Consider the following 42,334-nt stretch of genomic DNA (forward strand, 5'->3'; position numbering starts at 1 on the left):
GTAGTTTTGCAGTAAGTATATAAGGCTAAGGAGTAAAGCTCAGGAATAACTCCGCTACAGCCGTTTTAGTGCAACGGAAATCATCAGTGACATAGATTGAGTGCACATAGATAAGGCAGGATAACATTAGGCTGCGGCAAATACACCAGTCGAAGATTTTTTCGAGAAGAGCAATACCTTAAACGTGTTCATGCAAATTGAAGATAAACGCTCGAGGATGGTAGGTTCGTTCGCATAATTCATCCGGTAAGCATATTCGTCCAAGTAGACATTCAAATATTTCTTCCCTATCCCACCAAAGGCAAGATTCAGCCAGTGTGCAGCTTTCCAAAAAATCTGCCTTACATGCTTAGTGTCACCGATTCGAAAAAGTTGATGAATAATAAAAGAATGAGCGCGATAATCGGGCATATATGTCTGCTTAAGCTGTCTCTCCCCGAAGAAAGTCAGTCTTCTGCCGCTCAAAAGAGAATCAGGAATGACTTTAAATTTAAAATAAGCCGGGCAAGAATCCGTACTAGATATAGCTGCCATTACAAGCTGCTCTTCTTTTTGTAATGGATAGGGCCGGCCATACTTCACAACTGCGGCTTTTGCATCGCCCATAAACAGCTGTTTTAAATCATGTTCGCTTATTGCATGACGGATCTTATGGAGCATCGACCATGCTGTTTTATAAGTAATATCAAAAAAACCGGAGAGCCATCGCGCATTAATAATGCAATCCGAACGTGTAAGAAAATATATAGTCAACAGCCATTTCCGGGCGGAAGTACGGCTTTTATCCATAATTGTGCCTGCTGTAAGCGTCGTTTGGTGACGGCAGCTCCTGCATTCATATAGAGGCGCATTGCGAGTATCAATCAGATAATAGTTTTGATGATGACATCTGGGACAATAAAAACCGTCAGGCCATTTCATTTTGGAGAGAAATTGTACGCAGCTTTCCTCCGAGAAAAATCTTTCATCAAACTCAGCGATCGCTTCTGCCAATCCCATTTTCCACACCCCCAAATAAGAACGTTTGTTCCTGTTATTAGAATATAGAACATTTGTTCCTTTGTCAATTACTGTTTAAAATAGTCCTAGTTTCCCTGATCAAAGGGAGCTTGAATAGTAAATAAGACAGAATACGTACGATCTCAACTCAAAAAACCACTACAAAATCGAATGCTCTTTATGGAAAGTTAACTGAGTAGAATTAACAGGACTTTGAATTAGGTAGATGTTCCGACAATATGATGTGAAAAGGGATTTGAGAAATCGATGCGTTTGGGAGAATTTTTGAATGGCGTTTGAGAGCGTGTGTATTGGTGCGGGTAATTAAGAGACGAGTGAAATTGGATGAGTAAGTTCAGTTGTGTTATGCCAGCGTGACTATTTCTGAGCAAAGGGAATATTGGATATAAGCGAAAAAACCTGCATTGCAAAAAGAGAACAAGAGAAAGAGAAAGAGAAAGAGAAAGTTGCCTAACAACATCACGTTTTATCTCAACAGTTCTTTACGAAAAAGTTTGCGGTATATCAGAGTGCAATTTAGTTAATCAGAGTAGAGTTCAGCGAACACTTTAAAAGCGGTAGGATCGGCAATTTCGCGCAGAATTCGAGGTAAATACATAAGGGTATCGTAACGGTACCGTTAGAGTCCAGCTCCAGATAACAAAAAAAACGACCGACAGCCGAAACATGCAAGTGTAATTTGCATGTTTCAGCAGCCGGCCGCTGAAGATACATATAGTCGTTACCGTGCTATGTCCTGATACACGGCGCCTTCTACAGGCTACAGACATAAAGCGGGTCAAGAAAGTCGCGCGTAAATGGGCGATTAACGGGAGGCGCGTTTCAATACTTTTACGCCATACGCTGGAAGCTCGATTCCGGATGGAGCCGCTCCACCGTCCAGCAAATCTTCGTATGTGCGTCCATCAAGCTCGACCGTTTCGGTGTTGCCGTTGAAGTTCATAACGAAAACATAATCATGCTCGCCATCGGTACGCAACTGAGCTGTTACGCCGTTCGGAAGTTCGGTATCAAGAACTTTGGTCAGAGCCTCGTCCTTGACGATTGCAGCAAAGAAGTCGGTGAAGAATGCTTCTTTATTACGGGACGCGACATAGTAGGCTTTACCCTTGCCGAAACGATTCACGGTTAATGCAGGGCGTCCAGCGTAGAAGTCATCGCCGTAAACAGCCAGAGCTTCCGCGCCTTCCAGATGGATCAAGTCGCAAAGCTCATGCGCGACGTATTCGCCTTTCAAGCCCAGGCCATTTCCTTCATTCATAACGACGCTGTTCGTTTCACCGTCGTACAACGAATCGATTTCTTCCGACCAGATGCCGAGAGTTTTGCGGAGCGGTCCAGGGAAGCCTTCCAAGAAGCACAGATCGCTTTCATTGACGATGCCCGACCAATAAGTTGTGATCAACGTTCCGCCGTTCTCGACGAACTTCTCGATCCGCTCGCCAACGCCCGGACGAATCATGTAAAGCATCGGTGCAACTAGCACTTTGTATCCGCTAAAATCGCATTCGGAGTTGATAATGTCAACCGGAATGCCAAGGTCCCAGAATGGACGATAATGACGGGCCATCATTTCTTCATAATGAATGCCGCCATTGCGCGGTCCTTGCGCGTCTTTAATGGCCCAACGGTTTTCCCAATCGTTAATGAGAGCAACTTCAGGTTGTACCGAAGTGCCAACGATTTCCGACAGATTCTCAAGCGCGTTTCCGACATCCGTTACGTCTTGGAATACGCGTGTATGCTCGTGGCCGACATGGTCGACGACAGCGCCATGGAACTTCTCGCTCGATCCCCGGCTTTTGCGCCATTGGAAATATTGAACCGTATCGGAGCCGTGCGCAATAGCCTGCAGCGAAGACAGCAAATGCATGCCTGGCTTCTTCAGCTTGCTGACCGGCTGCCAGTTCGTCGTGCTCGGTGCGCTTTCCATCAGCATGAACGGCTTGCCGCCCTTCAAGGAGCGGAATTGATCATGGTTGAACGCAAAGGATGCAGCAACCTCGCTTTGATCTTCGGAATTATGCCATTCTGGGTATGCATCCCAAGAAACAAAGTCGATCAAATCGGCGAATTTCCAATAGTTTACTTGCTCGTAATCGTACATCATATTGATTGTAACCGGCAATTCGGCTTTTACTTCCCGAAGCGGTACGATCTCGTTGCGCGTATAGTCGACCAATTGATCGGTACAGAAACGCTTCCAGTCTACGTTCATGCCGTGAACCGCATTTTCGCCACGGTTAGTCGGCGCGTCAATTTGATTCCAGTCAGTGTACGTATGGCTCCAGAACGTCGTCCACCACGCTTCGTTCAGCGCTTCCAGTGTAACGTACTTTTGCTTCAGCCATTCTCGGAACGCCTCGGTGCACAAATCGCAGAAGCATTCGCCGTTCAACTCGTTAGACACATGCCAGCCGATGACAGCAGGATGATCAGCGTAACGTTCCGCCAGCTTACGGTTTAGACCTGCCGTCTTCTCACGGTAAACCGGAGACGTTAGGCAATGATTGTGACGCGAGCCGTGCAGATTGCGGATACCGTCCGGAGTAACGCGAAGCACTTCCGGATACTTTTGCGACATCCACGCTGGTCTCGCACCGCTCGGTGTAGCCAACAGTGCATAAATGCCGTTTTCCGCAAAATTATCCAACAGCTTATCCATCCATTCAAACGTGTAGACGCCTTCTTCCGGCTCGAATGCCGACCATGCAAAAATGCCGACCGCCATAATATTGCTTTTCGAAAGCTTCATCAATCGAATATCTTCATCCAATATATCCGGATACTTTTGCCATTGATCCGGGTTGTAGTCTGCGCCATGCAGCATAAAAGGTGTTTTCGGACTAATCGGCGGGAATTTCTTACTCATCTCTAGGATGCCTCCAATTCAAATAAAAGTTGCAATTACCTCTTACTATAACTATATTCAAATTATAAATTCCTTACTCCCCTAATAAAATCATATAATTTTCTTATTTCTATCAAAATATGAATGTGAGGTAATGATTCTGGACACGATCTCCTTCCCGACGCTGACCGAAACGGACCAGCAGCTTCCTATTTTCTGCACTAGCGTAGGTCACTGGGACAACCAGGAATCGATTGATCGGGACAGTTTTCCTGATTTTCAGTGGCTGCAGGTAACGAGCGGCGAAGGCGGGCTTTACATTGGCGAGGAGCGGTTTAGCGTGAAAGCCGGGCAAGGCTTCTGCCTGTTTCCACATGTTCGTCATCGTTATTATGCCGTTCATGAGCCATGGGAAGTCTATTTTCTCAGTTTTAACGGCGCGATGGCCGAGGCGCTGCTTGGACAGGCAGGCATTCATCGGTCAGGCGTTTACTCAACGGCCGACGGCGAGATGATTGTCTCCCATTTGCGCAGCTTATATACATTAACGCAATCCGGCCGCGCTTTTCTCGGTATTGAATGCTCCAAGCTGGTCTATTTGTTTTTGCTCGATTTGATCAAGGTAATCATGGTTAGCTCGCAGTCGGCCGGTCAGCACTACTCCAAGCTGCAGCCCGTATTGCGGCATATCGAAGCCAACATCGGGAGTGTCATTACGATTAAAGAGCTCGCCGCTCAGATCGACGTTACTCCGCAATATCTATGTTTGCTATTCAAAAACGCCATGGGTCTCCGCCCGATGGCCTTCGTCAATCGAGAACGCATCAATCGCAGCAAGGAGCTGATGTTCCGCGAAAACGAACATAAAATGCAGGAAATCGCCGCGCTGGTCGGCTTCGAAAGCGCCAGTTACTTCAGCTATGTATTTAGAAAATATGAGGGGGTCAGCCCTGAGCAATTCAAAAAAATACACGGCATCCGATGATGCCGTGCTTGAATTGGACTGTATAGCAGCCGTCGTTATTTCAATTCCGGAATGACATATTGAGGCTCTCTTCCATAAAGCGCGTCGACCAAGTTACGGGCAGCGACCATCGCCATCCGGTTTCTTGTCGCATGAGTTGCCGAGCCGATATGAGGCAGCAACACAACATTATCGAGGGACAGCAGTTCATTGTCTGGGCTGACCGGCTCCTGCTCGTACACGTCGAGTCCGGCCGCGCGGATTGTTTTCGAACGTAAAGCTTCGATTAGCGCTTTTTCGTCTACTGTATCGCCTCGCGAAACGTTAATGAAGATGGCGCTGCTCTTCATTCGTTCAAACTGCGGACGGCCGATCAAATGCTTCGTCTCTGGCGTAAGCGGCGTCATTAACACAATAAAATCAGACTCCGCGAGCAGCTCGTCCAACGGCTGATAAACGACGCCCAGCTTTTCTTCCGTTGCCGGCTTCCGGCTGCGGTTATAATAAGCAACGTCCATGTCGAAGCCGAATTTCGCCCGCTTTGCAATTGCTTCGCCGATCCGGCCCATTCCGATAATTCCAAGCTTCGCATGGTGCACATCGGTGCCAAAAAGCTGCTCGCCAAGGCCACGCTGCCAATTGCCGCTGCGAACGAGCTGATCCAGCTCGGCCACTCTTCGAGCCGCCGAAAGCATTAATGTAAGCGCCAGATCGGCTACCGTGTCGTCCAGTACGTAAGGTGTATGGGTTCCAATAATGCCGCGAGCCTTCATCGCGCTCAGATCGTTATGATTATAGCCTACCGAAACATTGCTGACAGCGCGCAGCTTAGGCGCGGATTGGAGCAGTCTTTCGCTGACCTTATTACCGGATGTCATCAATCCTTCAACATCCGTCAAACGCTCAGCCAGCTCTTCACCGGTAATTGCCCGGTCGCCATCCCATATTTCGATCTCACAATGCTGCCGCAAATAGTCGGCAACATCTTCCGGCAGTTTGCTCGTTATGTACACTTTCGGTTTCATGGCAATCCCTCCCTGCAGTAGTAATCCCATTATAGAACGAAATGATCCGTTCTGGCGATCCCGGTTGCCTTTCTAATGGTTCATGACTACAATGAGAGAAGTTAAACATCTTGCAATCGCTTTATTTTTCAAAGGAGGAACCCGCGCTTGGAAGCTACGAATGAGCAAGTCGCCTATGAGAATCCGCTGCTCTCTTTAAAAATTTTCAACACCGTTCGCAAGCAGGGACTAATGACGAACTGGCATTATCATCGCCAGCTCGAACTCCTTTATATCGTCAACGGGCAGCTGGACTGTTATGTCGAAGAGGAAATGTTCCATCTGGAGTCCGGAGATGTCATCATAATCGGCACGTCCCAGCTTCACAGCGACCGCAGCCTGACTTCACTGGATTACATTGTGCTCCAATTCGATCTCGAGCCTTTCTTCGATCACAGCACTATTCCGTATATTCGTTATTTCTCGGAAACGGATCACCCGCTTAGCCAAGCCAACTATATATTCAAAGAAAGCCCACATGTGAAACAACAGGTCGGTGACTGCATTCGCAAACTATTGGAGGAAGCGACGCGCAAAGATATCGGCTACGAGCTGGCTGTGACTATGTACATCCGGCAAATACTGCTGCTGCTGCTTCGCAACGACAATCGCAAGGTGCTGTCCGAGCATTCGGACTTCGACAGAATTCGGCTAAAACCCGTTCTCGATTACGTCGAGAACCGTCTGCATGATCGGATTCAAGTCGAGGAAGTGTGCAAGCTAGCCAACATGAGCTACTATTACTTCGTCAAATTTTTCAAAAAAACAATCGGGATGTCTTTTACCGAATACGTCAATTACCGCAAAATCAAATGGGCCGAGCGTCTGCTGCTGACCAAGGACTTAAGCATATCCGATGTTGGCGAACGAATCGGGATGCCGAACATGGCCCATTTTTATAAGATGTTCAAGAAATACAACGACTGCTCGCCAAAGCAATTTCAGCGCAAAATGCTGGAATGGAACAAGCAATAAAAAACTCGTCCACCTTATTTTTTGGGTGCGACGAGTTTTTTTGGCATAACGAGTTTGTATCCGACGCCTCGAATCGATTCGATTTGCACGGACTGCTGCCCAAGCTCCAGCTTTTTGCGCAGCGAGCTAACATGGACGTCCACCGTCCGTTGGCCGCCGATGTAATCAAAGCCCCAGACAACATTCATCAAGTCGTCGCGGGTAATGACCATTCCCGGCCGCTGCACCAAATAGAGCAGCACCTCGAATTCTTTCGGACGAAGCGGAACGGTCTCGCCGTTGAGCAATACTTCGTACTTCTCCGGGTAGATCAGCAAATCTCCCGCTGTAATCACTTTGTCAGCTGATTCGACCGGCAAAGCGTCTTCTTGCTGCGTCCGTCTAAGCACGGCGGATACGCGCGCTAGCAGCTCCGCGACGCCGAACGGCTTCGTAATATAATCGTCCGCTCCCCGCTTAAGGCCTTGAACGACTTCTTCCTCCGCATTGCGGGCCGTCAAAATAATGACCGGCGTCCGTACGCCGCTTTGGCGAAGACGGTTCAAAATTTCAAAACCGTTCATCCCCGGCAGCATAATATCGAGGATAATGAGGTCGAAGCTGCGCTGCAATGCCATCTGCAGTCCTTCTCCCCCATGATCTATTACGATCGTTTCATAGCCTTCCTGTGTCAAATTATACGACAACAGCCGCGCTAGAGTCGGTTCATCTTCGATAACGAGCACTTTGTGCGACATTTTCTATAAAACCCCCAGCATGGAGATAATCGATGCAACCCTATTCTATCACGATTTCATTAATAATGTGTAAACGAAATTGAGGGAATTGACGATTATTGCTGAAGCACAGGCAATTCTATCACGAATGTCGAGCCGACGCCGACTGTGCTGGATACTGTAATCGTCCCTTTGTGCAGTTCAACCAAATGCTTTACGATCGAAAGTCCGAGACCCGTACCGCCTGAACTCCGGGAACGGGCCTTGTCAACCCGATAGAACCGTTCGAAAATGCGCGGCACATCTTTTTTCGGAATGCCGATGCCGGTATCGCTTATCTTAACGCCGATGCGATCGTCGTCAATCGCCCATACGACGAGCGATACCTTACCGCCTTCCGGCGTATAATTGATGCCGTTCGCAAGCAGGTTGATAACGATTTGACCTAGACGGTCCTCGTCCGCCTCCACGTACAAGCCGTTCTCCAGCTGTACTTCGAGCCGAATCGATTTTTTCTGCGCCTCCGGCTCCATCATCGTTACGATTTTCGCGATAAAAGCGTCCACCTCAACCGGCGAAAAATAAAGCGGTACGCGGCGCGATTCGATTTTCGACAGCTCCAAAATATCGCCGATGAGCCGATTCAACCGTTCGCTCTCGTCGAAAATGATTTGCAAGAACGAGCGAGCAGTCTCCTCATCTTTCACTCCGCCGCCGAGCAGCGTTTCTGCGAATCCTTTCACCGCCGCAACCGGCGTTTTCAATTCATGGGAAACATTCGCGACAAACTCGCTTCTCATGCGTTCCAGTCGCCTGATGGCCGTCACGTCCTGCAGAACGAGCAGCACGCCGCCAAATTCATTGACATCGTGATAGATTGGCACGATATGAAGCTCGAGCAGCCTTTCTTCCGGGAAATAGAACGTAATTTCTTCACGGATCGTCTCACGCAGCGTCAGACCCTCTTGAATAAGCTGCGAAAGCTCAAACTGCTGCTTCGCCTCGGCAAAATTTCGGCCAACCATCTCCTTCGATGAGAAGCCCAGCAATTCTTCCGCACGCCTGCTGATCAATACGATTTTACCTGTATCTTCAATCATGATGACGCCGTTGATCATATTGTCGAGGACGCTTTCCAGCTGACTTTCGTTCTCCCGAATACGCGTCATTTGAACTTCCAAGCTTTCCGCCATCGTATTGATGGCATGACCGAGCTCGCCGATCTCTCCGCGGCCGCGGTTGTCAACATTTACGCGCGCCTTATAGTCCATATGCTTAATGCGCTGCGCGACCCTCGTAATTTGCTCAAGCGGTCTCGTCAGGCTTAATGCGATTCGATAGCTGATGAACGCGGCGACTAAAAATAAAATGAGCAGCCCGATGATGAGTACCGTCCACAGTCTGTAAATGCTCTGCTCCACCTCGTTCAAGCTGACCGCCAATCGAATAACGTTGGAGGACGGATTGGACGGATCGGTCGCAATTGCAACATACAGCAAATTTTCTTTCAGCGTATCGCTGTACCGGATTTCCCGTCCAACACCCGTTCGATGCGCTTCAGCAACTTCCAGCCGGTCTTGATGATTATCCATCGATTTCGCTGCAAAATCAGAATCGCCCAGCACCGTGCCGTCACCGGCTATGAAGGTTACGCGCTCTCCCGTGTAGCTTTTCAGAACGTCCGCTTCATCCGTGAAATAAGGAATAAGCGAGGCCGTATCGCCTTCCTTCCAGTCCATTTTGGATAAAACAATTTGCATTTCGCGCACCATACTGTCTTCCAGCGTCTGGATATGCGTATCTTTGAACGTCTTGGCCATGATGAAACCAGCGGCCGTTACCGACAAGGCGATCATGCCAATCATAATAAAGGTCAGCCGATTGCGGAAACTGTTCATCGCGTTCACTCCATTGTTTTGAGATAAGGGTTAGTTCCGTTTTATCGTACATGTGCCGATGCCTCGGCGCCAGCTTTGTTTTTATTAAGTTTTTGTAAAACAAAATGGTGAACGGTCGCAAGCGGCTGCTGAACAAGAATCGACAGTACTACCGGCACCGCAGCCAGTGGGCTGAAGTAGCCGAGAGCGAGCACAATGCCAAGCGAAATGTTGCGCATCCCCGTCGAGTAAGAAACGGTTATTTGCGTCTCCGTAAGCCCTCTGTGCGCGGTCCCGATAAATCCGATCGCATAGCAGACCGCTACCAGCGCAATTACGAGCGGTATTAGCTTGATCATGTCGGCTTTCAACTGCTCGACATGAGGCGCTATCGCAGAGGCGTTAAGCGCGACAACTGCGACAAAGCAAAGCTTGGAGAGCGGTGCGGCGATCGGTTTTACCCTCTCCTGTATCTTGCCCTTTGTCCATTGATTAAGCAGCACGCCAATGACGGTTGGCAGTACGATAATGACGATCAAATCCATGACGAGCGGCATAATATCAATATCGACGGATGTATCGAAAAAAAGATGCAATCCCGCCGGAACGACAAGCGGACTAAGCGCTGAATCGAGTACAACCATCGCCAGCACGAGCGGCACGTTTCCGCCAGACATACCGACCCACAATACGGTCGATACCCCGAGTGGGATAATGGTAAACAACACCAGGCCGACGACGTAAGGCGAGTCAGAGCCAAATATTGCCGTTCCCGCTGCATAAGCAACTAGCGGCGATACGACATGCGCAAGCAGCAGTGTCCACAGCATAATGCCTGGCTTGCGGAGCACCTCTTTCAGCTGTTCCAATCCGCAGCCAATCGCCATGACGAGCGTTACGTAAGCAAACAGATACGGAACGGCCTCCGTCATTCCCTGCAAACTGTCCGCAAAAACAAAGCCCAGGACCAGCGATCCCGGGATAATTATAAACATAAAACGTTCAAAATAATGATTGAATTGCAGACCGAACTGTCTCGTAAGCCATCCCTCTTTTATCCGGTGATCTAGTTGACTTGCGTCTTAAGCTATATAATAGCATAGAGTAACAGATCCTCATATGCCCGGCCAAAGGAGCGTACTGAAATGGACAGCCATTTTTTTGCTTATATGTACCGTTTGAAATATATCGAGCGCTGGAGCCTGATGCGCAACACGACGAAAGAAAACGTTGCGGAGCATACGTTTCACGTCGCCTTGCTGGCCCATATGCTCTGTTCGATCGGCAATCGTGTGTATAGTCAAAGCTACAATGCGGATCGTGCCGTAACGCTGGCCCTGTTCCACGACGCTACTGAAGTGTTCACCGGCGATATCCCAACACCTGTTAAGCATCATAATCCGAAAATGCTTGCGAGTTTTCGTGAGATCGAAGCGATGGCCGCAGAGAGGCTGCTCGGTATGGTACCGGCAGAGCTGCAAGACGACTACGCCCCGCTGCTTGGCAAACCGACCGGCGGGGTGTTGTCCGAAGAGGACGAACGCCTGCTGCGTTTGGTGAAAGCGGCGGATCTGTTGGACGCCTATTTGAAATGCGTGTCCGAGATGTCCGGCGGCAACCGGGAATTTCAAGTTGCTATGGGCCAAACCGAGGCCGCTTTGCAGAAGCTGAACAGTCCGGAAGTGGAATGGTTTCTGACCCATATGGCGCCGAGTCTCGGCATGTCGCTGGATGAGCTTTCGGGTCCTCTATAATACGTACCACTATATATAAAAAAGGGTTCAGCTCCGATAAGCCGATATTACAACGGCTTGCGGAACTGAACCCTCTTTATGCTGCTTATTGGGGCATCTTTATTCTGCCAATGAAACGCTCCAACCAAACGGGTATGCGGCAGACAGTTCAAGCGGCAGCTGACCGGTCGGTTCGAGCTCGCCGGTCAGTACTTTTGCTGCCGATTGAAGCGCGAGCGGACGGCATTCGTATACGGCAATATATGCCCGTACATCCGGGTACACGCGTAGATCAAGCGGATTGCGAACCGATACCGCTACAGTGCGGTCTCCGGCAAGCTCGATGGCCCGCTTCGCAACGCGGCGCTCCGTCTCGTGCTTCGTTGCGTCATAGGTGACGACGACGATCTGCTCGAAGGAGTCCAGATCGGCAAGCGGATCGGCCTCGCTCATGCTCCGCTCGGTCACATTCCCCATCCGCGCTTGCAAGCAGCCGCCCAGCGTACCGTCGCCGGATAAAATTTCATCGGCAACCGATACCGGCTTGATATCGGGCCACAGCACCAGTGTACTCGCTTCCCGCTTCAAAGGCAGCAAGTCTCCCTCGTTTTTAACAAGCGTCGCTGAGCGCTCGCTCCACTTCAATGCGACCGCTTTGTTCGCGTCAGTCGCAAGCTGCTGCTCCGCTTGCTCCCACGGAACTAGCGCCTCGCCTGCGCGCAGCCCCCGTTTCAGCCGCAGCACGCGCTCCAGCGCTTCCTCGATGCGCGACAACGGCAAATCACCGCTCTCGACAGCGGCGACAACCGCTTCAATTGCAGCCGTTTGCTTCGTGATCGTATGGCTGACAAGCACCATGTCGGCCCCTGCGCGCAGCGCCTCAATCGAGCCTTGCTCCGGACCGTAGAAACGGTCGATCGCGTCCATCTCCAAGCAATCGGTTACCACTACGCCGTCGTAACCGAGCTCCTCGCGCAGCAAGCCGGTCAGAACTGCATGCGATAACGTCGAAGGCTTGCCGGAAGGCTCCAGCTCCGGCAAGCAGACATGCGCCGTCATAATCGCAGCGGTTCCCGCTTCGATAGCCGCGCGGAAAGGCCTCAGCTCGATCATATCGAGCCGCTCTCGGCCATGGGCAAGCACCGGCAGCGCATGATGCGAATCGACGGCCGTATCGCCGTGTCCCGGGAAATGCTTCACCGTAGCGGCGACTCCCGCCGACTGATAGCCGAGCACCGCTGCCGTCCCCAGCTCCCCGACTACGTCGGAGCGGTCGCTGTATGAGCGTACATTAATAACCGGATTATCCGGGTTATTGTTCACGTCGAGACATGGCGCATAGTTCATGTTAATGCCCAGCAGCCTGAGTTCCTCCCCGCATACGCGCGCCGTCTCGCGCGCGCCCTCGGCCGAGCCAGTCGCGCCCAGCGCCATATTGCCCGGCATGAGCGTCACACCGTCCACCAGTCTCGCCACCATGCCGCCTTCCTGGTCGATCGCAATCAGCGGACTTTCCTTGCCCGCGCGTTTGGCGATATCCATCAGCGACGACGAGAGCTGATGAACCTGTTTCGCGCTTTGCACATTGCGAGTGAAATAGATCGTTCCCCCGATGCCGTACGTCTCGATCAAATGCTTGATGTCCTTGCTCGGCTCGTAGCCGTGAAAACCGAATACGAAAAGCTGTCCCACTTTTTCTTTTAACGTCCAATTGCTCCATTCTCCGCTTGCTGACATGCTGTCCCCTCCTGAGCTCATTCGTTAATACTCCGCATACAGCTTTCAACTTGCACAATTCCGTTATCGCATTCTTCTTTCGGTCTTCAGGTCTCTCGCTTTCCGCCGCAAAGTGTTAATTCGTCGCCGACTGATGACCGTTTCGGTAATCGGTAGGATTTTCCCCCGTATATTTCATAAACACCTTCGTAAAATACCGCCGCTCGGCATAGCCGACTTCCTTCGCGATTTGCGAAATGCTTTTGCTCGTCCCGGACAGCATCGACTTTGCTTTCTCCATCCGCTGCTTGGTCACATACTCGATAAACGTCTCGTTGAACGTTTGCTTGAACAGCAGGCTGAAGTATGACGTACTCAGCCCTACGTGCGTCGCCGCTTCCTCCACGCTCAAATCGCGGAACAAATTGCGATCTAGAAAAAGCTTCACTTCGAGCATCGAACGCTCCGACTGCTTCCTCTTGTCTGTCGACTTGTCGGCAAGCGCACTGGTCACCTGCTGGATAACCGACAGCAAGTCTTTAATGCCGAATCGGCGGTCGAGCTTCTTCCAAAGCAACTCCTCCTGCTCTCGCGAGAAAATGCCCATTTCCTTCGTCTCTCGCATCAGGTTGACGACAAAGTAATGCAGCATCGGCTTGAAGCGGCCGACCGACGGCTCGCGAAGCAGCTGCAATTGCTTCGTCATCCGCTTCAGCTCATCATCTACCGTTGTAGCGTCGCCTCGCTTCACCGCGCCGATCAGCTTCTCCGATGTATCCCAGAACGCCTGATCCTCGCTGGAGGATACGGCCGACGAATCCGGGTAGACGGCGATCGGCTCCTGATTGGGCGCTAACTGCATCCCTTGCTGCACATGCTTATAGGCTTGAGATAACGAAGTAATTGGCGTCAGCTCCCGGTAAATGCCCGCGTTGAGCGACAGCTTGACATGGTTTTTGACAGCTGTCAGCAGCATGCCCGCCCAGTTCTTTGCTTGATCAATATGGAACGGCTGCGCTGGGTCGCAGTCGATCAGAACGCACCATTCCCCATCGCGGATTTGAATGACCGCATGACGGTAGCCGTTCTGCTGCAGCTTCTCGCGCAGCACGTTGCATACCGCAAAGTTCCAAAGCTTGCGTTCCTTGTCCGACCATTCCCGCCAATCCTTCGTCAGTTCGGAGCTGACGATCAGATCGAGCACAATCATTGCGTACTGCTGATCGAGAATCGACTGCTCCTCGCGTTCGATCAGCCAATTGCTGGTCGTCGCTTCAGTGTAATCCATCAAAATATCGTACAATATTTTCTCGCTGGCTAAATCGGTCATCTTGCCGAGCTTCTGCCGCTCCTCGCTCAATTGTTTTTTCTTTAGGCGCTGATTCGACATTACCCGGGCAATAACGCCGGTCAATTCATCGTATGGAATCGGCTTAAGCACATAGTCTTGTACGCCGTATTGAATAGCCGCCCTCGTGTAGGCGAAGTCCTGATAACCAGACAGCATAATAATATCGCAATCGAATTCCCGCTCCCGAATTTGCTTGACGAGCTCCAATCCGTCCATGACAGGCATCCGGATATCGCATAACACCAAGTCAAAGCAGTCGGATTCGAACAGCTCAAGCGCCTCCATTCCGTTCTTGGCAATGCCCGATACGGATAGCCCCAGCATCTCCCAAGGAATGACTTTCTCCAGGTTTCTTGTAATGTGCGGCTCATCGTCCACAAGAAGTACTTTCCCGGTCATTGCCGATCACCTCTGCTCTTCGGAATTGTGCAACGAATGACGGTGCCATACCCCTCTTCGCTGCAGATCATCAGGCCGAATGCCGGTCCGTAATGGATTCGCAGCCGATCGGCGACATTATGCAGCCCCAGTCCCCGGCGCTCGCCGAGCTCAGCGGCATTGCGCCGGACGCCTTGCTTCGTGCTGCGGTCCGCAAACTTGCGCAGCGTCTCCTTGCTCATTCCCATGCCGTTATCGCTAATAAAGAATACGATTTGATGGGCTTCCACCTTCACATCGATTCGTATTACACCTTTGCCGTCCTCGAAACCTTCGAAGCCATGCTGGATGCTGTTCTCGACAAGCGGTTGCAGCGTCAGCTTCAGCATCGTAAACGGAAAAGCCTCTTCCGTAACGTTAATCTCGTACGAGAACAGCTCCTCGAACCGATATTTCTGAATTTCCAAATAGCTGCGCACATGCTCGATTTCCTGGCTAACCGAAATTTCCTCCGAATCATGCATGCTCGTACGCAGCAAATTGCTGAGGCGGCGCACCATCTGCATAATTTTTCGGCCTTCGTTTTGCGCGGCCAGCGCGTTGATCGACTCCAGCGTATTAAATAGGAAATGCGGTTTGATCTGCGCTTGCATGAGCATCATTTCCGCGTGCTGCTTTCTTTCCTGCTCCGTCCGCACCTCGGTCAGCAAATCGCCCATTCGTTCAACCATACTGTTGAAGCTGTTGGCCAGCAGCACCGTCTCGTCTTTGCCATGCGCCGTTACCCGAATGTCGAGCAGGCCTTGCTCGACCAAACGCATTTTGCGCACTACTTTGACGATCGTCTTCGCGACCCGGTTAACGAAGAAGACGTTGAAAAGAATAGCCGACAGCACGCAAAGCGTCGTAATCATTACGATCCATTGAACGAGCCGAACGTTCTCGTTTGTCAGCGAGTTCCAAGACTTGACCGAAACGAGCATCCAGCCATTGCGATCGAGATTGAAAGCCGATACAAGGCTGTCTTCCTCGCTGAACTTGATTCTCGAGCTGGAATAACTGTCGATGCGCTGAAAATCGGCGTCCGTATACTGGCTGATTTTGTTTCCTTCCAGCTTTCTGTTGCTGTCCAGCAAAATCAAGCCTTCCTGATTAATGATGACGTATCGCGAATCTTGGCCTTCCGCGCTTGGATTCAGAAACGTATTCAGCATCGAATACACTTCCTCGGTCTTATACTGCGTAATCATAACGCCAATATCGTTGAAAGACTGAATATCTTTAACCAGCCTCATCTGCGTAAACAGAGGCGGCTCGACGCCAGTCAGCTGCTGCTGCTCATAAGGCCCGATCCATTTCGGCCGGCCGCCCAGCTTGAACGTTTCCTCATATAAAGGTTGTTCCTTCAATGTCTCGAACGTGATTGGCCGGAAGGTCGTCGGATCGTTCCGAAAGGCGCGAAACATATTGCCGTCAACGGAGTAAAGCACAACATAGCTAACCGCGGGATGCTGAAATAGAATCCGCTTCATTTCCTTCTCCGCCTGGTTGATCGCAATTTGCGCGCTCGGATCGTCGTAGGCATGCTTGCTGTACTTGAGCGTATCCTGTACCTCCGAGCTCGTCAGATTGCCGTCCGAAAGCGTGTCGAGCTCTTTAAAAAAGTATTGAATATTGCCCGCAACTGCCTTAAGCGAAATTTCGGTCTGCTCGCTATATTTTTTCTCTAACAGCGATTCGGAGTTAAGAAAGGATACGATACCCGAAGCCAGCATCGGCAGCAGGACGAGAAAAATGAATGCCAGCATTAGTTTCGGTCTCAAGTTCATTGCGTAAGGCCCTCCCGCCATTCCTGCGGCTCACGAGCGCAGACCGGCAGGACAGGTAGGCGCGCGCAGCGACTGGGACAAAAATAATCGATTTGGTATCGCGTCTGACGCGATGCTGGGTCTTCAAAAGCAATCGTAAAAGCGGCAAAAGGGTGTCCGAAGGAACACCCTTTATTCTCGCAGCTGCCTGGCGCGACGCCTACTGGGCTTCATTCGCTTTTCTCTGCTTCGCTTGAATTTTGGCAGCGACCTTCTCGGGCGTCGACACTTTGCCAATCAGCTCCTGCAGGCCAAAGTTGATTTCCGCTCCCACCGAAGGCTGTACGATGGCATCGTACGCCTTCCAAGAGGAAGAGGCATTCGCCATAACGGTCAGCACCTCGGAGGTAAGCGGATCGACGCCGGACAGGTCCGACAGCTTCATCGACGGCTGCAGCTTATCTTCGAAAAGCGTGCGCTTCTGCACTTCCTCCGTATAGAAGTTTTTAATAAACTTTTTTACCCCTTCGATCTGATCTGCATCCAGATTGGACGAGAAGCCGTAACCGTTCGAATAGGAAGCGTTGATCGATGTCTGATCGCCCGCTCCCCCTTCGATGGACGGAAACGGGAAGTAGCCGATTTGCCCGATCAGCCCCTTGGCTTCTTCGCCGGTGAAGCCGTTAACATCCCATGTTCCCGTAAATACCATCGCAGCTTTGCCGGATAAAAACTCCGCGCCCTGATCGGAATAAGGAAGCACGAGCGCCTCCGGCGTAAAATAGCCGCGATTGGCGATGTCCGCATAAGCGGCAAACCCTTTAACGAAGCCGGGATCTGTCCATTTCGCCTCGCCCGTCAACAGCTTGTTCATAGCGTCGATGCCGACGTAACGCTCCATGATCGTGTTCCACATCATCCCGCTGACCCAGCCGTCCTTCGCCGCCAAAGCGAAAGGCGTGTAGCCCTTCTCCTTGAGCGTATCCGCAAGCTTGATCAGTTCGTCCCAAGTAGCCGGAGGCGATAGATTCAGCTGCGTAAACAGCCGTTTGTTGTAAAATACCGCTTCGCTATATCCGCCGAAAGGCAACCCGTATACTTTGCCGTCGATCGTAAACTCGTCGAGGCTGACAAATTTGTCTCTAATGCCAAGCTCCTCGATGATCGGCGTCAGGTCGAGCATTCGTCCCGCCTTGACGTAAAGATTGAGATCGGCGCCGCCAAACACCTCAAATATATCGGGCGGATTGCCGACAGCCATTTCCATCTTCAGCTTTTGGTCGCGATTGACGATTTCGTCAATGCCCTCCAGCTTGAACGTCAGGCCGAGATTCTCCTCTTCCGTCTTCATGACGACATCCTCGAGTATGGCAAGGCGCGTCTTGCTTGTTTCCTTGATCTGCGTATGTCGGAGCGACAGCGTAACATCCTTCTTGTTCGCAGCCGTTATGCCTCCGGCCGCATGCTTGCCGTTGTCGGCGGTTGAACAAGCAGGGACAACGAGCAGAGCGGAAACAAGAAGGCCGGCGACCGCTGCACGCCTCCTGTTCATGTTGCAGACCCTCCTTCAGTGAATGTGCATGAACCAAGCTTCTATTTGCCTGACTTCTTTATTATAAATTCGCCTCTCCACGCGATGGAGGTCGAAAAAAGAACAGACAAGGGAGACAATTCTACTATTTTTCGGGCTAGGGATAAAAATATAAGCTTTTCGCTAATCACGCAGCCCTTGCACATGGGCTTTTACGGTTTCGTAGAAAGCCCGCCATTCCGCGTTCGCATCCGGATTCCCCGGTTCAGGCGCCGGCTCGCTATTCTGCGGCAAATCCGGCCCGCTCTCCTGCTTGCCGGTGCGGCGCTCTGCCATCACTTTATCCAGCTTGTCGCGCAGCTTTTCCTCCGTCATGGCCGAATCATCCCTTCATCCAGTTTTTGCGCAGCGAGAACAGCTCAGTCAATTCCTCCGTCGACAGCTCCGTCACCCATTGCTCGGACTGGCCGACAACTTGCTCGTTCAAGCTTTGCTTGCGCTCGATCATCTCGTCGATGCGCTCTTCCAGCGTGCCGAGCGTAATAAATTTATGCACCTGTACCTGCCTCGTTTGCCCGATCCGGAAAGCGCGGTCGGTCGCCTGATTTTCCACGGCCGGATTCCACCACCGGTCGAAATGAAAGACATGGTTGGCCGCCGTCAAGTTCAAGCCCGTTCCTCCTGCTTTCAAGGAAAGCACGAAGGCGCAGCGCGGAATGTCGGGATTTTGGAAGTCGGTGATCATTTGATCCCGCTTCGCCTTCGGCACGCCGCCGTGCAGATACGGAACCTCCAGACCAAGCTTCTCCTCCAGCAGCTTCTTCAGCTGATGGCCCATCTCCACGAATTGTGTAAAAATAAGGCAGCGTTCGCCCTCCGATGCGATTTCTTCGGCCATCTCCAGCAGCCGAGCCACCTTGTTGGAGCGGTCCTCCTCCCATTCCGGCGGCGCTTCTCCCTCCAGCAGCGACGGATGGTCGCAAAGCTGTTTGAGCCTCGTCAACGAAGCGAGAATCAGTCCGCGGCGCTGCATGGCACCGAGCGTATCCAGCTTCTCCAGCAGGTCAGAGACGATATTCTCATAGATTGCGCCCTGCTCGGCAGTGAGCGAAATATAGGTCTTCGCTTCGTTCTTCTCCGGCAGCGACAGCATAATGGCAGGGTCCTTCTTCACCCTCCGCAGCATGAACGGTTTCACCCAGCGCTGCAGTCCAGCGATCATCTCTTCGTCTCGGGTCCGTTCGATCGGCGCTACGACCGTCTTGCGGAATTCACCGATTCCGCCCAGATAGCCTGGATTGATAAAATCATAGATCGACCAAAGCTCCGTCAACCGATTTTCCATCGGTGTACCGGTCAACGCAACCCGGTGCCGGGCAGGCAGCCCGCGAATGGCCGTCGATTGCTTTGTGTACACGTTCTTAATATTTTGCGCCTCGTCCAGGCATAAAGCATCCCATTCGATGAGGTGCAGGTCCTCCTCGTCCAGTTGTGCAAGCGAGTAAGAGGTGATGACGAGATCGGCTTCGCGAACAGCCTCTGCAAAGTCATCCCCTTTATCTCTTTTCGGCCCGTAATGAAGATGAACGCGCAGCGTTGGGGCGAATTTCTCCAATTCCTTCTGCCAGTTGCCGATTACCGAGGTCGGGCAAATGAGCAGCGACGGCGTCGTTGTCTGATCCGCCTTGCTCTCGCGTACGTAGGCCAGATAGGCCATGAACTGAATCGTCTTGCCGAGTCCCATATCGTCGGCCAGGCAGCCGCCTAGCCCGAATCGGCGTAAAAATAGCAACCATGATACGCCTTGAAGCTGATAAGGCCGCAGTTCGCCGAGAAAGCTTTCCGGCTTCTCAATCAATGGAATGTCTGCAGATTGCTGCAGCTGCGCCAGCCATTTCGCCAAATGCTCGTTCAGCTCTACTTCCGCTCTGAGGCCGGCTATTCCGTCCTCATCCTCTTCAGCAGGAGCACCGCCCATCAAATGCATTTCCATAACGTCGCGGAAGCTGAGACCCTTCTTCTTGCCAACCCGCTTCATCCAGTCGCGGATCTGCGCAACGTCTTGCGGATCGAGATGAACCCATTCGCCGCCGATATTCATCAGTCTGCGATTTTCCTCGGCCATCCGCATAAATTCGGCCTCCGACAAGTCGACGTCGCCCAGCGCCATACGCCAATCGAACTGCACGATCTGATCAAGACCGAACATCGGCTGCGATTCCGAGCCGACCGACGACTTCAGCTTGGCGCGCAGCCTCAGCTTGCGGGAGCGCACCGCCTCCCACCAGCTCGGCAGCAGCACTGGACAGCCTGCTTCCAGCAAAGCGATGCTCGACTTCTCCATGAACTGCCAGGCATCATTGTCGGACAACGCCGTTCGGATAGTTCCCGACCGGTCTTGGTCCTCCCAATCAGGCAAAGCGGCAAGCCATTTTGCCTGCTCCTTTTGCAGCTTAGGTCCAAGCAGCGGCAGCCATTCATCCGGCAGCGAAGCCGGCTCCCCATCGGCCTCTGCCTCGTCTCTCCAACGCCCTTCCTCGCCTTCGCTGCGGAGCGGAATCCACGGGCCGCCGTCACGGTTTTGAACTGCCGGACGAAGCCTCCAGCCATACCCCTCTCCAGGCTCCACCAATTGCAGCGCCGTCTTGAACGGCAGCGAATCCTTGCGCAGGCCGATCGCGATCAGCCAATCCTCTTCATCCGCTGCCTTTCGCATTAACGCCAGCTCGCCGCCGGCAGCGGCCCCGACCCGGCGCCATACTTCTTTCGCCGCATCGCTCTGCTCAATTGTCTCTTCTATCGCCCCGGTCAGCCAATCTGTCGCTTCGGCAAGCCCGTCGCCGTCCGTTCCGGTTTCCGCAAGCGTCTCCCATTCGCGTCGAAATTCAGCTTCCGCTTCCGGGAGCGCAAGCCGCCATGCCCGTGCCTCCTCTGACCAGCCGTTCCAGTCCGGCTCGAACCAGCCGTTCAGGAGAGCTTGCCGAATAAGCTCGGCCAGTCTCATCAGGCGCTGCAGCCGCGGCGACCATTCCGCCTGGAGCAGCTTCGCATGCTTCGGCGACGACAAGTAGTCGACGGCCAGCAGCGGTGAAATTTTCAGCAGCTTACGGTCGCCCTGCTGTACGGTTTCCACCTCGGTCCCGTACCAGGACGCCTTATGCCAAGCGAACAACGCCGACCGAAACCGCGGCGAGGATTCTCCACGATCAGCCGGCGTCAGCATGATCGCCCCTTTACCGTCCTCCTGCTGCGCCCAGAATCCGTCAACGACTAAAGAACGAGTGCCAATGAATGATTTCATTTCGTCAACTTCCCTTTCCACAGCTCTTCCTGAAATGCCCGCAGCCGCTGGTACTTCTTCACGGTTCCAGCCAAGTACATATCCCATTTCTCCGTATTCTTCTCTGCCTTATATAAACGCTCCAGCTTCTTGAGCTGTTTGACCGCCATCCGGTAGCCTTGACGGTTTCGGGAAGCCATACATTCCTCGATCGATTGATGATAGAGAGGCAACAAATATTGCGGCGCCGCCTTCGTCACTTCCTTTAGGTCCTGCACGCTCAGATCATCCGGCTTCATGCCGAGCAGCAGCTGCAGATCGGCCCATTCCTCGTATTTTTTGACCGCAAGCCAATGATCGGATAGCTCCATGTACGAATGCGGAAGCAGATCGGTCATATATGCGGACCACCTCGGCTCCTCCGGCTGATCCTCGTCGGCCCTTCTGCACAGCGTTACGAACGGTCCGATTGTTCTTCCGCTGCGGTACGGATAGATGCGCTCGTACAGAAAGCTCATCCAATCGCCGAAACGCTCCCAATCGCCTTCCTCCAGCCGCTGCGCGGCGCACGGATAGATCACTTTTTGCGAGCGTTGAAAATCGGACTTGCCGAAATGACGGATGGCTTCCGCATCCCGGCCGGCGAAAAAACTGAGCATCGCAATCGCCGAATGAACGAAGGAGCGGTTAATATCCTCCTCGTCCTCCTGCGGGCTTTCCGGCAGCTGCAGCAGCCGTTCCAGCTCCTCCTCGTGCCAATTTGCATTCTCGGACATTTTCTCGCACAGCGCCAAATAAATATAACCCCAATCGAAAAGCTGCGATTCGGTCTTCAGCGCCCGCTCGAACGCAATTCGAACGATATGGCCGATCCATTCCTGCTGCGCGTCGTCCATTGCCTGCGGCTCCAGCTCCAATGCGAGCGAATAGTAATGAGCGACCCAAGGCTCCGCCATGCGCATGAACGACATTTCATGGTAGTAACGGCTGAACGTGTCAACCGATTTAATTGCGTATTCCGCTTGTTCCAGCACGAACAAAATGGCATTCATCCAGTGCAGGCGCTGCATCGGCAGCTCCCAGTCCTTGGACGAGCCTTTGAGGGAAGAGAGCACCGGTTGAAGCGCGTGCAAGGAATGACGGCAATTCGTCCACACCCGCCCGTACTCCTGTTCTATCCAGCTTTGCCAATCAGCCGGAGAGTCTTCCTCCGAAGGATGGACGGCCGATGCGGCAGCGGTCATTCTCGCCGTCGTATTCACAGCTGCCGCTGCACCCGCTGTTGTTAGCTCGGACAGCGGATCGAGCCCAAGCAGCCTGCGATAGGCCGCTTTTGCCGCCAGTCCCGTCTTGTCCTCTATATTTAGATAAGCGAAAAAGACCGCCGCCATATGCTTGCAATAGCCTCCAAACGGGCATGTGCATTTGCTGTATCGGAATTGGCCGGCGTCCAGCACGATCGCATACACGTCGGAGCCTTGCACCGCGCCGTAAAGCGTATGGTCGTCCGCCTCCTTTACGTTCATCACATTGCCGCTGCGGTAGTAGTCCCAACCGCGCTTAATGAGCGTTTCATTCAACGAGTCGCCAAGCCCGCTCTCCATCATTTTCAACAAATTCATATCGAGACTCGCCAAGCTGTTCACCTGCTTTCCTTGCCATTGCCTATTCTTACTATTATAGCATAAGAAGAAGCGCGATTGCCTAAGATCGAACGCCGCGGAGCGTCCGTTGTGCTATAAAAAACAGCCTCTTCCTGTACGCCGGCTGCTTACGGCTTTGGAGAGGCTGTTTTAATGAGGAAGAAAGTTAAAGAGGCAGCCGGATAACGAACGTAATGCGTTCCGGTTCGGAAGCGAATACTTGAATCGTGCCTTTGTATTTGTCGGCAATCGACTTCACAATGTATAGTCCGAGCCCTTGATGATCCTCGTCCTTGGTCGAAAATCCCGCATCGAAGAGCGGACTTTCCGCCACCTGCTCCGCTTTCTCGCATGTATTGCTAATTTTGAACTCTACGTAATTATCCGTTTGCGTACTGGCAAGCTCTACTTCCCGCTTCCCTTCCGGATACTTTGTCACTTCGTCGAACGCGTTGTCGATCAAATTGCCGAGAATCCGGTTCATATCGAGCGTTTTGACGTCCATCTGCAGCCGCTTTAAGCCGCCAAAGCTGCAACTGAACGCAATCCGGTAGCTTTCCGCCTGCGATATTTTGGAGCGGATAAGCGCCGCAATCGCTGGATTCCCGATGTTGATCATATCGTTCATTAAGCGAATTTCACCGGTCAATTCCTTCGTATAAGCGACGAGCTCCTGCGTCTTCTTCAGTTCGGCTAACGAATGGATCGTTTGCACATGATTCAAGAAATCATGCCGCTGCGCTCGAATCGCCTGAAACATTGAATTGATTTCGTCAACGTACGTTTGCTGCGTCATTTGCACCATCCGGTCGCGGGATTGGCGAATATAGCGCATAGCGAACGTTACAATAATCAAGCTAAGCGCCGTAACGGTAATAATAATTAGCCCAATATTAATAAATTGCGAATCCAGCTGTTTTTGAATGACCTGGTAATCGGAGACTAGCGCCAGCACGTAACTGTTAATCGGTTCGCCGTTTTCATCAACAATGTTTATTCCCCGCTCTTCGGCAAACACCGGAATAAACATTTTGAGCACATGCTTGCCGTGAACATGTTCGTTCGCCGTCACAACCCTCCCGCTATCGTAAGCTTTGGCCACGTTCTCTGCATCCCGCTCGCTTTCGTAGGTGTGCGTGCCGTACATGACCGGTTTTTGCAGCAAATGTCCCTGTACTGCGCCATTTTCTTGAATCGTTTCGAACGGGCCTTTGGCGAACGTAGCCGGATTCAGCACCGTCACCTCAAGCAGCGTCTCGCTGCTCGCAAGCGATTTGTTAATGAGCGAGTTGACGCCCGTCACGTTCTCGTAGTCGGCCAGCATCGTGTAGCTGACATAGGGATCGATGATGTAATTGGTTGTACCGTCGTAGTAGTAGCCCCACTTGTAGATGCTTTCCGGATCAGTTGAGGCGACCTCGTAAGGTCCGCTCCAAAAGTTTTTCAGCGTCTGCCCCAGCCAGTCGATGCGTACTTCTTTAAATTCGAAAAGCTGATTGAAGGCAATAAACCAAGGGTCCCATGTCTTCGTTCCGTCCCCAAGCTCGTTCTCGTCCGAGGAACGATACATCACAATATCGTCGTCCGTACGCTTTAGGAGCGTGATATGGGCGACGTCAAGCTTCTCGCTTAACTCTTTGAGCTGATTGTTCGTCACCCGCTCCACATCGGGGTCGAGCGCGTATTGGGCTGCGATTGATACCGCCCGCAGCTCGCGGCCGATTTGATCCTGAAACCGCTCGGCCCCCATCCGCGACTGCTCGACCGAATATTCAATTTGCTTGGCCACGGCTGCCATCTCGCGATTCAGCGCCGATTCGAGCGAACGCTTCATTAGAAAATAGTAAGCCGTATTATTGACCAGGATGATGATGACGATAACGCTGATCGCCACCAGCCAATTGTTGCGCTGCATTGCTAGCTGCTCCCTTGTTAATGAAATATGGAGTTTCCGCTACAAGCCCGCCGTCCGTTTCCATAACAGCCGGATCGCCCATTGCCGCTCCGCTTTTTTCCGGTATTTCGGCAATTCCCGATATACGCGCAGACCTCCCTCGATAGCCTGTTTTCCTTCATGCTCGCGTCCCATCGCTTTATAGACAGAAGCAAGACGCAGGTAAGCTTCGCACGAAGAAGACTGTATGTGCTGAAAAGATGCTATATAATCCAACGCCTTGGAAGCGTCGCGTTCCGCGTAAAAAGCAGCTAACCGCAAATACGGCGCGCCGTATTTGACTCTCGGATTAATTGCCAGCGCTTTACTTGCGGCCTCCGCGCCTCGTTCTTCCTCGCCAATTGCCAGCAGACATATGCTCAGATCGTCCCAATATTCGGCGGAATCCTCAAGTGCGCGTTCCACCCTTTCGAGAAGCGCCAGCGCTTCCCGGTATTTTTTCTTCTCGATTAAAATTCGCGACGCATCCTGCTTAGCCGAAGTATCGCTTGGAGACGCTTCGATCTGCCGTTTCAGCTTGCGCAGCCGTCCTGACTGCTTAATCGGCTTCAAGATGCTTGGCGTCAGCCCGATAAAGCGGCGATCCAAAAAATAAAACACAAGCAGCAATACAATAATGGCGACAAACGGATTCCCGAACAGCCAAGTTAGCCCGAAAAACAACAGCAATTTAGTCATTCAATAACTCCTCCATAATAAAGAAAAGGAATGATAATCCAAACGAACATTTTTAGATAAAGAAACATATGTATTAATTTCACTATCATAGCATAACGGGACAGCTCTGAGAACCGAAAGAGCATGCCTATCGCCATTATAATTTACATTTCATTGAGGCATAGTAACGCTAGTAACATCCCTTATTATGAAAAATTGGAGGATTATTGACGAGATGAGAGACGAAGACAAAAAAGGGCGTGCCGAGCAGACGCTAACAAACCGCCAAGGTCACCCGATTGCAAACAATCAAGATATGAGAACGGTCGGCAATCGCGGTCCCGCTACGCTCGAAAATTATCCGTTCATCGAGAAAATTACCCACTTCGACCGGGAGCGCGTCCCGGAACGGGTCGTTCACGCTCGAGGCGCAGGAGCGCACGGCTATTTCGAGGCTTACGGAACTTACGGCAACGAACCAATCGCAAAGTACACAAGAGCCAAAGTTTTTCAACAGAAGGGACAGCGCACGCCCGTATTCGTCCGTTTCTCCAGCGTCATTCACGGCGGCCATTCGCCGGAGACGCTGCGCGATCCTCGCGGCTTCGCCGTCAAATTTTATACCGAGGACGGCAACTGGGATTTGGTCGGCAACAATCTGAAAATCTTTTTTATCCGCGACGCGATGAAGTTTCCTGATATGATCCATGCCTTCAAGCCCGACCCGGTTACAAATATTCAAGATATGGAGCGTTTCTTCGACTTTGTCTCGAATACGCCGGAATCGACGCATATGATTACGTTTCTGTTCTCCCCTTGGGGCATCCCGGCCAACTATCGCCAAATGCAGGGCTCGGGAGTAAATACATACAAATGGGTGAACACGGACGGCGAAGCCGTGCTCGTCAAATATCACTGGGAGCCGCAGCAAGGCATTCGCAATCTGACGCAGGATGAAGCCGAGCAAATCCAAGCCAAAAACTTCAACCATGCGACGCAGGATTTATATGAAGCAATTGAACGCGGCGATCCCCCCTCTTGGGAGCTTTGCGTACAAATCATGGAGGACGACGAGCATCCGGAGCTGGATTTCGATCCGCTTGACGATACGAAACTATGGGACCCGGACAAATTTCCGATGGTGCCGGTTGGAAGAATGGTGCTTGACCGCAATCCGGCCAATTATTTTGCCGAAGTCGAGCAAGCGGCGTTCGGCACCGGCGTGCTCGTGGACGGGCTCGACTTCTCGGACGATAAAATGCTGCAAGGGCGCACACTCTCCTATTCCGACACGCAGCGCTATCGCGTTGGCAGCAATTACTTGCAGCTTCCGGTCAATGCACCGAAAAAGCCGGTAGCCACCAATCAGCGGGACGGCCAAATGGCTTTTTATGTCGATGCAGCGCCGGGACAGAATCCGCATATCAATTACGAACCTTCCTCGCTAAACGGAATCCGGGAAGCTGAACCAGGCGGCGAGCCGCATCAGCCCTCTTACAACGACAAGCTGATGCGACAAACAATTGACCGGACCAATGACTTCGCCCAGGCCGGCGATACGTTCCGGAAATTCGAGCAATGGGAGCGCGACGAACTGATCGTCAATTTGGGGAACGCGCTCGCAACCTGCAGCCCGGTCATTCAAGATAATATGATTCGTCATTTGACGGAAGCTGATCCGGAATACGGGCGACTTGTCGGCGAAGCGATCAAATCGCGCTCCACCTCCGATCACATCGGGACGACAGCCGCGCGCGAAGGAATGGAAGCCGCCGAGGAGCTGGGACACCGGACCGACGGATACTAAACGTTTGTCTTGACGAAAAGCAGAGCCGTTACTTATGATGGAAGTAGTTAAGCCATTGTAAAGAAACGGCGTGTTACTTCAATTTAAGGAATGCGAGTTGAAGGCATGAGCCAAGAAAAGCCATTCGTCCGCCAGGCGCGGAGCGAATCTCTTTTCTTGGCTCTTTTTGTCGATTTTGGTATTCTAGAATTGAACAGGGAGGGGTCTCTTCATGGCAGGCGCTTATCGCATCGATCGCGTCATTGGCAACAACGTTCTATTAACGGTAGATACAGAGACGGACAGAGAGTATGTACTGGTTGGCAAAGGACTTGGATTCGGAGCGAAAAGCGGAACGATTGTCGACGGCAAGGACCGGCGCATCGAGAAGAAATTCCGGCTAGATGACACTGAGCACGTCAAGCACTACCATACGCTGCTCGAAGATATTGATCCCGAAGTGATCGAAATGACCGAACGGACAATTGCACGCATTAAGCAAACAACCGGTTCCGACGTCAATCCGAAAGTGTATTTCGCCTTGCCGAGCCATATTCAATTCGCCGTCTTCCGGCTGCGGAACGGCATGGACATTATTAATCCGCTATTAAACGAAACGAAGCGAAGCTTTCCTGTCGAATATGAAATTGCCCGGCAGTTGGCCGGCTGGATCAGCGAGCGTTTTCAAGTCGACGTTCCCGAAGACGAGATCGGCTTTCTGACCTTTCATGTCTATTCCGCCATTTACAACGTTCCTGTCGGACAGCTCGTTAAGCAGACGGAACGCAGCGTCTAACGACAGCGCGCTTCAGCCAAGACCGCAAGGAGGATAAGGCCTGTATGCTGTCCAAACTACTAGGAAAAAACAATCAAACGGCCGTATCGGTCCGCTCCCCTTTAACGGGAGAGGTCGTTCCGCTTGACCGGGTGCCCGATGAGGCGTTTGCCGGGAGGCATATGGGTGCGGGCATCGCAATCGAGCCTTCCCATGGCAAGCTCGCGGCACCCTTTGACGGAACGGTCCGCCATTTAATTCATACGAAGCACGCCCTGCTGCTGGAGCACCCGTCCGGACTGCAGCTGCTAATCCATCTCGGCATCAATACGGTCGCTTTGAACGGCCACTGCTTCACGAGCCGCATACAGACCGGCGATTCCTTCAAGCAAGGCGAGACGCTGATCGAATTCGATCCGGCGGCGATCGCGAGTGCGGGCTTTCCGACCATCTGTCCAATTGTCGTGGTTAACGAGGACGAGCTTAGGAAGCTGGCCATCGAGACGAACGGCGGCTGCGTGACAGCCGGGGACGATATTATTTTAACGGCCGTCTTAAACGGATAAAGCCTTTTTGCAAGAACGATCATAGATCGGTCAAAGGAGAAAGGACGAATACCATGCTCGCGTTTATGCAGAAAATTGGAAAGTCGTTAATGCTGCCTGTTGCAGCTTTGCCGGCGGCAGCTCTTCTGCAGCGGTTCGGCAAGATCGATTATGTAAAAGATTTTCATATGGGGCATGCGGGCGAGTGGCTGAACCGTTATGTCGCCCCGTTTCTTGAAGCAGGCGGCTCGGCGATCTTCGATCACCTGCCGCTTATTTTTGCGGTCGGCGTCGCCATTGGGTTAGCCGGGGATGCCGTAGCCGTGCTGGCCGCAGTCATCGCTTATCAAGTGCTTATTACCGTACAAGCGAAGGTTCCGCTCGTTTTCAGCGATTGGATTCAGGCCGGTACCGAGCTGAATATGGGCGTCATTGGCGGCATCATCGCCGGACTTGTCGCCTCCTTTTTGTACAAGCGCTTCCATACGATAAGGCTTCCCGAGTGGCTCGGCTTTTTCAGCGGCAAACGATTCGTTCCGATCATCACCTCTCTCGTTATGGTGGTCGTCGCCATTGCGCTTGGTGCCGTCTGGGGACCGATTCAAAACGGCTTCGACGCGTTTGGCAATCGCGTCGTCGGCTTGAACGGCATCGGCGCTTTTATATTCGGCGTGGCGAACCGCCTGCTCATCCCGTTCGGGCTTCATCATGTGCTGAACTCGATCGCCTGGTTTCAAATCGGCAGCTACACCGATGAAGCCGGACGTATCGTCCATGGCGACCTGACCCGTTTCTTCGCGGGCGATCCGTCGGCAGGCATGTTTATGACCGGCTTTTTCCCGATCATGATGTTTGCGCTGCCAGCCGGCGCGCTGGCGATCATCCATACCGCTAACCCAGCTAAACGCAAAATGATCGCTTCTGTATTTATCGGGAGCGCCTTCGCTACCTTTCTGACCGGCATTACCGAACCGCTTGAATTTGCGTTTATGTTCGCTGCACCTATTTTATACGCCATTCATGCGCTGATGATGGGCGTATCCGGATATATCATGATGGAGCTTGGGGTTAAGCACGGTTTCGTTTTTTCAGCCGGTTTTATCGATTATGTCATCAATTATCCGCTGGCCTCCAAACCGCTGCTCATTATTCCGGTTGGTCTGGCGTTCGGCGTTGTCTATTATTTTCTATTCCGGTTTGCCATTCTAGCGTTTCGCCTGAAAACGCCCGGCCGCGAAGATGACAGCCTGTTTCAAATCGAGGAAACGGGAACAGGGACGGCAGACAGAAACAAAACAGGAAATACTGCTGACCAAATCGTCACCGCTCTCGGCGGCACGGCCAACATAACAGGCATCGACGCCTGCATTACACGGCTTCGGCTAGTTGTATCGGACGAGCAAGCCGTCAATGACAAGCAGTTGAAGGCGCTCGGCGCGGCAGGCGTTATCCGGCTTGGCGGCGGAGCGGTTCAGGTCGTATTCGGCACCAGCTCCGAACGAATTAAGGACGAGATCGAGAAATTATTATAGATGTGAGCACCGCAAGAAGGAGCGCCGCTGATGCGACAAGATTATATTATTCAAAACCCGCTTGGCATTCATGCCAGGCCTGCACGTAAGATCGTAGAGGCAGCCAAAGCTTTTCCATGCTCGGTAACGCTTGAGAAGGAAGGCCGCACTTATAACGCGCGCAGTCTCGTGCACGTCATATCGGCAGGCGCCAGGTTCGGAGACCGGGTCACCGTAGCCGCCGAAGGCGAACAGGCCGAGGCGGCCGTCGCCGCCGTTGGACATATTTTAACGTCCATGTACGATTTGGCCGGCGGCTAGGACGAAGGTTTGCTGTCATACAATAGGAGTGCTTCTTAAACCAAAAACGTGAAAAAAGCAGCACGGCATAATGCTGCCTTTCTCACGTTTTAGTCATGAACTATAAGGGGTATGCTCCCGGACAAACAAGAATGGGGAGACTGTATAATTGGGTTAAATTTGCAACTCCCCAAGCTTGATCAGCTCGACAACCGCTTGCGAACGACCTTTTACGTTTAATTTCTGCATGACATTCGAAATATGGTTGCGAACGGTTTTCTCGCTGATGAACAATTGCTGTGCAATGTCTCTTGTTGTTTTATCCTGCACCAGCAGCTCGAATACCTCGCGTTCACGATGAGTCAATAAAAACTTGCTCTTATGGTCGCTACCCTTCAAAGTTTGTCACCCCTCCTTGCTCGGGTTTTGATGGTTTAACAAGGTTAAGGGATACAGTCAACTTATTGTATGAAGGGGCTATTGCAATGGTGCTGTATACGAGGAAAATGGGCGCAGGGGGTAAGATGATCTTGCTGACCCGCGGGATTTGCCGCTTCCACTCGGTCTCCCCCTTGCTCAGGAATACATTTGATTAAATTGTAATTGGAACTGCGTTGATACAATCCAATATTCTGCAACCCCTTCCCTTCGGCTCGCTTATCGCTGGAGGGATTTGTTTTATGTACCGCAGCCGTGATTCATGCCAATCATAACTCAAATTATGGTAAAATAGAAATATGAAATACAGTAAAGAGGGTGATATAGCAATGAAATGGCGGCAGCTTCGAGATATGTATCCTAATCAGTTCGTTTTAATTTCTATACTGGATTATACCGAGCAAGAGAATGAAAAAATTGTCACCGATGTCGCATTAATAAGACCAGTCCCAGATTTGGATGCAAATAAAGAATTTTTCAGCGCGGAGCCAGGCAATCTTGTTTACCATACAGCTAACGAGGATTGCATCATTCATTTGCGGAAAGACCCGTTATTGAGAGTGAGACGAAGCTCATGAGGCTTCAATTTGACGGACATTTATTGACCGCCGCTGTTACCGTTTGCTTTCGCGGAAAAGATTTGGAGCTAACTGATATCATCATTGATACCGGATCATCTCATACCATTTTCAGCCCTGATGCGCTTAATGCAGTTGGCATAACTTATGAGAACGGCGATCCTGTTTATGAGGCGTACGGAATTGGAGAATCGGTTCCTTTTTACACGAAGAAACTGGACTATATTCAGATTGAAGATTTTAAAACAGCTCAACTTGAGATTGATATAGGTATCTTGCCGAAGTCCCATAAGGGGCTGCTTGGATTAGATATTTTGAAAACGTACGGCTTTATTGTGGATTTGGACAAGCTTGAGCTTTACAGGTCATAAAAGGGAATCAGATAAAGAAAGCCGCTCGTTTGAACGAGCGGCTTTCCTTGTTTGTTTACGTTCTTTCTCTGTTGCCGCCGCGGAGACCGGCTAGACCGATCAGACCAAGCAGACCAAGCCATCCCCAGCCCATTCCTCTGCCGTTGCCAGTCGTCGCCTTAGCACGGTAGTTGGCGTTACGCGTGGAGTCGATTCCGACACCCATATTCGATTTATTGGTGTAGTTGTTTACGCCATAACGGTTGTTCCCGTACGTGCCGTACGGATATACGCCATCTCGACGGTTGTCGCCGTCTAAATAGACGCCGTTTTTGTTGAAGTGCACGCCATCGACGTTATAAGTCCGATAGCCATTGCCTGTTCCTGTGCCATTGTAACCATAACCATTATATCCATAACCATTATAACCGTTGTAGCCGTTCATACCGACCGGATTTCCATAACCGGAAACGGTACCCGGCCCGTAAGCGTTCGTGCCATTGCCATAAACTTTTTGGTTAAACTGTGTCCCTGCACTTGGCCCCGTAATCGGGGATGGAGATGGTGAAGATGTCGTTTTAGCTGCAGTGTTCGCGAAAGCGGAAGCCGACAGTACAAGGGTTAAGCATACGGCAAAAATAAAGGCGATTGTCTTCTTCATTTGCGCGCAAAACCTCCTTCAAGGAATCAAATTATAAGGCAAATGTAGCATCTCTCACGGGAGGATTTCGTATGCTTTTCGGCTCGCTTTAATATGTGGAAAAAGCGGTCTGCGCCTAGCGCCTTCACAGTTTATCCATGGAATCGACATGCATTGGACATATACATTTAATGTTCCATTAAGGTTGCGACTATAAAATAAAGACATCAACCCCACAGTTGATACCATTCTAGGACAGACCCGCAGCCTCTGCGGGTCCTTTTTTTTTGTGATGTTCCCCACTCATTCAGCATCTTCAAACTTGAACACAACAAAAAAAACCGCATCTTTTCCAAGCATGCGGCTTCAATTCCTTCTTTGCGTCCTTCTTAACTCAATTTGGCGTGAACGATCAACCGGTGAGTCGATTTCCCAAGCGGAGTACATGTTATAAGAGTAAGCAATTTATCTTTATTATTGTAGTTCAGAACGGATACGTCGCTCGGCTTCACAACCGAGGTCGCATAAACTTTGTAAGTAAATGTTTTGCCTTGCTGCGTAATAATAATGGAATCGCCTTCTTTGACCTCGTTAAGACGATTAAATAATCGGCCCTTGGTTTTCGCTCGGTGAGCGGCAACTGCGGTATTTCCGATTTTCCCGAAAGAAGCTGTCTCTTTCATGTGGGCAGCGCCGTATTTCATGTTTTTTTGCGTCGCTCCATCCATGACCGGAAGATTCAATTTAATGGACGGTATCGAGATCGTAGCGATCGCTTCCGGTTTTTCCTCTTCTTCTTTCACCGGCTGCTCCGTTTCAGGGGCGGATACCGGAGTGACATCAGTTTCATCGCCTTCATCAAATAACGGCGTCAAATCGGCGAAGCTGCGCTGGACATCGGCTGCCGCCGTTTGATCCATTTCTTGCTCCCACTCCGCCATTATCTTATCTTGCTGCCAATTGGCATACCATTCGCTTGCTTTCGGATAAACGATAATAACAATTCCAAGCAAAATAAACAAATACGCCAGTTTGCGCATCAAACGTACACCGCCTTCACTTCCACGAACGAAAAAAGCGTCAACTCTCTCCATTCTTTCATTTCATTCAATTTTTACTTTAATGGAAATAGACGGGCAGGTCAATGTACGAAGCTTTATATCGCAGCAAAACCGGCTGCGCTTGCGCAGCCGGTGAAAAGCCTTGAATGTGTTAACGATTGTAATCGTAAATCATGCTTGGAGATTTTTCAGTTGCTTTAGTTGAAATACGAGTTGCATTTGCGGGAAAAATACGCTCAGCCATTGCATTAAATTCAGCAATGAAGCCCTGAATTGGATGCCCGTTGCGAACGTCGTTCATGTAGCCTTCCATACGGCCGACAAAGTCAGGATTCGCCGATACGTAAACATTTTTCACTCTTGGATACATGCGTTTGACTTCGTTCGCAATGTCTTTCTTGATTGCTTCGGTCAGTTGGCTGTCTTCTGCGGCCAGCGTGCCGTAACGGTGATTAGTATCAGAATTGTACGTTCGATAATCGCCGACTGAACCGGTGCGACCGACTGCGTTAGGAACGCCAACGCCTTTTGCTGTCGGCATTCCGCTTTTTATGCCGGTTCCCGTTCCTTTTCCGATATGATGACCGACATGATGGTTAAATGAAACGGCGACGTAAGCATTGTTGTCGGTCAACATGACATTGGACGTTTTGACCGCGCCCATTTTCGCAATTCGGTGGGCAATCTCCTCGCTCATTTCAATTTTATAATTTTTGTGATATCCAACAATATTATTGCTGTTCAACCGCTTGCCGTTCGCTTGGTTCATCTCGTTCAGTTGATCATTCGCAAAGCGTTTGGCCGAGTATTGATTATTGTAAATAAGATTGCCGTTCGCGTCGTGCCGTACGCTATTCGGACGAATATTGCGATTGCCCAAATCCCCTTGATTGGCGGCGCACCCGGCCAACATAGCGCTAAGCGCTAAGCTTGCGGTTAAAAGCATTAATGGTTTACGCATAAAATTTGCATCCTCCATTCGTCTTTTAGGCTTATTTACCCGATATTAGCCTGTGCCGAACGTCGTTCCGCTATCCGATCGTCTATTGACAACTAATTTGAAGAGGAGTATTTTATTATCAAGTATTAATACCTGGTACTAATAATCAAAAAGAGGTGTTCCAAATGACAAATGTTAATTTGCGTTCCAATGCTGTCATTACGGCTATCGGTTCTTATACTCCGGAAAAAACGTTAACCAATTTCGATTTGGAACGAATTGTCGACACAAGCGACGAATGGATTGTGCAGCGTACGGGCATTCGTGAGCGGCGCATCTCTGCCGATAACGAATTTACCAGCGATTTATGTATTGCAGCACTGCGCAATATGGAAAGCCGCTATCCCGTCAATTTGTCCGACGTCGATTATATTATCGTCGCAACCTCTACTCCCGATTCGATTTTGCCAAGCGTCGCTTCCCGCATTCAAGCTGCATTCGGAATGAACCGCTGCGGGTCGGCTGACATTCAAGCCGCTTGCGCGGGCTTTACGGCCGCCATTCAGCTTGCTAACGGACTATTGCTGTCTGGACTATACCGGAAGATTATTGTCGTAGGCGCCGAGACGTTATCTAAAGCGACCGACTACAGCGACCGTACAACATGCATTCTATTCGGTGACGGAGCCGGAGCTTTTCTAATGGAAGCGCAACAAGACAATGAAGCAGGCGACGTGCTCGCCGCGTACAGCGATACGGATGGAAGCGGCGGCCATCACTTGTACCGCAGCAGCTTGTCCCCTACAGTAGGCGACTATGAACTGACGATGAACGGGAACATCGTACAAAACGGAAGAGAAGTGTATCGCTGGGCAATCAGCGAGGTTGCTCGCGGAATCTCGGAATTGATGCAAGAAAGCGGCCTCTCGGCCGCTCAATTGGATTGGTTTGTTCCCCACAACGCCAATCAGCGAATCATCGATGCGCTGGTTGTGAAGCTCGGCTTCTCGCCTGAACAGGCTTTGTCGAGTATTTCTCGTTACGGCAACACCTCGGCCGCTTCGATTCCGCTTGCGCTCGACGATGCGGTTCGCGCCGGACAGATCAAGCCAGGCCATTTGCTGCTGTTGCACGGCTTTGGCGGAGGCTTGACGCAAGCCGGCGTCGTTATCCGCTGGGCGATTTAAACAAGTGCCTGCGCATCGGGCAACATGATTAATGCTCTTCAGAATGCGCCGAACGGAAATAGTATCGACAGCATCGTTTGCAAACGACTTGCATACGTATGCTCACGCAGCGTCCGCCAGTAGCCGCGCAAAGCGATTTCGCGTCTCTCCTCTTCATGGCGCAAGTAATAGTCGAGCTTTTCCACCAGCTCCTGCGGAGAGGAGTACGTCGCGATCTCGACATCCGGTTTGTAGAAAAAAGCGAGATCGTCTCGCACGTCGCATAGCTGGAACGCGGCACACGCCGCTATTTCAAACGTGCGGGGGTTCGGGGATGCAGCCGTGACGCCGAAACTATTGCGATTGTGTTCAGGATCGTTATGCGCTCTGTGCATATTGATCACGATCTTTGATGCGTTGTAGCAAAGTCCCGTTTCCTGCGGATCCATCCAGTTATCCAGCTTTATTCGATCCTTCAGTAAATCGAATCGGTCCAGCCGGTCCCACCAAATACCTGAAATCAGCGTATTTCGGGCGGATAAATAAGACGCAGCCGCATTAAAATAACGGACGCGATTATAATAGGCGGAGCCGATAAAAGTAATGTCTTTTCGTCTGCCACGTTCCGTGTTCACTGGCTGAAACTGCTCCGGCGATGCACAAAACGGCAAATAATGAACGGACGGGCATCCTATTGATCGGTACAGCTCGACGCAATTTTTTTCAAGCGTGAAGACAACGTCGTAATGAGGCACAATCCCAACCGACATCTCCGTATAATAAGGATCGTCGGTCATCCAGATCGCTGTTCGAATACCCGCTTGCCGCATCGCATCGGCATGACTGACATCGAATTGCAAGCCGTCCAGCACAATAACAATATCCGGGCGGATAGCCGCAGCAATTTCCGCTACCGGGTCGGTGCCTTTAACGATTGTCAGCTTTGAGACCAACGACTGGAGCGATTGACCGACCGCTTGATCGAGCGGGGAGTAGGGGAAGCCTTTTCCCGTCTCTACAAATAAAGCGTGAACCGGCCAAACGGGAGCCGTTGTCGCCGTACGCTGCTTAATCGACTCGCATTGCCCGAGCCTGTAACCGTCTTCGAAGCCGGTGCGAAAACCGTCCTGCCGCCCTTGCTCCATCTCTTCGCTTGGCCGATGCGTACCGATCGACGATATTTGGGCCAACACGGTTCACTCCTTCTTAACCGCCATTCTGAGGCGGATCTCTAGTTTCTGCGCTACTATAAGGTATGCCTTAACGGTCATACGCACATCGTCACTTGTCCCTGGTCGGCGAAAAAGCGGCGTATGCCCGACATTTTCAAGACAATGCGTAAAAGAAGCGATACACATCGCGGTCCTGCTCAAATTCGAGTTAAAAGCGCAAAAAAACCCGTACGGACAGTTTCCGTACGGGTTTTCGGGCTGTTCATTATTATAAACGGCGCTTGCTCCAAACAAAGCATTGCAGCGGCATTTCGACGATTCTATACGTTTGACGAACCGTTAAGGAGCTTGCTCATATGCGAGCTGGTGGCCATCCTCAAAGCCTTTGCCGAATCCGGCGTTGTAGCCGTCGTTATACGTTTGATTGAAGCCTTCACCGTAAGTGCCGAAGCTGATCGGCGGCCGTGTTCTTGCCGCTTTTTTGCGCCGAACAATCGTCCGTTTGCCTCTCCGGCCCGTTTTCGCTTTACCGATCCGGCTGCGGCGCGGCTTGGCGCGGCGTTTGCTCGCCGTCCGTTTCCCGGAACGTTTGCGCGCAACGGCGCCCTTTCGCTTTTTCATCGATTATCGCCTCCCGTCGTTAAGGCTAGCCTCGTTCGCGCGCAATTGAACCCGGCTTTGGGTTCAACCACGGACCCGCCGGTTTAGCGCTTCGTTTGACCCGTCCAGGCAGCGACAAGCCGCCAGCCGAGGCCGTCAAGCTCTCCTGAAGCGCCGTTAACAATCTGACATTCTCTCCAATATGACGAGCAAGCTCAGGCGACCACTCGGAAAACTGCGCAACGCTGCCTAATATGCGAGCCAAAGCAAGCTGGCTTTGTGCAATAGCCGATATCAACGACAGTTTGATCTGTCGTTCGGCTAATCGGTCCGCGTTCAATCGGAATCACCGCCCATTCCGCCTCCAAAGTGGAAGGAGCCCATCCCTTGCTCGCCTCCGTTATCGGAATCTTTATCCAGCAAGGCACGTAAAATCGATACGATGCCCTGCCCCATCTTATTAACCCCGTCCAGCACGTCAATAATTTGATCGTGCATCTGGATCGATTGCTTCAGCTGCGTCTGATCGCCGATAAACGATTCGGTAGTAATATGGTTGCAAATCCAATTGCGCGCTTTCTCCGCTTCCTCCGCCTTCGCTTCCAGCATTATCGCTACGTTCCACTGCATGTTGGCGGTGGCGCCCAGCATCCGCAAATACGCTTGTTCACGTTCCACTTGCCTGCCGCCTCCCTAGCCGATTGCTATCATTCTTGTTCATTCATCTTCATCTTCGGTGTCAAGCTCTCGAATCATATAAGTGAGATGCATGGCCAACGTTTCTTCCAAATCCGCAATACTGTTTAAATAAGATACCAAACTCCCCAGCACCGCTTGTGAATTCTGCAGCAAGCCTTCGGTGCCGCCGAAATTAGGCTGTTTATCTGGAATCGCCTGAACCAGCTGAGCCATGCGGACGGTCACATCCCGCTTGGATTCCACAATTCTAGCCATTTGACTATGAGAATGCGATAAATGCGCTACAATTTCCGTAACTAAATGCTGCATCGCAGCTCCTCCTCGCCCTACAGCCGATTATGCTCTATAACAGCATATGCGGAGTTAAAATGTGCGGTTACTTGCACTGGAAAGCTTACAGAGCCTGCCGAAGCTTAATTGCCGGAATGAGCGGCAAGCCTTCCGGCAATGCGCTTATCTGTTCTGCAGTTAGCCGCGCGCCAGCCCTCAGATGAAGCGCCCAGCCTTCCTCGGCTGCCTCGGTAATTATTTTTCTTTTAAAACCGTGTTCAAGATAGTAGTTGTACCCGTCCATCCCGCGGGCCACCTTGCCGTGAAATGGCGTCGAGTCGTCTTGGATCGTTGTCCAGACGGCGGCTGCCTCTACTTCCGATAGAGCGTCGCCGATCGGCCAGCGTCGCAATTGAACTTGCGGAATGCGTACGACCGCTCCGTTCCAGACGCCTTCAATCGGTCTTCTAACGCCGTTCTCAATCCAAAAGATCCGATCGCCTGTTCCTTTCACCGCTACGGCCTCAGGATAAAAAGCTCTCTCGCCTTTCTCGATCAGCGACGGTTCGGCCATATGCTTTAATCCGTCCTTCAACTGATGGATCCACTCGTACGGATTTCCCCATTTATTCATGTAAAACACCATGTTGCGGTTATTGATCTCTTCCAACTGTTCGCCAAGCGCCTTCATGCTGACGCTGCCAAAGTGATGAATGAAAGAATCTTTCGCTATAACGAGCGAGTAGCCTTGCAAGCGAACGCGGACATTGAAGTCATCGTCCTCGAAATTGCCTACCTCGAAGCCTTCGTCCAGAAAGCCCGTCTTCTCGAACAGCTCCCGGCGGAAAAGCAGACAAAAGCCGGGAAGCCTGTCGGTATGCTGCCATCTTTTCGGATCGGATACGTTGTTCATGCGCGCAAACTCCGCCATTTCCTCAATATCCTGATAAGAAACGCTAATTTGCTGATCACCGCTAATATAGTTGGTGACTGGCCCTACCATCCCGATATGAGGATCGCTGTTCAGGCAAATCATCAGATTTTCCAGCCAATTGAGCGTAACGAGCGTATCGTTGTTCAAAATGAGCAGCGTCGTTCCTTTCGCCATCATCAGCCCGGCGTTAACCGCTCCCGCGAATCCATAGTTTTGCGGCAAAACGCGAAACCGAACTTGACCATTCAAGCTTTTCAAATAATCGGCGGTATGATCCGTTGAAGCGTTGTCTACCACGATAATCTCGTAGGGAAGTTCCGTATTTTCCATAATGCTTTCTATGCATGACTTTAAATAGTTTGCTTGGTTATAGCTTGGGATAATGATGCTTGTGCCTTCGAAAAGCGTATCGTAACAGCTGTATCCGGCTTGCACGCCTTGATGATAACCCGCTTCGTAGCCCGATTGATAGCTTGCCTCGGACGGGTTTGCCCTCCGATTCGAACCGCGCGGCTTGGCATGGAGACGGCGGACGCGCCGCGGTTTTCGTCTCACGATGTGAATCTCTCCAATCTACTCATTTTGTTCCCATACATGGGCTGCAGCTTCTTTCAACGATTCGAACGTTCCCGCGTCCGTCCACCAACCCGGCAGTTCGCGATAAGTGAGCAGCCCGGCTTCCGCGTAAACATTGTTCAAGTCGGTTATTTCCAGTTCTCCGCGATCCGATGGCTTAATTTGATCGATCAGCCGGAACACGTGCGAATCGTACATATAAATGCCTGTCACACATAAATTCGAGTCGGGGTTATTCGGCTTCTCTTCGATTCGAGCGATTGAACCTTCTTGACGAAATACCGGAATGCCGTAACGCTGCGGGTCAGGGACCTGCTTCAATAACAGCATGGCGCCTCCCGGTTGCTTCTCATACGCCTCCACATAAGGCGTCAGATCGTCATCGAACAGATTGTCGCCGAGCAGCAGCACAAACTTCTCCCCTTCTCTGATAAAAGGCCTAGCCAGCTGCAAAGCTTCTGCAATGCCGCCCGCTTCCTCCTGTATCGTGTACGTAACGGAGACCCCAAATTCGCGGCCGCTGCCTAAGTAGCCAGCGAATGAACCAACGGCCTCCCTTCCTGTCACGAGCAGGATGTCGGTAATGCCCGCCTTTCGCAAGCCTTCTATTCCGTAATGGATCATCGGATATTTCCCGACAGGCAGCATATGTTTATTTCCTAGTAAAGTTAGCGGCCGAAGGCGCGTTCCCGTGCCTCCCGCCAAAACAACTGCTTTCACTTTTTTTGCCCTCCCAAAACGGCGTTGCCATTCGTTATCTCGCATGTTCCCGCCTTCGCATAAGATCGGTAAAGCCTCCCCGTTCATCCGTCACGGAAATGATCCAATGCATAGCTTCCAGATGGTCGCCGAAAATAAGCTTTTCCAGCGGGTTGATCTTCTCCCTTCTCCGTCTCGGCTTGTTCATCTTGCCGACATTGACCGGATAAACTGCCGATACGTTAAGCCCATGCTTGACCGCTTTCGCGTGAGCAAGAGGCGGAACAGACAAGCAATCAGCCCCAATGGCGCTCAAGCAGCGGCGGCTGATCGCGTGGGGCACGGCCGTAAAGGAGACCCCTTTTAAATCGATTCTGTCCAACATGACATTCAACGCATGCTTTGCCAGCACGACGCTGTGTACAGAGGACTTTTGCACGGGACCCGAATAATCGTTCAATGCTGCGTCGACGCCCGCAAACACAGCTCTGACGAAAGGCCTCAGCTTCGCGGCGGGGATGACCATGTCGCCGTCGATAAACAACAGCACATCCCCGCTCGCCGCAAGCGCGCCTATGCTTCTGCCTACATCATGACCTAGAGGCTTCGGATAATGAAGCACTTTCGCGCCCATTCGCCCTGCAATAATTGCCGAGCCGTCCGTTGAGCCGTTAGCTACAACGATGACTTCCGTGCGAGAATGGACCTTGAACGCTTCGCGGATAACGCGGCGAATAGTCGCTCGCTCGTTCATGACAGGAATAATGACGGATACTAACGGCTGGGCTTCTGACAACTCTACTGTCTTCAGCTCCTCCCGTTTAGCGTAATTCATGCGCTAGATTCACCTCGGAACGGTCATAATTTGGCCATGGGTTACAAAATGCACAACATATTGTATGTACGGGGTTTGCCTTGGCAACGGCAGATGTACAACTCCTGCGACAGCCGCCCGCGCAACGGGCAGGGCACTGGGACACCTCTCCCTACTTTGTATAACAAAATGACAGTCCGCGAGGTTCATAACCTCGCGGACTGTCATGGTAGACGTATGCTTCTATCGTCCGATAGCGATCCAGTTGATGCAGCCGCTTGGCTCCTGGCCAATTCGTGTACGAATCAATGAAACCACGGCGCTGTCTGGCTGCTTGTTTTGAATAACCGCATAGCAGGACGGATGGTCGCTCGAAGCGGTAAACACATAATCGTCGCTTTCGAACGGTTCGTCAAATTCGATAAAAACGCTTAACATCTCTTTCTGCTCGATAAAGTTGTACGGGCAAAGTCCAAACTGCTGCTTCACGACGCCTCTTCCAGACGGAGCGATAACCGGATTAAACGTCAATGCCGATAATCCGACGTATTCCTCATCCATCTGCTGTGCGAAAGGCTCCGAGAACAGGCCAGGCGCTAGTTTCTCCAGCGTAATGCTGCCGTCCGCGATATGAGCGGAAGACACGCTGCCGACAGCTAGCTTTGCTCCGGTCACGCTCGCATCGCTTAGCTTCGATTCTGTTATGCTCGCTTCCGCCAGTTTTGCCCCGGTCACACTCGCATCGACCAGCTTCGATTCCGTTACGCTCGCTTCCGCCAGCTTTGCCCTGGTCACACTCGCATCGACCAGCTTCGACTCCGTTACGCTCGCTTCCGCCAGCTTTGCTTCGGTCACACTCGCGTCTCTCAGCTTCGACTCCGTTACGCTCGCTTCCGCCAGCTTTACTTCGGTCACACTCGCGTCTCTCAGCTTCGACTCCGTTACGCTCGCTTCCGCCAGCT

General features: G+C 51.6%; 39 protein-coding genes. 11 read left to right on the forward strand and 28 right to left on the reverse strand.

The annotated features are described in order from the left end of the window. Window positions 1-126: 126 nt before the first annotated feature. Window positions 127-999, reverse strand: coding sequence for a transposase (locus ACFVTB_RS23470; RefSeq protein WP_387754783.1), 873 nt, complete (start codon window positions 997-999; stop codon window positions 127-129). Between the two features lie 826 nt (window positions 1,000-1,825). Next, window positions 1,826-3,892: a beta-galactosidase gene (locus ACFVTB_RS23475; RefSeq protein ID WP_387754786.1), complete on the reverse strand. Its 2,067-nt coding sequence runs from the start codon at window positions 3,890-3,892 to the stop codon at window positions 1,826-1,828. 133 nt (window positions 3,893-4,025) lie between these two features. On the opposite strand from ACFVTB_RS23475, the gene ACFVTB_RS23480 reads away from it, so the two are divergent. Next, entirely contained in the window at window positions 4,026-4,856 is an 831-nt protein-coding gene (locus ACFVTB_RS23480; protein ID WP_387754788.1) for a helix-turn-helix transcriptional regulator, read from the forward strand. Between the two features lie 35 nt (window positions 4,857-4,891). Here ACFVTB_RS23480 and ACFVTB_RS23485 read toward each other — a convergent pair whose 3' ends face one another. After that, window positions 4,892-5,860, reverse strand: a complete 969-nt coding sequence (locus tag ACFVTB_RS23485) for a 2-hydroxyacid dehydrogenase (RefSeq protein WP_387754791.1) — start codon at window positions 5,858-5,860, stop codon at window positions 4,892-4,894. A gap of 147 nt (window positions 5,861-6,007) precedes the next feature. On the opposite strand from ACFVTB_RS23485, the gene ACFVTB_RS23490 reads away from it, so the two are divergent. Continuing rightward, window positions 6,008-6,874 carry a helix-turn-helix domain-containing protein gene (locus tag ACFVTB_RS23490; RefSeq protein ID WP_387754794.1) on the forward strand — a complete coding sequence of 289 codons (867 nt, stop codon included), beginning with the start codon at window positions 6,008-6,010 and terminating at the stop codon, window positions 6,872-6,874. A gap of 14 nt (window positions 6,875-6,888) precedes the next feature. Here the strand turns inward: ACFVTB_RS23490 and ACFVTB_RS23495 are convergent, their stop codons facing one another. From ACFVTB_RS23495 to ACFVTB_RS23505, 3 genes are all read right to left on the reverse strand, one after another. Then, window positions 6,889-7,611: a response regulator transcription factor gene (locus ACFVTB_RS23495; RefSeq protein ID WP_387754797.1), complete on the reverse strand. Its 723-nt coding sequence runs from the start codon at window positions 7,609-7,611 to the stop codon at window positions 6,889-6,891. A gap of 95 nt (window positions 7,612-7,706) precedes the next feature. Next, complete coding sequence (gene pnpS / locus ACFVTB_RS23500; RefSeq protein ID WP_387754799.1) at window positions 7,707-9,488, reverse strand: two-component system histidine kinase PnpS; 1,782 nt, start codon at window positions 9,486-9,488, stop codon at window positions 7,707-7,709. A 41-nt stretch (window positions 9,489-9,529) separates the two neighbouring features. Then, window positions 9,530-10,399, reverse strand: coding sequence for a bile acid:sodium symporter family protein (locus tag ACFVTB_RS23505; RefSeq protein WP_387754802.1), 870 nt, complete (start codon window positions 10,397-10,399; stop codon window positions 9,530-9,532). A 213-nt stretch (window positions 10,400-10,612) separates the two neighbouring features. On the opposite strand from ACFVTB_RS23505, the gene yfbR reads away from it, so the two are divergent. After that, the gene (gene yfbR, locus ACFVTB_RS23510; RefSeq protein ID WP_387754805.1) at window positions 10,613-11,221 is read left to right on the forward strand and encodes a 5'-deoxynucleotidase; all 609 of its coding nucleotides are present in this window, start codon (window positions 10,613-10,615) and stop codon (window positions 11,219-11,221) included. Between the two features lie 99 nt (window positions 11,222-11,320). Here yfbR and ACFVTB_RS23515 read toward each other — a convergent pair whose 3' ends face one another. The 9 genes from ACFVTB_RS23515 to ACFVTB_RS23555 all read right to left on the reverse strand — a co-directional run bounded on the left by ACFVTB_RS23515 (window position 11,321) and on the right by ACFVTB_RS23555 (window position 25,539). Next, window positions 11,321-12,937, reverse strand: a complete 1,617-nt coding sequence (locus ACFVTB_RS23515) for a glycoside hydrolase family 3 protein (protein WP_387754807.1) — start codon at window positions 12,935-12,937, stop codon at window positions 11,321-11,323. Between the two features lie 115 nt (window positions 12,938-13,052). Continuing rightward, window positions 13,053-14,666 carry a response regulator transcription factor gene (locus ACFVTB_RS23520; RefSeq protein WP_387754810.1) on the reverse strand — a complete coding sequence of 538 codons (1,614 nt, stop codon included), beginning with the start codon at window positions 14,664-14,666 and terminating at the stop codon, window positions 13,053-13,055. Continuing rightward, window positions 14,663-16,474, reverse strand: coding sequence for a cache domain-containing sensor histidine kinase (locus tag ACFVTB_RS23525; protein ID WP_387754813.1), 1,812 nt, complete (start codon window positions 16,472-16,474; stop codon window positions 14,663-14,665). Before ACFVTB_RS23525 ends, ACFVTB_RS23520 begins: the two co-directional genes overlap by 4 nt. A 199-nt stretch (window positions 16,475-16,673) precedes the next feature. Next, the gene (locus ACFVTB_RS23530) at window positions 16,674-18,005 is read right to left on the reverse strand and encodes an ABC transporter substrate-binding protein (RefSeq protein ID WP_387754816.1); all 1,332 of its coding nucleotides are present in this window, start codon (window positions 18,003-18,005) and stop codon (window positions 16,674-16,676) included. A gap of 162 nt (window positions 18,006-18,167) precedes the next feature. Then, on the reverse strand, window positions 18,168-18,359 hold the full coding sequence (locus ACFVTB_RS23535; protein ID WP_387754819.1) for a hypothetical protein: 192 nt from the start codon (window positions 18,357-18,359) through the stop codon (window positions 18,168-18,170). A 7-nt stretch (window positions 18,360-18,366) separates the two neighbouring features. Beyond that, entirely contained in the window at window positions 18,367-21,285 is a 2,919-nt protein-coding gene (locus ACFVTB_RS23540) for a DEAD/DEAH box helicase (protein ID WP_387754892.1), read from the reverse strand. Next, on the reverse strand, window positions 21,282-22,886 hold the full coding sequence (locus ACFVTB_RS23545) for an SWIM zinc finger family protein (protein WP_387754821.1): 1,605 nt from the start codon (window positions 22,884-22,886) through the stop codon (window positions 21,282-21,284). The genes ACFVTB_RS23540 and ACFVTB_RS23545 overlap by 4 nt, the downstream gene beginning before the upstream one ends. A 187-nt stretch (window positions 22,887-23,073) precedes the next feature. Continuing rightward, window positions 23,074-24,822, reverse strand: a complete 1,749-nt coding sequence (locus tag ACFVTB_RS23550) for a sensor histidine kinase (protein ID WP_387754824.1) — start codon at window positions 24,820-24,822, stop codon at window positions 23,074-23,076. A gap of 39 nt (window positions 24,823-24,861) precedes the next feature. Next, complete coding sequence (locus ACFVTB_RS23555) at window positions 24,862-25,539, reverse strand: tetratricopeptide repeat protein (protein WP_387754827.1); 678 nt, start codon at window positions 25,537-25,539, stop codon at window positions 24,862-24,864. A gap of 214 nt (window positions 25,540-25,753) precedes the next feature. On the opposite strand from ACFVTB_RS23555, the gene ACFVTB_RS23560 reads away from it, so the two are divergent. The 5 genes from ACFVTB_RS23560 (at window position 25,754) to ACFVTB_RS23580 (ending at window position 30,456) form a co-directional block, all read left to right on the forward strand. Continuing rightward, the gene (locus tag ACFVTB_RS23560) at window positions 25,754-27,325 is read left to right on the forward strand and encodes a catalase (protein WP_387754829.1); all 1,572 of its coding nucleotides are present in this window, start codon (window positions 25,754-25,756) and stop codon (window positions 27,323-27,325) included. 211 nt (window positions 27,326-27,536) lie between these two features. Next, the gene (locus ACFVTB_RS23565) at window positions 27,537-28,100 is read left to right on the forward strand and encodes a PRD domain-containing protein (RefSeq protein ID WP_387754831.1); all 564 of its coding nucleotides are present in this window, start codon (window positions 27,537-27,539) and stop codon (window positions 28,098-28,100) included. Between the two features lie 44 nt (window positions 28,101-28,144). Next, window positions 28,145-28,645 (forward strand): PTS sugar transporter subunit IIA, encoded by a 501-nt coding sequence (locus ACFVTB_RS23570; protein WP_387754834.1) that lies wholly within the window; start codon window positions 28,145-28,147, stop codon window positions 28,643-28,645. Between the two features lie 53 nt (window positions 28,646-28,698). Further along, the gene (locus ACFVTB_RS23575; protein WP_387754837.1) at window positions 28,699-30,156 is read left to right on the forward strand and encodes a PTS transporter subunit EIIC; all 1,458 of its coding nucleotides are present in this window, start codon (window positions 28,699-28,701) and stop codon (window positions 30,154-30,156) included. A gap of 30 nt (window positions 30,157-30,186) precedes the next feature. Next, window positions 30,187-30,456, forward strand: a complete 270-nt coding sequence (locus tag ACFVTB_RS23580; RefSeq protein WP_387754839.1) for an HPr family phosphocarrier protein — start codon at window positions 30,187-30,189, stop codon at window positions 30,454-30,456. A 153-nt stretch (window positions 30,457-30,609) separates the two neighbouring features. Here the strand turns inward: ACFVTB_RS23580 and ACFVTB_RS23585 are convergent, their stop codons facing one another. After that, the gene (locus ACFVTB_RS23585) at window positions 30,610-30,834 is read right to left on the reverse strand and encodes a helix-turn-helix domain-containing protein (protein WP_006040330.1); all 225 of its coding nucleotides are present in this window, start codon (window positions 30,832-30,834) and stop codon (window positions 30,610-30,612) included. Between the two features lie 368 nt (window positions 30,835-31,202). Here ACFVTB_RS23585 and ACFVTB_RS23590 point away from each other — a divergent pair, with 368 nt between their 5' ends. Continuing rightward, entirely contained in the window at window positions 31,203-31,451 is a 249-nt protein-coding gene (locus ACFVTB_RS23590) for a hypothetical protein (protein ID WP_387754842.1), read from the forward strand. Next, window positions 31,448-31,822 (forward strand): aspartyl protease family protein, encoded by a 375-nt coding sequence (locus ACFVTB_RS23595; RefSeq protein WP_387754845.1) that lies wholly within the window; start codon window positions 31,448-31,450, stop codon window positions 31,820-31,822. Before ACFVTB_RS23590 ends, ACFVTB_RS23595 begins: the two co-directional genes overlap by 4 nt. Before the next feature lie 55 nt (window positions 31,823-31,877). On the opposite strand, the gene ACFVTB_RS23600 is transcribed toward ACFVTB_RS23595, so the two are convergent. The 3 genes from ACFVTB_RS23600 to ACFVTB_RS23610 all read right to left on the reverse strand — a co-directional run bounded on the left by ACFVTB_RS23600 (window position 31,878) and on the right by ACFVTB_RS23610 (window position 34,463). After that, complete coding sequence (locus tag ACFVTB_RS23600) at window positions 31,878-32,462, reverse strand: WGxxGxxG family protein (RefSeq protein WP_387754847.1); 585 nt, start codon at window positions 32,460-32,462, stop codon at window positions 31,878-31,880. Window positions 32,463-32,830: 368 nt separating this feature from the next. Continuing rightward, complete coding sequence (locus ACFVTB_RS23605; RefSeq protein ID WP_387754850.1) at window positions 32,831-33,481, reverse strand: class D sortase; 651 nt, start codon at window positions 33,479-33,481, stop codon at window positions 32,831-32,833. 172 nt (window positions 33,482-33,653) lie between these two features. Then, window positions 33,654-34,463: a YhcN/YlaJ family sporulation lipoprotein gene (locus ACFVTB_RS23610; RefSeq protein ID WP_387754853.1), complete on the reverse strand. Its 810-nt coding sequence runs from the start codon at window positions 34,461-34,463 to the stop codon at window positions 33,654-33,656. Window positions 34,464-34,627: 164 nt separating this feature from the next. Here ACFVTB_RS23610 and ACFVTB_RS23615 point away from each other — a divergent pair, with 164 nt between their 5' ends. Continuing rightward, window positions 34,628-35,629 carry a ketoacyl-ACP synthase III gene (locus ACFVTB_RS23615; protein ID WP_387754856.1) on the forward strand — a complete coding sequence of 334 codons (1,002 nt, stop codon included), beginning with the start codon at window positions 34,628-34,630 and terminating at the stop codon, window positions 35,627-35,629. A 38-nt stretch (window positions 35,630-35,667) separates the two neighbouring features. Here ACFVTB_RS23615 and ACFVTB_RS23620 read toward each other — a convergent pair whose 3' ends face one another. The 9 genes from ACFVTB_RS23620 to ACFVTB_RS23660 form a co-directional block, all read right to left on the reverse strand. Further along, on the reverse strand, window positions 35,668-36,798 hold the full coding sequence (locus ACFVTB_RS23620; RefSeq protein ID WP_387754859.1) for a CgeB family protein: 1,131 nt from the start codon (window positions 36,796-36,798) through the stop codon (window positions 35,668-35,670). Between the two features lie 321 nt (window positions 36,799-37,119). Then, window positions 37,120-37,401: a hypothetical protein gene (locus ACFVTB_RS23625; RefSeq protein ID WP_387754862.1), complete on the reverse strand. Its 282-nt coding sequence runs from the start codon at window positions 37,399-37,401 to the stop codon at window positions 37,120-37,122. A gap of 25 nt (window positions 37,402-37,426) precedes the next feature. Then, window positions 37,427-37,720 (reverse strand): hypothetical protein, encoded by a 294-nt coding sequence (locus ACFVTB_RS23630; RefSeq protein WP_387754865.1) that lies wholly within the window; start codon window positions 37,718-37,720, stop codon window positions 37,427-37,429. Next, window positions 37,717-38,058: an alpha-helical endospore appendage domain-containing protein gene (locus ACFVTB_RS23635; RefSeq protein ID WP_387754867.1), complete on the reverse strand. Its 342-nt coding sequence runs from the start codon at window positions 38,056-38,058 to the stop codon at window positions 37,717-37,719. The genes ACFVTB_RS23630 and ACFVTB_RS23635 overlap by 4 nt, the downstream gene beginning before the upstream one ends. A gap of 39 nt (window positions 38,059-38,097) precedes the next feature. Then, window positions 38,098-38,388 carry a nucleoside-diphosphate sugar epimerase gene (locus tag ACFVTB_RS23640; RefSeq protein ID WP_387754870.1) on the reverse strand — a complete coding sequence of 97 codons (291 nt, stop codon included), beginning with the start codon at window positions 38,386-38,388 and terminating at the stop codon, window positions 38,098-38,100. Between the two features lie 85 nt (window positions 38,389-38,473). After that, window positions 38,474-39,838 carry a glycosyltransferase family 2 protein gene (locus tag ACFVTB_RS23645; RefSeq protein WP_387754873.1) on the reverse strand — a complete coding sequence of 455 codons (1,365 nt, stop codon included), beginning with the start codon at window positions 39,836-39,838 and terminating at the stop codon, window positions 38,474-38,476. An 18-nt stretch (window positions 39,839-39,856) separates the two neighbouring features. Beyond that, on the reverse strand, window positions 39,857-40,579 hold the full coding sequence (locus tag ACFVTB_RS23650) for a sugar phosphate nucleotidyltransferase (RefSeq protein WP_387754876.1): 723 nt from the start codon (window positions 40,577-40,579) through the stop codon (window positions 39,857-39,859). Between the two features lie 34 nt (window positions 40,580-40,613). Continuing rightward, window positions 40,614-41,393, reverse strand: a complete 780-nt coding sequence (locus ACFVTB_RS23655; protein ID WP_387754878.1) for a glycosyltransferase family 2 protein — start codon at window positions 41,391-41,393, stop codon at window positions 40,614-40,616. Between the two features lie 222 nt (window positions 41,394-41,615). Next, on the reverse strand, window positions 41,616-42,334 hold a 719-nt coding region (locus ACFVTB_RS23660), incomplete at its 5' end, for a WIAG-tail domain (RefSeq protein ID WP_483875121.1).

The sequence above is a fragment of the Paenibacillus sp. NPDC058071 genome, from assembly GCF_042885235.1.
Classification (GTDB): domain Bacteria; phylum Bacillota; class Bacilli; order Paenibacillales; family Paenibacillaceae; genus Pristimantibacillus.

What these genes read in the sequence shown, in the direction of transcription:
- ACFVTB_RS23560 (WP_387754829.1), top strand. Translation starts at nt 25,754, where the DNA reads ATGAGAGACGAAGACAAAAAAGGGCGTGCCGAGCAGACGCTAACAAAC.
- ACFVTB_RS23600 (WP_387754847.1), bottom strand. Translation starts at nt 32,462, where the DNA reads ATGAAGAAGACAATCGCCTTTATTTTTGCCGTATGCTTAACCCTTGTA.
- ACFVTB_RS23590 (WP_387754842.1), top strand. Translation starts at nt 31,203, where the DNA reads ATGAAATGGCGGCAGCTTCGAGATATGTATCCTAATCAGTTCGTTTTA.
- ACFVTB_RS23485 (WP_387754791.1), bottom strand. Translation starts at nt 5,860, where the DNA reads ATGAAACCGAAAGTGTACATAACGAGCAAACTGCCGGAAGATGTTGCC.
- ACFVTB_RS23570 (WP_387754834.1), top strand. Translation starts at nt 28,145, where the DNA reads ATGCTGTCCAAACTACTAGGAAAAAACAATCAAACGGCCGTATCGGTC.
- ACFVTB_RS23480 (WP_387754788.1), top strand. Translation starts at nt 4,026, where the DNA reads ATGATTCTGGACACGATCTCCTTCCCGACGCTGACCGAAACGGACCAG.
- ACFVTB_RS23540 (WP_387754892.1), bottom strand. Translation starts at nt 21,285, where the DNA reads ATGAAATCATTCATTGGCACTCGTTCTTTAGTCGTTGACGGATTCTGG.
- ACFVTB_RS23565 (WP_387754831.1), top strand. Translation starts at nt 27,537, where the DNA reads ATGGCAGGCGCTTATCGCATCGATCGCGTCATTGGCAACAACGTTCTA.
- ACFVTB_RS23515 (WP_387754807.1), bottom strand. Translation starts at nt 12,937, where the DNA reads ATGTCAGCAAGCGGAGAATGGAGCAATTGGACGTTAAAAGAAAAAGTG.
- ACFVTB_RS23625 (WP_387754862.1), bottom strand. Translation starts at nt 37,401, where the DNA reads ATGAAAAAGCGAAAGGGCGCCGTTGCGCGCAAACGTTCCGGGAAACGG.
- ACFVTB_RS23475 (WP_387754786.1), bottom strand. Translation starts at nt 3,892, where the DNA reads ATGAGTAAGAAATTCCCGCCGATTAGTCCGAAAACACCTTTTATGCTG.
- ACFVTB_RS23535 (WP_387754819.1), bottom strand. Translation starts at nt 18,359, where the DNA reads ATGACGGAGGAAAAGCTGCGCGACAAGCTGGATAAAGTGATGGCAGAG.
- ACFVTB_RS23595 (WP_387754845.1), top strand. Translation starts at nt 31,448, where the DNA reads ATGAGGCTTCAATTTGACGGACATTTATTGACCGCCGCTGTTACCGTT.
- ACFVTB_RS23580 (WP_387754839.1), top strand. Translation starts at nt 30,187, where the DNA reads ATGCGACAAGATTATATTATTCAAAACCCGCTTGGCATTCATGCCAGG.
- ACFVTB_RS23655 (WP_387754878.1), bottom strand. Translation starts at nt 41,393, where the DNA reads ATGAATTACGCTAAACGGGAGGAGCTGAAGACAGTAGAGTTGTCAGAA.
- ACFVTB_RS23495 (WP_387754797.1), bottom strand. Translation starts at nt 7,611, where the DNA reads ATGTCGCACAAAGTGCTCGTTATCGAAGATGAACCGACTCTAGCGCGG.
- ACFVTB_RS23575 (WP_387754837.1), top strand. Translation starts at nt 28,699, where the DNA reads ATGCTCGCGTTTATGCAGAAAATTGGAAAGTCGTTAATGCTGCCTGTT.
- ACFVTB_RS23550 (WP_387754824.1), bottom strand. Translation starts at nt 24,822, where the DNA reads ATGCAGCGCAACAATTGGCTGGTGGCGATCAGCGTTATCGTCATCATC.
- ACFVTB_RS23520 (WP_387754810.1), bottom strand. Translation starts at nt 14,666, where the DNA reads ATGACCGGGAAAGTACTTCTTGTGGACGATGAGCCGCACATTACAAGA.
- ACFVTB_RS23505 (WP_387754802.1), bottom strand. Translation starts at nt 10,399, where the DNA reads ATGACGGAGGCCGTTCCGTATCTGTTTGCTTACGTAACGCTCGTCATG.
- ACFVTB_RS23615 (WP_387754856.1), top strand. Translation starts at nt 34,628, where the DNA reads ATGACAAATGTTAATTTGCGTTCCAATGCTGTCATTACGGCTATCGGT.
- ACFVTB_RS23470 (WP_387754783.1), bottom strand. Translation starts at nt 999, where the DNA reads ATGGGATTGGCAGAAGCGATCGCTGAGTTTGATGAAAGATTTTTCTCG.
- ACFVTB_RS23640 (WP_387754870.1), bottom strand. Translation starts at nt 38,388, where the DNA reads ATGCAGCATTTAGTTACGGAAATTGTAGCGCATTTATCGCATTCTCAT.
- ACFVTB_RS23605 (WP_387754850.1), bottom strand. Translation starts at nt 33,481, where the DNA reads ATGCGCAAACTGGCGTATTTGTTTATTTTGCTTGGAATTGTTATTATC.
- ACFVTB_RS23555 (WP_387754827.1), bottom strand. Translation starts at nt 25,539, where the DNA reads ATGACTAAATTGCTGTTGTTTTTCGGGCTAACTTGGCTGTTCGGGAAT.
- ACFVTB_RS23610 (WP_387754853.1), bottom strand. Translation starts at nt 34,463, where the DNA reads ATGCGTAAACCATTAATGCTTTTAACCGCAAGCTTAGCGCTTAGCGCT.
- ACFVTB_RS23525 (WP_387754813.1), bottom strand. Translation starts at nt 16,474, where the DNA reads ATGAACTTGAGACCGAAACTAATGCTGGCATTCATTTTTCTCGTCCTG.
- ACFVTB_RS23545 (WP_387754821.1), bottom strand. Translation starts at nt 22,886, where the DNA reads ATGAATTTGTTGAAAATGATGGAGAGCGGGCTTGGCGACTCGTTGAAT.
- ACFVTB_RS23530 (WP_387754816.1), bottom strand. Translation starts at nt 18,005, where the DNA reads ATGAACAGGAGGCGTGCAGCGGTCGCCGGCCTTCTTGTTTCCGCTCTG.
- pnpS (WP_387754799.1), bottom strand. Translation starts at nt 9,488, where the DNA reads ATGAACAGTTTCCGCAATCGGCTGACCTTTATTATGATTGGCATGATC.
- yfbR (WP_387754805.1), top strand. Translation starts at nt 10,613, where the DNA reads ATGGACAGCCATTTTTTTGCTTATATGTACCGTTTGAAATATATCGAG.